The sequence below is a fragment of the Hydrobacter penzbergensis genome (assembly GCF_900106985.1).
GTDB lineage: Bacteria > Bacteroidota > Bacteroidia > Chitinophagales > Chitinophagaceae > Sediminibacterium > Sediminibacterium magnilacihabitans.
Window position 1 is genome coordinate 56,785 of record NZ_FNNO01000001.1, and the last position, 56,719, is coordinate 113,503.

At 43.9% G+C, this 56,719-nt stretch carries 61 protein-coding genes and 1 tRNA gene (2 of these 62 running past the window's edge); 40 read left to right on the forward strand and 22 right to left on the reverse strand.

The window, feature by feature from the left end:
* The 4 genes in view from BLU98_RS00285 to BLU98_RS00300 are tightly spaced (at most 45 nt apart) and all read left to right on the forward strand, a layout consistent with a single transcriptional unit that may run on beyond the window.
* Positions 1-792 carry the 3' portion of a hypothetical protein gene (locus BLU98_RS00285; RefSeq protein ID WP_092721259.1) on the forward strand. 30 nt of this gene lie to the left of the window's left edge, so the window shows 792 of its 822 coding nt (coding positions 31-822); the start codon falls outside the window, past its left edge; its stop codon occupies positions 790-792.
* Positions 793-809: 17 nt separating this feature from the next.
* Positions 810-1,283, forward strand: coding sequence for a 23S rRNA (pseudouridine(1915)-N(3))-methyltransferase RlmH (locus BLU98_RS00290; RefSeq protein ID WP_092721260.1), 474 nt, complete (start codon positions 810-812; stop codon positions 1,281-1,283).
* Positions 1,261-1,950 (forward strand): rhomboid family intramembrane serine protease, encoded by a 690-nt coding sequence (locus tag BLU98_RS00295; RefSeq protein ID WP_257574598.1) that lies wholly within the window; start codon positions 1,261-1,263, stop codon positions 1,948-1,950. Before BLU98_RS00290 ends, BLU98_RS00295 begins: the two co-directional genes overlap by 23 nt.
* Before the next feature lie 45 nt (positions 1,951-1,995).
* Entirely contained in the window at positions 1,996-2,640 is a 645-nt protein-coding gene (locus tag BLU98_RS00300) for a hypothetical protein (protein ID WP_092721262.1), read from the forward strand.
* 175 nt (positions 2,641-2,815) lie between these two features.
* Here the strand turns inward: BLU98_RS00300 and tilS are convergent, their stop codons facing one another.
* From tilS to hutH, 3 genes are read right to left on the reverse strand one after another with little or no spacing between them, the layout of a single operon-like run.
* Entirely contained in the window at positions 2,816-4,147 is a 1,332-nt protein-coding gene (tilS, locus tag BLU98_RS00305; protein ID WP_092721263.1) for a tRNA lysidine(34) synthetase TilS, read from the reverse strand.
* Between the two features lie 2 nt (positions 4,148-4,149).
* A complete protein-coding gene (locus BLU98_RS00310; RefSeq protein WP_092721264.1) occupies positions 4,150-5,814 on the reverse strand; it encodes a glutamine--tRNA ligase/YqeY domain fusion protein in 1,665 nt (554 codons plus the stop codon).
* Between the two features lie 47 nt (positions 5,815-5,861).
* Positions 5,862-7,361: a histidine ammonia-lyase gene (gene hutH / locus BLU98_RS00315; RefSeq protein ID WP_092721265.1), complete on the reverse strand. Its 1,500-nt coding sequence runs from the start codon at positions 7,359-7,361 to the stop codon at positions 5,862-5,864.
* 80 nt (positions 7,362-7,441) lie between these two features.
* Between hutH and BLU98_RS00320 the strand changes: the two genes are divergently transcribed.
* A tRNA-Arg gene (locus tag BLU98_RS00320) sits at positions 7,442-7,515 on the forward strand.
* A 198-nt stretch (positions 7,516-7,713) separates the two neighbouring features.
* Here the strand turns inward: BLU98_RS00320 and BLU98_RS00325 are convergent.
* The 4 genes from BLU98_RS00325 to BLU98_RS00340 all read right to left on the reverse strand — a co-directional run bounded on the left by BLU98_RS00325 (position 7,714) and on the right by BLU98_RS00340 (position 10,150).
* Complete coding sequence (locus BLU98_RS00325; RefSeq protein WP_257574600.1) at positions 7,714-8,415, reverse strand: chitosanase; 702 nt, start codon at positions 8,413-8,415, stop codon at positions 7,714-7,716.
* 455 nt (positions 8,416-8,870) lie between these two features.
* Positions 8,871-9,281: a hypothetical protein gene (locus BLU98_RS00330; RefSeq protein WP_092721266.1), complete on the reverse strand. Its 411-nt coding sequence runs from the start codon at positions 9,279-9,281 to the stop codon at positions 8,871-8,873.
* A gap of 24 nt (positions 9,282-9,305) precedes the next feature.
* The gene (locus BLU98_RS00335) at positions 9,306-9,704 is read right to left on the reverse strand and encodes a hypothetical protein (RefSeq protein ID WP_092721267.1); all 399 of its coding nucleotides are present in this window, start codon (positions 9,702-9,704) and stop codon (positions 9,306-9,308) included.
* Positions 9,705-9,733: 29 nt separating this feature from the next.
* Positions 9,734-10,150, reverse strand: coding sequence for a response regulator (locus BLU98_RS00340; protein ID WP_092721268.1), 417 nt, complete (start codon positions 10,148-10,150; stop codon positions 9,734-9,736).
* 597 nt (positions 10,151-10,747) lie between these two features.
* On the opposite strand from BLU98_RS00340, the gene BLU98_RS00345 reads away from it, so the two are divergent.
* Positions 10,748-11,086, forward strand: a complete 339-nt coding sequence (locus BLU98_RS00345; protein WP_257574601.1) for a helix-turn-helix transcriptional regulator — start codon at positions 10,748-10,750, stop codon at positions 11,084-11,086.
* A 264-nt stretch (positions 11,087-11,350) separates the two neighbouring features.
* A complete protein-coding gene (locus tag BLU98_RS00350; RefSeq protein WP_092721270.1) occupies positions 11,351-11,737 on the forward strand; it encodes a hypothetical protein in 387 nt (128 codons plus the stop codon).
* 358 nt (positions 11,738-12,095) lie between these two features.
* Here the strand turns inward: BLU98_RS00350 and BLU98_RS00355 are convergent, their stop codons facing one another.
* Positions 12,096-12,668, reverse strand: a complete 573-nt coding sequence (locus BLU98_RS00355) for a hypothetical protein (protein ID WP_139173796.1) — start codon at positions 12,666-12,668, stop codon at positions 12,096-12,098.
* A gap of 34 nt (positions 12,669-12,702) precedes the next feature.
* On the reverse strand, positions 12,703-13,119 hold the full coding sequence (locus BLU98_RS00360) for a response regulator (RefSeq protein ID WP_092721272.1): 417 nt from the start codon (positions 13,117-13,119) through the stop codon (positions 12,703-12,705).
* A 302-nt stretch (positions 13,120-13,421) separates the two neighbouring features.
* Between BLU98_RS00360 and BLU98_RS00365 the strand changes: the two genes are divergently transcribed.
* Both BLU98_RS00365 and BLU98_RS00370 read left to right on the forward strand, forming a co-directional pair.
* Entirely contained in the window at positions 13,422-13,862 is a 441-nt protein-coding gene (locus BLU98_RS00365) for a helix-turn-helix domain-containing protein (protein ID WP_092721273.1), read from the forward strand.
* Between the two features lie 246 nt (positions 13,863-14,108).
* On the forward strand, positions 14,109-14,495 hold the full coding sequence (locus BLU98_RS00370) for a hypothetical protein (protein ID WP_092721274.1): 387 nt from the start codon (positions 14,109-14,111) through the stop codon (positions 14,493-14,495).
* A gap of 122 nt (positions 14,496-14,617) precedes the next feature.
* Here BLU98_RS00370 and BLU98_RS00375 read toward each other — a convergent pair whose 3' ends face one another.
* The 7 genes from BLU98_RS00375 to BLU98_RS00405 form a co-directional block, all read right to left on the reverse strand.
* Entirely contained in the window at positions 14,618-15,070 is a 453-nt protein-coding gene (locus BLU98_RS00375; RefSeq protein WP_092721275.1) for a protein-disulfide reductase DsbD domain-containing protein, read from the reverse strand.
* 71 nt (positions 15,071-15,141) lie between these two features.
* The gene (locus BLU98_RS00380; RefSeq protein WP_092721276.1) at positions 15,142-17,643 is read right to left on the reverse strand and encodes a zinc-dependent metalloprotease; all 2,502 of its coding nucleotides are present in this window, start codon (positions 17,641-17,643) and stop codon (positions 15,142-15,144) included.
* Positions 17,644-17,701: 58 nt separating this feature from the next.
* Positions 17,702-19,168: a TlpA family protein disulfide reductase gene (locus tag BLU98_RS00385; protein ID WP_092721277.1), complete on the reverse strand. Its 1,467-nt coding sequence runs from the start codon at positions 19,166-19,168 to the stop codon at positions 17,702-17,704.
* A 64-nt stretch (positions 19,169-19,232) separates the two neighbouring features.
* Positions 19,233-20,612, reverse strand: coding sequence for a RagB/SusD family nutrient uptake outer membrane protein (locus BLU98_RS00390; RefSeq protein ID WP_257574603.1), 1,380 nt, complete (start codon positions 20,610-20,612; stop codon positions 19,233-19,235).
* Positions 20,613-20,642: 30 nt separating this feature from the next.
* The gene (locus tag BLU98_RS00395) at positions 20,643-24,176 is read right to left on the reverse strand and encodes a SusC/RagA family TonB-linked outer membrane protein (RefSeq protein ID WP_092721279.1); all 3,534 of its coding nucleotides are present in this window, start codon (positions 24,174-24,176) and stop codon (positions 20,643-20,645) included.
* A gap of 164 nt (positions 24,177-24,340) precedes the next feature.
* Positions 24,341-25,510 (reverse strand): FecR domain-containing protein, encoded by a 1,170-nt coding sequence (locus tag BLU98_RS00400; RefSeq protein ID WP_092721280.1) that lies wholly within the window; start codon positions 25,508-25,510, stop codon positions 24,341-24,343.
* Between the two features lie 95 nt (positions 25,511-25,605).
* Entirely contained in the window at positions 25,606-26,223 is a 618-nt protein-coding gene (locus BLU98_RS00405; RefSeq protein WP_092721281.1) for an RNA polymerase sigma factor, read from the reverse strand.
* A 338-nt stretch (positions 26,224-26,561) separates the two neighbouring features.
* Here BLU98_RS00405 and BLU98_RS00410 point away from each other — a divergent pair, with 338 nt between their 5' ends.
* The 21 genes from BLU98_RS00410 (at position 26,562) to BLU98_RS00505 (ending at position 39,625) form a co-directional block, all read left to right on the forward strand.
* Positions 26,562-26,771: a hypothetical protein gene (locus BLU98_RS00410; protein ID WP_092721282.1), complete on the forward strand. Its 210-nt coding sequence runs from the start codon at positions 26,562-26,564 to the stop codon at positions 26,769-26,771.
* A 161-nt stretch (positions 26,772-26,932) separates the two neighbouring features.
* Positions 26,933-27,496 carry a hypothetical protein gene (locus tag BLU98_RS00415; RefSeq protein WP_092721283.1) on the forward strand — a complete coding sequence of 188 codons (564 nt, stop codon included), beginning with the start codon at positions 26,933-26,935 and terminating at the stop codon, positions 27,494-27,496.
* Between the two features lie 3 nt (positions 27,497-27,499).
* Positions 27,500-27,763, forward strand: a complete 264-nt coding sequence (locus BLU98_RS00420; RefSeq protein WP_092721284.1) for a hypothetical protein — start codon at positions 27,500-27,502, stop codon at positions 27,761-27,763.
* Positions 27,764-27,794: 31 nt separating this feature from the next.
* Positions 27,795-27,980: a hypothetical protein gene (locus tag BLU98_RS00425; RefSeq protein WP_092721285.1), complete on the forward strand. Its 186-nt coding sequence runs from the start codon at positions 27,795-27,797 to the stop codon at positions 27,978-27,980.
* Entirely contained in the window at positions 27,977-28,462 is a 486-nt protein-coding gene (locus BLU98_RS00430) for a hypothetical protein (protein ID WP_092721286.1), read from the forward strand. The genes BLU98_RS00425 and BLU98_RS00430 overlap by 4 nt, the downstream gene beginning before the upstream one ends.
* A gap of 17 nt (positions 28,463-28,479) precedes the next feature.
* Positions 28,480-30,465, forward strand: a complete 1,986-nt coding sequence (locus BLU98_RS00435; protein ID WP_092721287.1) for a hypothetical protein — start codon at positions 28,480-28,482, stop codon at positions 30,463-30,465.
* A gap of 28 nt (positions 30,466-30,493) precedes the next feature.
* Positions 30,494-31,270 carry a hypothetical protein gene (locus tag BLU98_RS00440; RefSeq protein ID WP_092721288.1) on the forward strand — a complete coding sequence of 259 codons (777 nt, stop codon included), beginning with the start codon at positions 30,494-30,496 and terminating at the stop codon, positions 31,268-31,270.
* A 34-nt stretch (positions 31,271-31,304) separates the two neighbouring features.
* A complete protein-coding gene (locus BLU98_RS00445) occupies positions 31,305-32,024 on the forward strand; it encodes a hypothetical protein (RefSeq protein ID WP_139173797.1) in 720 nt (239 codons plus the stop codon).
* 68 nt (positions 32,025-32,092) lie between these two features.
* Positions 32,093-32,473 (forward strand): hypothetical protein, encoded by a 381-nt coding sequence (locus BLU98_RS00450; protein WP_092721290.1) that lies wholly within the window; start codon positions 32,093-32,095, stop codon positions 32,471-32,473.
* A 26-nt stretch (positions 32,474-32,499) separates the two neighbouring features.
* The gene (locus tag BLU98_RS00455) at positions 32,500-33,177 is read left to right on the forward strand and encodes a hypothetical protein (RefSeq protein ID WP_092721291.1); all 678 of its coding nucleotides are present in this window, start codon (positions 32,500-32,502) and stop codon (positions 33,175-33,177) included.
* Positions 33,161-33,328: a hypothetical protein gene (locus tag BLU98_RS17630; RefSeq protein WP_257574605.1), complete on the forward strand. Its 168-nt coding sequence runs from the start codon at positions 33,161-33,163 to the stop codon at positions 33,326-33,328. Before BLU98_RS00455 ends, BLU98_RS17630 begins: the two co-directional genes overlap by 17 nt.
* Positions 33,329-33,338: 10 nt before the next feature.
* On the forward strand, positions 33,339-34,133 hold the full coding sequence (locus BLU98_RS00460; protein WP_092721292.1) for a hypothetical protein: 795 nt from the start codon (positions 33,339-33,341) through the stop codon (positions 34,131-34,133).
* Positions 34,134-34,137: 4 nt separating this feature from the next.
* A complete protein-coding gene (locus tag BLU98_RS00465; protein ID WP_092721293.1) occupies positions 34,138-34,320 on the forward strand; it encodes a hypothetical protein in 183 nt (60 codons plus the stop codon).
* Positions 34,321-34,334: 14 nt separating this feature from the next.
* Positions 34,335-35,042 (forward strand): hypothetical protein, encoded by a 708-nt coding sequence (locus tag BLU98_RS00470; protein WP_092721294.1) that lies wholly within the window; start codon positions 34,335-34,337, stop codon positions 35,040-35,042.
* Positions 35,043-35,056: 14 nt separating this feature from the next.
* Entirely contained in the window at positions 35,057-36,091 is a 1,035-nt protein-coding gene (locus BLU98_RS00475; RefSeq protein WP_092721295.1) for a hypothetical protein, read from the forward strand.
* 10 nt (positions 36,092-36,101) lie between these two features.
* A complete protein-coding gene (locus BLU98_RS00480) occupies positions 36,102-36,758 on the forward strand; it encodes a hypothetical protein (RefSeq protein ID WP_092721296.1) in 657 nt (218 codons plus the stop codon).
* Positions 36,759-36,782: 24 nt separating this feature from the next.
* Positions 36,783-37,022, forward strand: a complete 240-nt coding sequence (locus BLU98_RS00485; RefSeq protein ID WP_092721297.1) for a hypothetical protein — start codon at positions 36,783-36,785, stop codon at positions 37,020-37,022.
* Positions 37,023-37,045: 23 nt separating this feature from the next.
* Positions 37,046-37,714, forward strand: a complete 669-nt coding sequence (locus tag BLU98_RS00490) for a hypothetical protein (protein ID WP_092721298.1) — start codon at positions 37,046-37,048, stop codon at positions 37,712-37,714.
* Positions 37,715-37,738: 24 nt separating this feature from the next.
* Positions 37,739-37,999: a hypothetical protein gene (locus BLU98_RS00495; RefSeq protein ID WP_092721299.1), complete on the forward strand. Its 261-nt coding sequence runs from the start codon at positions 37,739-37,741 to the stop codon at positions 37,997-37,999.
* Positions 38,000-38,003: 4 nt separating this feature from the next.
* Positions 38,004-39,059, forward strand: a complete 1,056-nt coding sequence (locus BLU98_RS00500) for a hypothetical protein (RefSeq protein WP_092721300.1) — start codon at positions 38,004-38,006, stop codon at positions 39,057-39,059.
* Positions 39,056-39,625 carry a zincin-like metallopeptidase domain-containing protein gene (locus tag BLU98_RS00505; RefSeq protein WP_092721301.1) on the forward strand — a complete coding sequence of 190 codons (570 nt, stop codon included), beginning with the start codon at positions 39,056-39,058 and terminating at the stop codon, positions 39,623-39,625. The genes BLU98_RS00500 and BLU98_RS00505 overlap by 4 nt, the downstream gene beginning before the upstream one ends.
* 41 nt (positions 39,626-39,666) lie before the next feature.
* Here BLU98_RS00505 and BLU98_RS00510 read toward each other — a convergent pair whose 3' ends face one another.
* On the reverse strand, positions 39,667-40,155 hold the full coding sequence (locus BLU98_RS00510; protein WP_092721302.1) for an Lrp/AsnC family transcriptional regulator: 489 nt from the start codon (positions 40,153-40,155) through the stop codon (positions 39,667-39,669).
* A 169-nt stretch (positions 40,156-40,324) separates the two neighbouring features.
* Here BLU98_RS00510 and ppsA point away from each other — a divergent pair, with 169 nt between their 5' ends.
* The 3 genes from ppsA to BLU98_RS00525 all read left to right on the forward strand — a co-directional run bounded on the left by ppsA (position 40,325) and on the right by BLU98_RS00525 (position 43,638).
* Positions 40,325-42,733, forward strand: a complete 2,409-nt coding sequence (ppsA, locus tag BLU98_RS00515; protein ID WP_092721303.1) for a phosphoenolpyruvate synthase — start codon at positions 40,325-40,327, stop codon at positions 42,731-42,733.
* Positions 42,734-42,847: 114 nt separating this feature from the next.
* On the forward strand, positions 42,848-43,168 hold the full coding sequence (locus BLU98_RS00520) for a hypothetical protein (RefSeq protein ID WP_092721304.1): 321 nt from the start codon (positions 42,848-42,850) through the stop codon (positions 43,166-43,168).
* 296 nt (positions 43,169-43,464) lie between these two features.
* The gene (locus BLU98_RS00525; RefSeq protein ID WP_092721887.1) at positions 43,465-43,638 is read left to right on the forward strand and encodes a PIN domain-containing protein; all 174 of its coding nucleotides are present in this window, start codon (positions 43,465-43,467) and stop codon (positions 43,636-43,638) included.
* 22 nt (positions 43,639-43,660) lie between these two features.
* On the opposite strand, the gene BLU98_RS00530 is transcribed toward BLU98_RS00525, so the two are convergent.
* Positions 43,661-45,229: a TSUP family transporter gene (locus BLU98_RS00530; RefSeq protein ID WP_092721305.1), complete on the reverse strand. Its 1,569-nt coding sequence runs from the start codon at positions 45,227-45,229 to the stop codon at positions 43,661-43,663.
* A gap of 107 nt (positions 45,230-45,336) precedes the next feature.
* On the opposite strand from BLU98_RS00530, the gene BLU98_RS00535 reads away from it, so the two are divergent.
* Together BLU98_RS00535 and aat are read left to right on the forward strand one after the other, a co-directional pair.
* Positions 45,337-45,645, forward strand: a complete 309-nt coding sequence (locus BLU98_RS00535) for an ATP-dependent Clp protease adaptor ClpS (protein ID WP_257574608.1) — start codon at positions 45,337-45,339, stop codon at positions 45,643-45,645.
* Positions 45,646-45,647: 2 nt separating this feature from the next.
* Positions 45,648-46,289, forward strand: coding sequence for a leucyl/phenylalanyl-tRNA--protein transferase (gene aat / locus BLU98_RS00540; protein ID WP_092721306.1), 642 nt, complete (start codon positions 45,648-45,650; stop codon positions 46,287-46,289).
* On the opposite strand, the gene BLU98_RS00545 is transcribed toward aat, so the two are convergent.
* From BLU98_RS00545 to BLU98_RS00555, 3 genes are all read right to left on the reverse strand, one after another.
* Positions 46,286-46,906, reverse strand: coding sequence for a DUF4294 domain-containing protein (locus BLU98_RS00545; protein ID WP_092721307.1), 621 nt, complete (start codon positions 46,904-46,906; stop codon positions 46,286-46,288). The two genes, aat and BLU98_RS00545, sit on opposite strands and share 4 nt — an antisense overlap.
* An 85-nt stretch (positions 46,907-46,991) precedes the next feature.
* Entirely contained in the window at positions 46,992-49,442 is a 2,451-nt protein-coding gene (gene ccsA / locus BLU98_RS00550) for a cytochrome c biogenesis protein CcsA (protein WP_092721308.1), read from the reverse strand.
* A 21-nt stretch (positions 49,443-49,463) separates the two neighbouring features.
* Complete coding sequence (locus BLU98_RS00555; protein ID WP_026769870.1) at positions 49,464-49,874, reverse strand: cytochrome c maturation protein CcmE domain-containing protein; 411 nt, start codon at positions 49,872-49,874, stop codon at positions 49,464-49,466.
* 138 nt (positions 49,875-50,012) lie between these two features.
* Between BLU98_RS00555 and BLU98_RS00560 the strand changes: the two genes are divergently transcribed.
* The 4 genes from BLU98_RS00560 (at position 50,013) to BLU98_RS00575 (ending at position 55,563) form a co-directional block, all read left to right on the forward strand.
* Complete coding sequence (locus tag BLU98_RS00560; RefSeq protein WP_257574609.1) at positions 50,013-51,047, forward strand: agmatinase family protein; 1,035 nt, start codon at positions 50,013-50,015, stop codon at positions 51,045-51,047.
* A gap of 1 nt (position 51,048) precedes the next feature.
* Positions 51,049-51,597 (forward strand): hypothetical protein, encoded by a 549-nt coding sequence (locus BLU98_RS00565; protein WP_092721310.1) that lies wholly within the window; start codon positions 51,049-51,051, stop codon positions 51,595-51,597.
* A gap of 55 nt (positions 51,598-51,652) precedes the next feature.
* Positions 51,653-52,963 carry a radical SAM family protein gene (locus tag BLU98_RS00570; RefSeq protein ID WP_092721311.1) on the forward strand — a complete coding sequence of 437 codons (1,311 nt, stop codon included), beginning with the start codon at positions 51,653-51,655 and terminating at the stop codon, positions 52,961-52,963.
* Between the two features lie 398 nt (positions 52,964-53,361).
* Positions 53,362-55,563, forward strand: coding sequence for an outer membrane beta-barrel family protein (locus tag BLU98_RS00575; RefSeq protein WP_092721312.1), 2,202 nt, complete (start codon positions 53,362-53,364; stop codon positions 55,561-55,563).
* Here BLU98_RS00575 and BLU98_RS00580 read toward each other — a convergent pair.
* Positions 55,560-56,414: a hypothetical protein gene (locus BLU98_RS00580; RefSeq protein ID WP_092721313.1), complete on the reverse strand. Its 855-nt coding sequence runs from the start codon at positions 56,412-56,414 to the stop codon at positions 55,560-55,562. The genes BLU98_RS00575 and BLU98_RS00580 overlap by 4 nt on opposite strands.
* Before the next feature lie 114 nt (positions 56,415-56,528).
* Between BLU98_RS00580 and BLU98_RS00585 the strand changes: the two genes are divergently transcribed.
* A protein-coding gene (locus BLU98_RS00585; RefSeq protein WP_092721314.1) for a sulfite exporter TauE/SafE family protein crosses the window boundary here: on the forward strand, positions 56,529-56,719 show its 5' end (the start). The gene runs 583 nt beyond the window's last position; the window shows 191 of its 774 coding nt (coding positions 1-191); it begins with the start codon at positions 56,529-56,531; the stop codon falls past the right edge of the window.

Consider the following 56,719-nt stretch of genomic DNA (forward strand, 5'->3'; position numbering starts at 1 on the left):
TATTCAGTGGTTCCTTGTAAAAACATATTGATACCTATCCATACGCCCGAACACGCGCTCATTGCCGTTGAAAGGGCTTTTGAATTATACCCTTTCGCCGATACAACACTTTACCTGTCGGGAACGGGCTGTGTGCAACGCAAGTGGAGCCTGTTGAAATGGAGAAAAACGGTTACAGCAGTTCCCGATCATGCTATGATCAATAAACTCGCTGCAAAGATCCGGTCGGTATACCCGGGTAGTCGCGTTCTGGTGGAGACGCCTGCCGATGAGCAACCAGATGAAACGTATTATTGGCAGTTGATCACCCGCCATAATATCGACCTGGTATTACTGGTAAAAGGCGAGACCGAAAATATGCTGCCTTCTTATGCTTCGTTTCCTGTTCCTGTTTTGGTTATCACACCAGGTTGCCTCAATCATCCTATCAGATCCATTCTCCTTCCGGTGCATGGTTTTGTGCCCGAGACACAGGTCCATGCTTCGCTCATGTTTGCAAAAAAATTCAATGCGCAGATATACCTTGTAACCATATTGGGCTCAGATGAAACCCATTCTAAACAGCATGTAGATGCATTTTATCTTACGTATAAACTGCTCATGGAATATGGCCATACACCGTATTATAAAATATTACAGGGTAGTCATGATACCGAAATGATCCTCCGCTATGCCGACCAGGTAAAAGCCGATCTCCTGTTGACTTCCCTTGAAAGAAAAAGATCCGTGACTGACCTCTTGCATCCGCTCTCAGCCCTCCAGGTACTGATGCTCAAGCCTCATATAAAATAATTAATTATTTTAGAGGCATGAAACTTCAATTATGGTCGGTTGGTAAGGCTCATGAACCTTATGCACATGCGGGTATTGAAGATTTCACCAGGCGGCTCAATAAATATTTTCCGGTGCAATGGCGGTTGATTGCACCACCCAAAAATGCCGCCAGCCTGAATGAGCCTGAACTCAAAAAAGAGGAGGCCGAATTGGTATTGTTGCAATTGCAGAAAGACGATTACCTCGTATTACTGGATGAACGTGGCCGGCAGTTGAGTTCACCGGAACTGGCTGCTTTCCTGCAGCAAAGAGCCAATGAAAGTACCCGGCAATTGGTTTTCCTGATCGGCGGGGCTTTCGGTGTGGATGAACGCATCAGGCAACGGGCTAATTTTTGCTGGAGTTTTTCGAAATTGGTATTTCCACATATGCTGATCCGTTTGATGCTGGCCGAACAATTGTATCGCGCCTGCACTATTTTACGAAATGAGAAATACCATCACAGCTAAAAGACAAAACCCATACCTTACTCCTATGATCACCGTAACCATCGCCATTCTTGCACTCACCTGCGTAATTTCTTTCAGCGCCTTCTCGAATGAGAGAGTGATCAATGACCTCATTTTCGATCCAACAGCTATCAACAAGCGGAACCAATGGTATCGTTTTGTTACCAGCGGGTTTATTCATGCCGATCTGATGCACCTCGCATTCAATATGTATTCTTTCTACCTGTTTGGCGATATGGTAGAGCGTGCCTTTGTTTCTGTGTTTGATGAAAAAGGAAAATTGTTATACGCTCTCATGTACCTGCTGGCGCTGATCGTTTGCCTGATCCCTACTTATATGCAGAACAGGAACAATTACCTTTACAGGAGTCTCGGCGCTTCAGGCGCTGTGTCTGCCGTGATCTTTGCGGGCATTCTGTTATATCCTACTTTGGGTATGGGTATTTTCCCTTTTCCTTTTCATATTCCGGGCTTTGTATTCGGTCCGCTGTACCTGATCCTTTCGGCTTATCTGGCCAGGAAAGGACATGGGAATATCAACCATTCTGCCCACCTCTGGGGTGCCATTTTCGGTATTGTATTCATGGTTGTTTTCTCCAGGGCCATGTCTGATTTCGACGCGTTTGGGCATTTTTTACAGCAGGTAAGTGGTTATTTCAGCAAGTAACAAATGATGTGAATGTTCCAAGCGTTTTGAGCGCTTATCTTTGTTATGATGAAAGATAAGCAGCAGGGAGATAAGGTAGATGAAAGCGTCATCAAAATTGGATACGAGCAAAAGAAAGAAGCACTGTTTCTGATTGACATTGTTGGCTTTGTTGCGCTTGTAACAAGTTGTTACGATATAGTAGATCGTAAACTAAAAGAAGGGCGCATTAAACAGCTAAAGGCCTGGCCTGATCTTGTTGAAATTTATCATAGTAAACAGTCCGGAAGAAGCGTGTTGTGTGAATCAAGTAATCTGGAACATTTACATGAGCAGCGAACTACAGAACTCCTTGCAGATGTCGGATATGATGTAATTTTTGCACCAAAGGGAATGTTTAGTCGACAGGAGAAAAAGTTTGACGTATTCTTACTTAAAAGCCATATCATTCTTAAAGTAGATTTAAAAGCTGTCAGTAGTAAAAACCCCTTGACAATTGCTAAAAGGATCAAAGAAGGATCTGATCAAGCTCCCTTTATCGTACTTCACATTTGCTCCGACATCGAGAGGATGGCATTGATCGATGGCTTGCGAAGCGGTGTGTATAAAAACAAATTAATCCGGGAGATCATGTTGATCTATAAAAAGAAACTATACCGTTTGCCTAAAAACCTTGTAGAAAGCAGGGGAATCTTTGATATCATAAAATAAGAAAAGGGCTCCTGTGGATGCCCCTTTCAATTCTTTGTCGTTGGGAAGTTCGAAATGAACTCAACCGCCGATGATGTAAAATTATTACTAATTGTTCACAACGAGTAATAAATCTTGGTCATTACCCCAACAAATATCATTAATAAACCCACCTATTAAATTGCTTATCAACTACTTACAATACAACAAACTGCAAGGCATTGGTGGTATTGTCAGTAATTTTAAACCGATCGTCTATCCGGTACCCGATTATCCAAATGATCTTTTTATCCATTTCCAGCACCCATACTTTTTCTTTATCTATAGCGGATAATTTCAGATCAATGAAAAAGCGGCTCAGTTTTTTCTTTTTCTGCATGCCCAGCGGGTAGAAATAATCTCCCTGTTTCCATTTTCGCAATAACAAAGGGAACCTGATCTTAGTGGCATCGAGAAAGGCTTCTGAAGCGGTGGCAGAAATGACGCTATTTTGACTTTTGATTTTTGAGCTTTGAATTTTCAAAGTCTTGTCTGCAAACCTCACTTCACTATCTGTTTCTTCAATGATGATGTGCGCGGCCTGCTCATTGGCATTTTCGGCAATGATCATCCATTTGCGGTTGCGGATAAGCCGGTGGGTAGGTGATTGTAAATAACTGCCGTTTGAGGCATCCAGTAATTTGATGGCTTCTTCTGTTTGGGCCGAAGTAAAACCATAAGGTTTCAGCAGTTCCCAGGTGAGCGTGTGCAACGGCGTTGCCTGTTTCCATTTCAATACTGGCACGTGTACTTCATGCCCTTTGATCAGTTTCAGTTTTTTGAGTTGTACACCAACAGATTGGTTGTACACTTCCAGCGCTTCATTCAGGTGATCAATGGTGTGCAATATGTTTTCCTCCACACGGGGAAAAATTTCTTTGATGGTTGGTATCAACTGGTTGCGGAAAAAATTACGGGTGTATTTGTCGGAGCTGTTGGATGAGTCTTCCACAAAATCCAGCTGCATTGTTTTGGCATACTCCACCAACTCCTGTTTCCTAAAAGGAAGCAATGGCCTGATCAGTGCGCGTTCTGCCTGCATCGGCTGTATGCCGGCCAATCCTTTGATACCTGTTCCGCGAAAAAGATGCATCAACATCGTTTCAATATTATCATCGGCATGATGCGCTGTTACCAGCCAGCTATCTTCCCGGATGGTATTGAACCATGCATAACGCAGTTCTCTCGCCGCTTCCTGTATGGCCATTTTATGAGCAGCAGCAAAAACTTCGGTATCAAATCGTTTGATCAATACTTCCTTGCCATATCGTTTACCCAATGCCAATACAAACTGTTCATCGCGTTCGCTTTCTTCACCCCGTAACTGGAAATTACAATGTGCGATCCGGAAATCAAATCCGCTTTGCACTATGAGGTGTGTCAATACAACACTGTCTACCCCGCCACTGACAGCTAACAATAGTTGTGCGTTGTTAGCGGTGAGTTGTGAGAAGTTTTCTTTCCAATGATATGTAAAGGCTTCTAGCAACGTTAATTATTCTTCTTAACCTCCTTGGCCCAGGTATCTTTCAAGGTAACAGTCCTGTTGAAGACGAGCTTATCTTTTGTGCTGTCTCTATCCAGTATATAATATCCTTTGCGCAGGAACTGGTAACGGGCATCGGGCGGATCGTTTTGCAGCGCCGGTTCTGCCAACGCGTTTTGTACAACATGCAATGAATTGGCATTGATATGGTCTTTGAAATCTCCTTCGGCATTGCCCACATCTTCTACTTTGAACAAACGGTCGTACAAACGCACTTCGGCTTTGATGGCATGCGCAACGCTTACCCAGTGCAGGGTGCCTTTTACATGCATACCCGATGTATCGGCGCCACTTTTGCTTTCGGGGATATAGGTGCAATGCAGTTCGGTGATATTACCTGCCGCATCTTTGATCACTTCATTACACTGGATGATATAAGCATTTTTAAGCCTTACCATTTGTCCGGGCGCCAGCCTGAAATATTTTTTGGGAGGCACTTCCATGAAATCTTCGCGCTCTATATAGATATCTTTTCCGAAATGAATATCCCGGTGCCCAGCTTCCGGATCTTCGGGATTGTTCTCACTGGGTAACAGTTCGTGCTCCTGTGTATAATTGGTGATCACCACTTTCAGCGGATCAAAAACCACCATCCTTCTCAATGCTATCTTGTTCAGGTGTTCACGTACAAAGAATTCCAGCAATCCCACATCGATCAGGTTATCGCGTTTAGCCACTCCTATCCTTTCGCAGAAATCGCGGATGGCATCAGCCGTATACCCTCTTCTGCGCATACCGCTGATGGTAGACATGCGGGGATCATCCCACCCACTCACATATTCTTCATTCACCAATTGCAACAATTTGCGTTTGCTCATAACGGTATAAGTCATGTTCAAACGGGCAAATTCATATTGATGTGAGGGAAATATTCCTAATTGTTCAATGAGCCAATCGTACAAGGGCCTGTGTGGAATGAATTCCAGGGTGCAGATGGAGTGTGTGATATTTTCGATGGAATCACTTTGTCCGTGTGCAAAATCGTACATGGGGTAAATGCACCACTTGTCTCCCGTACGATGATGGTGCGCATGTTTGATGCGATAGAGAATGGGGTCGCGCATGTGCATATTGGGACTGGCCATGTCTATTTTGGCGCGCAATACTTTTTCGCCGTCTTTGTATTTGCCATCGCGCATTTCGTTGAAGAGTTTGAGGTTCTCTTCCGTGCTGCGGTTGCGGTATTGGTTTTCAACACCCGGATGTGTGGGTGTTCCTTTTTGGCTGGCTATTTCATCACTGCTACTATCATCTACATAAGCCAATCCTTTTGTAATGAGCAGGATGGCGAATTCGAACAATTGCTCAAAATAATCAGATGCATAGCGTTCATTGGCCCATTCAAAACCCAGCCAACGAACATCATCCTTGATGCTCTCTACATATTCTGTTTCTTCTGTAACGGGGTTGGTATCGTCGAAGCGCAGGTTGGTTTTGCCGCCATATTTTTTAGCAAGGCCGAAATTCAGGCAAATGCTTTTGGCGTGGCCAATATGCAAATACCCGTTGGGCTCAGGCGGAAAACGGGTCATGATGGATGCGTGTTTTCCACTCTTCAGGTCTGCTTCTACAATTTCTTCAATAAAATTCAGGTTCCTTTCCTCTGACATATACGTGTTGCTATTAGGGCCACAAAGTTAAGCTTTGCGCCCCAACCTCAGGCAGGCAACGGATAGTTATTGAGGAATGTGATGGTTTGGGCCATATCATTGTGCAATACGCGGTCTTCCTTGTTGAAGCTGACTTCCTTGCGCAGCCCCGCTACCAGATCCTCTACGGGCGTCGAACTGGTAGCCGGCCGTCTAAACTCAAGGGCTTGTGCGGCACTCAGCAGTTCAATAGCCAATACTTTTTCAACGTTATGCACTACGCGCAGGCATTTGGTAGCGGCATTGGCGCCCATGCTCACATGATCTTCCTGGTTATTGGACGAGGAAATACTGTCTACCGATGCCGGCGTACACAATTGTTTATTCTCGCTGACGATACCCGCAGCAGTATACTGTGGTATCATGAAACCGGAATGCAGTCCGGGGTCTTTTACCAGGAATAGCGGCAGTCCACGTTGTCCGCTGATGAGCTGATAAGTTCTTCTTTCCGAAATATTGGCCAACTCACTCATGGCAATGGCCAGGTAATCGAGCGCCAGCGCCAGTGGCTGTCCGTGGAAATTACCGCCGCTTACTATGAGGTCGTCGTCGGGGAATATGTTGGGGTTATCGGTAACGGAATTTATCTCCCGCAGGAATATATTCAACACATGATCAAAAGCATCTTTGGAAGCGCCATGTACCTGCGGTATGCAACGGAAAGAATAAGGGTCCTGCACTTGTTGTTTGGAGCGTTGGCTGATGGCGCTGCCCTGTAAATATTTGCGCAGTTGTGCAGCTGTTGTTACCTGTCCTTTGTGTGCACGCACTGCATGAATGTGTTCATCGAATGGTTCTGTGATACAATCGAAGGCATCGAAAGAAAGGGCGCTTATGAGGTCGGCCATTTGCAGCAGGTGTTCTGCTTTCTTCAAGCAATACAATCCGTAAGCACTCATGAATTGGGTGCCATTGATCAGGGCCAGTCCCTCTTTACTTTGCAGGTGGATGGGTTCCCATTTCAATAGCTGCATTACTGCTGCTGTTTGTTTCTTTACGCCTTCATGGTACACTTCGCCGAGGCCGATAAGCGGAAGGCTAAGGTGACTGAGCGGCGCCAGGTCTCCCGAAGCGCCAAGCGATCCCTGTGTATAGATAACGGGCAGCACATCGTTATTGTACATATCCATCAACCGTTTAACGGTGTCGATCTGCACGCCGCTGTGCCCGTAACTGAGCGATTTGATCTTGAGCATCAGCATCAGCTTAACAATATCACGCGGCACTTCTTCGCCCAACCCGCATGCATGTGAGACCAATAAGTTGTATTGCAGTTGTTCTATTTGCCCGGCGTCGATCTTTACATTCTGCAGGAAGCCAAAGCCGGTATTGATGCCATAGAAAAGGGCGTCTTCGGCGGCCATTTTTTTATCAAGGTATTCGCGGCAGGCGATGATCCTTTCGTGGGCATCAAAGGTGATGGAAACCAATTGGTTGAAATCGAGCAGGTTCTTGACTTGTTGAAAATGCAGCCATTTACTGTCGAGCGGCAAATAGTTATAGCTCATGCAATCATTCGGTTTGGAGCAAAGTAAGGTTTTTTTTACTGGCCTTTTTTTCTTTATTTTGCGCCCGATTCACGTTATCCGGACCGGTAGCTCAGCTGGATAGAGCAGCTGCCTTCTAAGCAGCAGGTCATTGGTTCGAATCCAATCCGGTTCACAGAGTAGGCTCGTTGAAATTTAAATAGTAAGCCAGGGCGAGAACACCCCGGCCTTCTGCACATGAGAAAAAACTATCTTACAATAAATATGTTCAGTTTTCAAAAATAAATTACCCCACCCAAGCCAACGGGCACATTAATTAAAGACAACTAAAACAGAAGTAAGGGGGTATTTGATCCCATCATTTTCATGAAATTTAAAGGATTTCCACGCCATTGGCCGAGAACGCTTGTTGTAAATCCCAGTTATCATTGTTTATTTGCTGTAATAAACAATGTGTACGATATACAGTATTCAACAACAATGGTCTGCGCCCCATGTCGCCCGAAGCCAGCCAATCCTGGCGGGCAGTTAAATAACTTTTGATCCATATTTTTTCATTACCGCCGTATGCCGGTGTGTGTTCTGCAAACCGGTTGCGCAAGAAGGGCAGTATGCCGCCGCTTTGGATGTAGCTGTCGTAAATAACCAGCAAGCTCAAGGGATGGATGAAAAAGTTGGTAGCAAAAAAATTACAGGCGGGTAAATAATATACTGTATCAAAAAACTGGTCTTCTGTTTTCTGCATCACGGGATCCCGGCCTGCTTTGCGAAGCAGGTCGATAAAACGGAGGTCATCCGCCAATGGCGCCACTCCGATCTTTGGCAGGTACTCCTGAAAAGCAGTTGCATATATCCCCTGGTGGGCAATGTAGGCTTCTATAAGCCTGCACAGGTTACCCTGTTCAGTGGTTTGTGTTTTGCCGTAAGTGATCTGCCTGGTATTGTTCTTACCATCGTGAAAAATGGTTACGTTGGCATAATCACCACGTGTGCTGCCGGTTTCAAAAGCGTTGAGTACTGCTTTGATCTTATCCTGAATAGAAGCCGGAACCAACCGATTAACATAGGCATTCATGAAACGAAACTTTATAACACAAAAATCATTTCATTCAGATGTCAACTGTCCCGTTTTGATACAAGCAGGCGTGGATGGAAGCAAAGAGGAATGAATCAGGTGCTAAAAAACGGAATTGGGTAATCTGCGCAAGGTTCGAAATACGATTGGCCCGCCAAAGGGGACAGATAATAAAAAAACGGTCTTTTGTATAGCCGGTCACTAACCCAGCGTTAGAACCGGCTTTTTTTGTTCCTTTATGTATCTATTTCCCTCCTGAGGGATTTAGATACATGAAAGAACCTGCTGCATGATCTCTCTGAAAAAACATGTCCGGGGCAGGCTCTACGGACTTGCCTGTAGCAACATTGACAGCCCCGTTTCGGAACCATTGCGGAAGCAGGTAAAATGATTGTGGATTGGTTGTAAATATTGAGGAATATTTACGGAGTGATTAAAACAAGGCATTGGGCAAGTTAATTTTTCCCCATCATCTTTTTCCTGTTGTATAATTCATAGCTGATTATTCTGGGATACATCAAATTGTATGTCCATTCGTAACCTGCCTGTATGTCGTATTTGTCAAAATACCTTACCCGTATAGAATTGAACAACGGCCAGTCTCCTTCCAGTACTTTTCGCGTCAGGCTGTTAGCAATAACCCGGCTGTCTATCATAATTGAATCTTTTTTGTTGTATAGGGTGAACTTGTCAACGATATTATATACAGCAATAGATGGCTTATTATTGATGGTGTCCTCTAAAATAAATTGATTCTGTAAAAGCGGGTAGGAACGTAATCTTGAACGGTAGCCTGTATCTGCCTGCTGCGCCATGAGGGGGTAATAAACGAATAACGGAACACATAGGAAAAGGCGGTTTATCATATACAGAACATTTAAACATTTCAGCTATATACAAATAGCATTCCTGCTAAGTGTTTCAGATGCCCATAATTTTTCGTTGAGCATGATTGCCAGTGAACGTATTGCAATGTCACAACAATCGTTACTCGTATCAATCGTTGTACGCAGCCGGGCGTCTTTTATTATGTCAATGAGTATGGATACCATCAACCCCTCTACTGATTGAGAATGATCACAAATACGCTTATAACGAACAAATACGTCCCGGCAAACCACAACAATCATCCTTTCATTGTTGCCTGAATGGGCAGGCCATAATGAACAAATACTTTCTTGTATTTCCATCGCAAACAGGCAATACAATAAATCTATTGCTTTGCTGTTATTTTCCAGCTTTAGTTTGAAAATGAAAGACTGTACAGATTGACTATCCTGTATAGGCATAAAAGTTTTTTAAAAAAAAGGGGAACGGATTAAAAAATCTTTAGTTTGGGATGCTCATTGATAAAAACCTGCTTCCCGCTGTACACATCCTTTATTACTCCTATGATTTGGTCGGCATCCATTGAGCGAACTATGTACGCTTTTGCATGAGTTTCTTTGAGCTGGTTTTCAATACTTGCCGAATAAAACATGGTCATCCCAATGAATTGTACATGATTATTATTATTCCCGCGTTGTTGCACTATTTCGTCGATCACATCGAAACCATTGAAGTTTTTGTTTGTTTCGATAATAACTACATGGGGTTTCCAGCTTTCGATCAATTCAACAGCCTTCAGTTTATCAGGTGCAAGCCGTGCCGTTATGCCCGCCTTTTCCAGCAAATAAGACAGCGCATCCATATATTCATAGTTGCTGTCAACCAATAATGTTTTGATTCTATTCATATAACAATAGGTTGGTTATCAATAAAGGCATCCCTCCGCTCCCCCCAAGTCCATTCGTGGGAAACTTCGGGAATGCCCATGTCTGAACAGCGCGTTCAGAAAATATATAATAATGATGATTGGATTTTAATCCCTCCTGTACACCACTGTACAGATGGAGGGGGCTTTTTGTTCTAATGACAGCCTTAACTAATGCATCAAACGATTGCAAAAAATATCAACGAAAATATTGGGATTGTAAGAAAAACCCCTTCCTACTATGTTATAATGAATGAAGGGGAACTAATCAAATGCCGAACCATTAAACTTTATCTTCAATTGCAATTTAGTTCATTTTTTGAGTACACGAAATAAGTGAAACACTTATGAGAGTAAGAACACATAAGAATTAGCAAATTTTCATTCATCCGCCTGTTTATTGTAAAAAACAAAAAAGATAATGCAGAAGTCCACATTTTTTTTGTTAACGGGTAAAAAAATATGGATACTGTATACCAAGTAAGTGAAAACACTTACTTGGTACTACCTTCCGGGTATTGTTTCGTGTTTGGCATAAGAATAGTTTTGCAATCGTTGTTAGTCGTTTTTCCTTATCTCATGTACTTGAACCTGCGTCAATATGACCTTACCTGTTTGCACAAAGCGCGGGAGCTGCTTATCAAAGATTTTCAAAAAAAACATTCCATCCCTGAACTGGCTTCACAGGTTGGCATTAATGAATACAAACTGAAACACGGGTTTAAGCAGATATTCGGGATGCCTGTCATGACCTACCTCCGCACAGAAAGATTAAAGCAAGCAAAAACATTATTGGAGGAAACTAATCTCACCGAAGCGGGCATATCGAAAAAAGTAGGATTTAAAAGTGCCAGCAGCTTTATCAACGCTTTCAAAAAAGAATTTGGGGTTTTGCCTCACACGCTTAGAAAAAGTTAGAGTTTACCACTTAGCAAAATGCTCCCGCAACAATAATTTTCCCATCATAATTTTATATCAACAATTACCCCGGTTTCCGGGGGCTCAATTCTACCCTCTCATTTAGTGGTTCTGATTAGTAGCTTTTCGCTTTAGTAGTTACTATTTATAGTGCTGTATTTTCAATAAGTACAGACTGTAATGATATTTTGTTGGCCAACAAATGCAGGTTAACAACCGCCCTGCAAAAAAACGGTTATCCATTAACGTTTAAAACTTTAAATTATGAAAAGTCTTAAAATCGTATCAGGCATCTTTATCATGCTGGCAATCACAGGGGCTTTATTCGCATTTAACTATAGCGCCAAAAAGGGAGCTATAAAAGTTGAAAAATCGGCTTTTTCCTTAGTAACCTATTCATTTACTACCAGTATCAGCCAACCCTCTCTCACCAGAAGTCAAATAGACGATCAGACCAATTGGACACTATTTACCAGTCCTGATCCTTGCAACCACTTGGGAAGTAAATTGTGTTCTATTAAATTCAACGACACCAACACTACTTTAACACAGGCTTTGGCTCTCATACCTCCAACTCCAAGCGGAGGGTATGTAGATGGTACTATTTATTCCAGCGGTTCTCAAAGTGTTACTATCTATACAAGGTCTTAACATACCTGGTATAAAAAAGGGGGAGCAATCCCCCTTTTTGTCTGCATTACGTTATTATTTAAAATTGGAAACAAAGAAATCTCGAAACCTGTCAACCGTACTCCGCTAAAGGGGACTAATGGCCCTGTTTTACATCACTTTCATCACATCTTCTCTTATTTTCACATTTTAATATACACTATCGTAATTACAATAGTGCTCCCGCTTTGTAATGTATTACCTCTGAAGGGATAACACCACAAAAAGGGACAAACTTTTATGCTAATATTGGAAAATATTTAGGCGATTTATAGTGAAGGCAATGTGGGATGCACCGGGAGTCTTTGAAAATATTCGAAAATATCAGGGATTGATTCAGTCATAAGAACTCGTTATATTTCAGTGTATCGGGTTGCTTGAAAATAAAATAATTATATGCGTCCATCATCTGTTTTTTATCTGGTGCTTTTAACCCATAACTTGTAGAAATAATCATATCGCTGTCTGCATACATCAGATTATAGATTTTTTTTGTAACAAGGTTATATACCTCAAATAAGGGTTTCCCTCTCAAAGAGGGGTTTATCTTGTAAGAAATAAACTGGTCACACTGACAACTATCCACCGGGTTCGCTACTACTGTAGTGTCAAGTAACGCCTCTTTAGACAAATAACGCAGGCGATAACAATAGGTATTACTGCAATCAAAACATTCCGAAAATGTGCCTCTCGAAACATAATATTGCGCTGAATCTGTTTTCATGGCAATTTGGGAGAATTGGTAATTAGTTATGTAATTTCCCGACGTATCAGTGGCCGCCCAAGGCCGGCTAGCGGACAAGATGATCCAATTAATCTTGAAGTCATAACGTTGTTCTACAGGCGTTTGCTCTACTCCCTTTTTGCAACCTAAAACCGGTAATAGGAATAGTGCAATCTTTACTTGTTTCATATTTATACTTCTAAGATTTACATATTTGTTAAAATCAATAAGAAAGAGATTGTTCAACCACGTCTTTATCAATCATTATTTTTCCCTCGTGTACACTTCGAACAATATGGTACATGGTTTCTCTTTCGTAATTACGTATTAGGTATCCTTTTGCTCCTATTTCTTTTAAAGTCGATGCGATATGATCATTGTAAAAAGACGTAACGCCAATAATCTTTATACCGGCGTCATCATTAATGAGTGCTTTCATAAGCTCAAAGGTGTAATATTTTATGTCCATCATTATAATATCGGGGCGCGTTTTGAGATTCTGACAGAATTTCTCTATATCTTCTTTCAGTATGCAATTACCTACAACGGTTATATCACCTTTGTACGCAATAAGATCAGCAAAACCCTCCTTGAAGTGATTGTTGTACATCGACAACAATAGTTTGATTGCATTATCCATAATATAGCGGTTTAGACCAGCAGGTCGTTGTGAATATGGTTTAATCTCACCCCTCTTATACACAATTGTACCGGCAGAGAGGTGAGATTGCCCTATAAACCTTAACCATTATATTATCCTGTTAGCGTCTCAATATATTCAACTTTTGATAATGGTCATAGTGTACAAATCGACTCCATAAAATCATTTAGAATATTTCTAACTGATTTATCTTTTATTGTAAAGAGTGATAAAAAAAATGAAAAAACAGTTCTGGCCTTTGTTAATGGGCAAAAAAATATAGATATTGTATAATAAAGTAAGTGAAAACACTTATTGTACCACTTCTGGGTATTGCCAATTTTTGGAACAATAGTAGTTTTGTAATTGTTGTCAATCGTCTCCTTTATCTCATGCACTTGAACCTGCGCCAATACGACCTTACCTGCTTGCGCAAATCGAAAGAATTGCTTAATAAAAATCTCCAAAAAAAATATACCATATCCGATCTTTCCTCGGTCATTGGCATGAGTGAAACCAAGTTAAAAAAGGGGTTTAAACAAGTGTATGGAATTACAATAGGAGCATATGTACGACAAGCAAAACTCAATAAAGCCAAAGAATTATTGGAACAAACAAAACACTCAGAATCTGTCATCGCCCGAACAGTTGGTTATACAAGTTTCCCATCGTTTGTAAAAGCGTTTACAAAACATTTTAACGAACATCCCCATAGTGTTAGAAAGGCTAAAAAAAACACTTAGCAAAATATGCCTTCTTGAATAATTATTATCTGCTAATTTCACAGTGTTATCAAAACACTCCTGCCCTATCTATTACCATCTGTTTATTGTCTTGGTTCTGATTAGCAGCTTTTCATTCTTGGCGCTATTGTAATACTGTGCTTTCAATAAACACAGCCTATAATGATATTTTGTTGGCCAACAAATGCAGGTTAACAACCGCCCTGCAAAAAAACGGTTATCCATTAACGTTTAAAACTTTAAATTATGAAAAGTCTTAAAATCGTATCAGGCATCTTTATCATGCTGGCAATCACAGGAGCTTTATTTGCATTTAACTATAGCGCCAAAAAGGAAGCTATAAAAGTTGAAAAATCGGCTTTTTCCTTAGTAACCTATTCATTTACTACCAGTATCAGCCAACCCTCTCTCACCAGAAGTCAAATAGACGATCAGACCAATTGGACACTATTTACCAGTCCTGATCCTTGCAACCACTTGGGAAGTAAATTGTGTTCTATTAAATTCAACGACACCAACACTACTTTAACACAGGCTTTGGCTCTCATACCTCCAACTCCAAGCGGAGGGTATGTAGATGGCACTAGTTATTCCAGCGGTTCTCAAAGTGTTACTATCTATACAAGGTCTTAACATACCTGGTATAAAAAAGGGGGAGCAATCCCCCTTTTTGTCTGCATTACGACATTATTCAAAATCGAAAGAAAGGAAAGTTCGAAACCCATCAACTCCACTCCGTTAAAGGTTTATATTCATCATGGTTTCAAGATAAGGTTGAACTTTACTGAGGTTGGGGGCAAGCATAGCTCATTTGTACACACCATATAAACAATGGTTCCGCTCAGATTCGTTTTCGCATTACCCTTTACATGAACGAGCTGAACAAAATCAACCCTTCCCGCATAACGCCAGTCTTCTGTTTTCAAAGACTCGTTTTTGTTTTTTTCCATATTGCCCACCTCCTTCACTTTACCAACTAACTGAACCAGCGGGTTTTTATTGAAGCTTATCTTGGTGGGCATCGGAACAGCAGTTGCGGGTTGGGTTTGTGAGTAAGCATGCCAGCCTTCTTCAAGAACAGCTATCAAATGTATTTCATAAGTCTGATCTTCCTTTTTTGCAACACTGTATTTCCAGCTAACAGGATTTTGCGCGCGCAAACCAAGGTGCAACAGGATAATAAACATGAACAGGCTCCATTTTTTCATAGAAAAATTTATTAATAAATCAATGAATTATTTTCATCTAACGCTTTCCCTGAAGACTGGAGCGTTCCCGGCTACTTTATACCGATATCCAATGCTAGTTTCAGCCTGTCACGCAAATCTGTTAAGTGTATTTTGCTCATTTGATCTTTGTACAAGCCGATGGTTGCAGTTACTTCATTCAGTAATTCCTGAATATGCGCTTTTAAAATGGAAAGTACATCGGTATTTCCCCACATATTGGTATATCGTTTTTCCGGGGTTTCACCAATCTCACTTTGGAGAACAGCCAGTTGCGCAATGTAAGCTTTTTGCAGGTTTCTCCTGTACAGGTCTATTGGTTGGCGTTCCTTGAGTTCACGAAAGATGCCTGCTTTGAGATCTTGTAATAAATCCATTGGTGTATAAGCCTCGGCTGGGTGATTGGCTTCAAAATATAAAAGCGTACCCAAATTATTTAAGGACATCACTGCCGACAACACCTCTTTCTGCAATGGCAGTATTTTGGAGTAACCGTTCGCTTCCACCAAAGCAAAGATATCTTTATTAAAAATCCATTCCGGGGTATTGAACAGTTGTTCTTGTAAAAACCGCACTGCCTCTTTTTGCCTTTCGCGGGGAACAAATTCATATACAGGCCCCGGTTGTTCAATTGTTTTAAATGTGTTCATCTCCGCTCCGATATTTCTGACAACGTGGAAAAGGTAACGTTTGAACTGAGCCATCACTTCTTTCTGCATTTGATACAGTTTCTCATAATTGTTATTGGGCTCGCTGGTCCACTCAATCAGGTGAGACAATACTATTTTCAGGTTCCGGATGCCATAATAGCCTGCTTTCATTGCATTGTCGCCGAGATCTTCTGATTGACAGCGTGGATCATATGTTAATCCCTCATCTCCAAACCATAAGCGTTTGTCCTTACCCGTTCTGTCTATGATCCAGTGGTTCATGAAAGCTTTTTCTGCATCCGGATCTTTAAGATCAGGCAGCCACCGATATCCCCATTCAATAGCCCATTCGTCGTACACCCCTATCCTTGGAAAAATACCTATTTCACCGATGCTGTCTTCCGGTTGCGCTACATAATTAAACCGCGCGTAATCCATAATGGAAGGGGTATGCCCATTGGTTTCCACCCATTTCTTGCTTCGCAAGCTATCGACCGGAACCGTTGAAGAGGCACCGAAATTGTGTCTCAGGCCAAGCGTATGCCCTACTTCATGACTCGATACAAAGCGGATCAATTGCCCCATTAGCGAGTCGTCAAACTCCATTTTTCTTGCCTTAGGGTCAATAGCGCCAGCTTGTATCATATACCAGTCGTGCAACAATTTCGTAACACTATGAAACCAGCCGATATGGCTTTCCAGGATCTCACCTGTTCGTGGATCATTTACCTGTGGCCCGTAAGCATTAGCTGCAGGAGAAGGTTTGTACACAAAAACATTGTGCCGGGCATCATTGATGTTCCATTCCGTATCGTTAACAGGGGCTTCCAGTGCATAAATAGCATGTTTAAATCCGGCTTTTTCAAATACTTTTTGCCAATCGTTCACACCTTGTATCAGGTAGGGTACCCACTTTTTGGGTGTTGTAGGATCTATATAATAAATGATGGGTTTCTGCGGCTCTACCAACTCTCCTTTTTTATACCTTTCAACATCTTCAGGCCGGGGTTCCAGGCGCCAACGTGTAATCATATATCCTCCATCAGCACCGGCCGGTTTATCTAAATCCCGGTAAGCTGTTGCAAAATAACCTACTCTTTCATCAGCGTACCGGGGCCTCATAAGGGTATTAGGCAACAATACCAGGGAACTATTGAGTTCATAAGTGAAAGCATAATCCCCGGACGACACAGGATAAGTTTTTACAGTGCGGATTTCCAGATTCTTAGGGAATGATTGTATTCTCTCAATATACGATCTGTCGGCTTGTAAGGCACCCAGTCGAAGCCTCTTTTTAATCCGCGTATCAAAAAAAAACACATCATTGTCTCCTGCCAGGTAATCAGTCATATCAATTACTATCCCCGCTGAATCCGGTGAGAATGCCTTGATATCAAATGCAGCCGCAATGGTTCGAAACGTCGAAGTCTGTAGTGAACGGTACATGCCATTAGCCGAGCTGTCTTTTGATCTTTCCAGGTAAGACACCAGCCTTATGAACAATTTGTTATTGCCACCTCTGGTAAATTGCACTTCATTTTCTCCAATTTCGTCCCCTGCATAACTCAAAAATTGGTCTATCCGATTTTCTGCTGCTCCCGTACTGATTCGGTTGACAATTAGAAAATCTTTATCTAAGAGAGAATCAGGTATCTCAAAAAAATAGCGATCCTCTACCTTATGTACTTTAAAAAGTCCTTTCGTTGTTATTGCTTTTTCTGTAATTACCTCCTTATACGGCTTTATCTTAGCAACAGTTTTTTTAGCGGTATCAAGTATAGAGGGAGTATTCCCTTTTACTTGCACAGGCGTTACTTTTTTTTGCACCGATGCTTTTTGAAGAAAGCTACAAGAGAACAAAAAAATACAGGCTGTCAATGACAGTAGTTTATTTTTTAATAACATAATAATCTGATTAATTTGCAACTGAAAAATTCTGAAACAATCTGACAGGAACGGGAACTTATTTGGGTGATTGATAATCTTTCTCACGGATCACTACCATTTCCAGTTCCCGTTCTGTTTTGATAATATCCAATCCATAGGGGATCAATGATTTCCTGAGTTTCTCAAAAGGAGCCTGCCCCAGCTCCTGCTCATCGGGCAGCACTATATCAACATTATTTTTGTACTCAGTTTCATCCAGTAAAAGAGTAGAAGTATTTTTGGGGTTAGCAATCATTTGAAGTAATGCGCTTGCGATGCATTCTTTCAAAGGCCTATTATGATAACTAACAAACCTCATTCCATGCACTGTAATAGGCTCTATTTTATAATTATTCCCTTTGGTTTGTGTGGCCAGTTTATCTTCTTTTGTGGTTCGAACAAGAGCAAAGCAAGGTATCTTCACCTTTTCCAATCCGCCTCTCGCTCCATAAAGAGCGCCGAAATAACGATTCAGGTCTTCCAGCATGCATTTTTGTCGTTCTTTTTCGGTTAAACTTATAGGTGTTATTTGTTCGTAACAGACGCGGCTTTTTACGAAATCCTTGTCCATTAGTTCCTTGTCCTTATGCAGGGCATTGAATCCAAAAGTGTATCTCAATGTATCCTTAACAAAAAACGAAAAACCAAGCGTAGATTGGGGGCCATTGTACAAGATGACTTTGCTACTAAAATTTAATAACGACTCTTTGAACAAAGCAGCATATAATTCTATTGCTTCGCGATTCACAAAAGTGTTTCGAATTGTACCAAAAGCACTGTCTTTGATCCCTTCCACTCTTCCTCCCGTCAAAGCTGCATATTCATTATTGTGCGCAGTAAAAAATGAACAGAAAGTCTGTTTAGTATTTGTTTTGGCCAGGAATTGATAATATGGCATTCGCTTATCAAATATGGCAGTACTGTTGTTATCCTTCATATTATAGATGATTTTCCCTGCCAGCAGGTCCCTGATCTTGGATTCATAAGTACTATACTGAGAGCCGCGTACCCTGATAATTCCCTTGCCATCTATCCACACATGGCTGGGGTTACCCATCGGATGCGGGAAAAGCAAGTACATTTTTTTAGCGTTAACAATGGAGGGTAAATCTGGCAATCTAAATCCAGAGTTTTTGAATCGTTCATTTATTTGGTCCTGCGTCTCTTCGCTGTTCACTAAGAATATTTGGATACTGTCTCCAAATGTTTTTTGCAGCCTTTCCATTTCAGGCATCAGTTCAAGACAGGTTCCACAATAGGTAGTCCAAAAATCCAGGATCACGAGTTTTCCCCTGAATTGGGAGAAACGGGTCTTTCCAGTATGATTATTAACGACCATCCCCAAAGGGATATCCGGCATCCTGTCTCCTTCCTTAAGTTCCGCAGCAGTATGCGATTTCTTATAGAAAGCCATATCATCATCTATAGATTGCGAGAATAAAGCAGTTTGAACAAAAATCAAGGAGATGATCAACAACAAATAATATCTGATAATCGATTTCATTTTTTCGTCTTATTATTACTATATCACATTCTTAAATTGATCCATTTTTTATAAATCATATTGTTCAGCGGGGATTTTGTGCAATGCCTGAAAGGTTGATCTCATCCTGGGGTATCAGCATCACTGACCGGAGATCGTTTGGTGGCAGCGAATAAGTAACATTGTTAATAACCCTGGTTAAAGTAATATTGGCGCCTTCCAGGTTCAACCGCCTGATATCGGGCCACCGCAAACAGCGATAGAGTAATTCTTTTCTTCTTTCTGTTAATATTTTATTCTTTGCATCATTGGCATCCGTAGCAGTAAAAGGTACCCAGCTCCCGTTATTTTTCCACCTTTTAATCATCAGGGCATTGAGATCGGTCATAGCGGCATTCATATTTCCTGCCCGGGCATAACATTCTGCCCTGATCAGGTACATTTCATCTGTGGTAATACCATCAAAAGGGAAAAAGGGAACTATTCCCAAATAGCTGCCATAAAACTTGTACGTTCCGTCTCCATTCGGATTGAAAAACAATGTTTTTCTCAGGTCATTATTATCATAAGAATTATAAAGCGTACTGTCAACTATCGCCGTTGGATTCACAAGATTCCCGATTGAAGGATAACTATAATAAATTGTTTCAATATTAAACAGTTGGAAGCTACCGTTTTGCGTATTGTAATCTATTAACGAACTGTATTGTTGCAAACACAGGTCAGCATATTTGCCGGCATTCACATAGTCTCTCATTTCCAGGTAAGTCCTTGCCAATGCTCCGTAAGCCGCCGCCTTGGTAGGCCGCATAGGAACAATACTGGTTGCAGGTAATATATTTGCTGCTATTTTCAGATCATTGGTGATCTGATCATAAGTCTGTTGAACCGTTGAGCGGCTTACTGCTTCCGTAACCCCGGCGCTAAGTTTTAATACGATTCCCAGATCCTTTGCAGCAGAAGATGAATACGGCCGGCAATAGATTTGCGCCAAACGTTCAAAAGCAAAAGCCCGGTAGAACAGCGCAGATCCTTTTACAGTATTCCACAATATAGCGCTGGCACTATCGGTTACAGATATTTTTGGCAAAACATCTAAAACAACATTCGAATAATAAATCGGGTTGGTATATGGACTTTGCCAATTCATTATCGGCGTAGTGGTTGTGGGGCTTCCGTCCCATATGTAATCCAAAGCTTCTTGTTGCAGATCCGGCCATCCCGACATCATACTTTGCCATGTCCCGGTAGTAACATAATAGTTATCGGCAAGGGCTTCAATTAAACCAGGAGTTTCACCCCGACTGGTACGAGCATTATTATCCAGTATCGCCTGAAGATCGGTTAAGGAGGAAGGAACCACCTGTGATTTCAGTGGCTTTTTATCCAAGTATTTGGTGCAGGAACAAAGGCTTAATATCAGCAGCCCAATACCATATATTACTTTATTGATCTTGAGTTTCATTGTTTTGTGTTTACAGTGAAAGAACATGAGTTAAAAATTTATATTGATTCCACCGGTCCAGGTAACTGGTACCGGCGCAGCAAGGGGATTGGCGGCCCCACCTGAGAAATCCGGATCCCAACCCGATTTATTGGCCTTCCACAGAATCAGGTTCAGGTTATTTACATAAGCGAACAACTGAAGCGAACTGAATAGCATTTTCATTGTTTTCCCAGGAACCCAGTTGTATTGCAACCGGATATCCTGCAAACGGATATTATCGGCTCGCAACACATTGATCTCCGAACCTGCATAAAAAGCATTTCTGTTACTATTATTAGGATATATCATAGACGGAACATTGGTAGTGCGCTCATCTCCGGGGTTTTGCCAGCGTTGTTCATAATCGGCACTGAGGTTTCGTAGTGTGAACAGTAAACCATAATTAATGGTAGGTTTTCTAAAATAATACGCCAGCCTGTAAGTGATATTTGCAGAAAGTGTAAAGTTTTTCCAGGTAACAGCATTACCGATATAACCGATATACAGTGGAATAGCGGATCCATTGAATACCTGGTTCTGGATGGAATCGTTAAAAATTGCTGTATAATTTTTGCTCACCTGCTTATTCAAATAACCTTGCGGATCTCCTGTGGCGGGGTCGAGGCCGGCCCAGCGATAACTTGAGAGTCCGAAAGCAACCTTGCCTACCGCAGGATTAATATTATAGGAAATAAAATCGCTGGCTTTATAACCTCCATTATACAGTTTAGTAACGATCATTTTGGTATAGCTCAATCCAAAATTGGTTTCCCATTTTACGACTCCTGTAGTGTTCCTTGAATGCAGCTGTAGTTCAAACCCGTTTCCTTTCATACTAGCGGCATTCACTGTATAATCAGTGAGTCCGCTCGTAGGTGCAAAAGGAAGTTGAGAAATCAAATCTGTTGATTTCTTATTGAACAACTCTAAACTTCCCGACAACCTGTTGCTGAACATACTAAAGTCCAGTCCAAAATTGATCGTCCTGATCTGTTCCCATCTCAGGTTGGGATTCGGTGCATTTTCTATTTGTGCCTGCGGCAGGTTTGTAAAAGTTGCAGTGCCAGTGTAAAGAATAGTAGGCAACCCAGAGAGGAAATTATTCACATTGCCCATGTATCCATAAGAAGCACGTAAACGAAGAGAAGGCATCCAGTTGATGGAGTAAAAAGGTTCTTTAGACAGATCCCAGCTTGCCCCTGCCGACCAAAGTGGTTTCCACCGGTTATTGGTATTCACTCCGAATACATTGCTGCCATCCCTCCGCGCACTTGCATAAAAAGTATAACGGTTGTTATATGTATAAGAGGCATTGGCAAGTACAGAAACAACTCGGTTAAAAGGGCCATCTGTATACACATTTCCTTGCGGAACAGTAGCAATGGAACGTGTCCCATATATCTTATAAAAATTCAGGTAATCAATATTTGATTCATAGACCCCTGTAGCATCGTTGTATCCATAGAATTGGCTACTGTTTTGTATGCTCTTAGATTCAGAAATCTCACCAGCCACCAAAGCCGTAAATGAATGTTTGGCATTCCATATTTTATTGATGTTGAACTGCGCCCTAGCATTATGACTATTAAAAGCATTATTCTGCAATTGCAAAATGCCCCCGAGTGGAACAGGATATCTTAAATTTTGACTGCTCTGATTCAAATTGGTATAAGCATTGATCAGATCGCGTGTCTTAAATGTTTGCTGGTTGTAAAAATTACGGTTATTGGCTGCCTGATTTACATATTGGTATCGGACTTCAGCATTCAGCCAGCTGGTTAACTTATAAGACACAGCAAAGTTCAATCGCACCAAACTACTTGTAAGATTATTATCAGCCAACCCGATCTCATCCAAGGGACGATAATGCCAGTCAAGGAGCATACCTGCACCGGCCGTATCCATATAGGTCAACCTTCTCCCTACAGGCACTGCCAGGTGCTTCCCTTGTGCGTCTGTCAATTGCGAATAAGGGTAAGACATCAGCAATGAAAAAGGATAGCTTTTATCAGTACCCTGACTATAATTGATGCCTGCCTGTATTTCCAGATCCTTGAGGGGCTTAAAGCTGGTATTGGAACTCAGCGTATATAAACTGCCCCCCTTACTACCCTGGATATTAGGCATGCTATTGTTGTAACCGGCAGAGAATTGATAACTCAACACCTGGTTGCCACCGCTGAAGTTGGCATAGTGTTGTTGCGAAAGGCCTTTTTTATAAACATACCGGTTCAGTTCATCCCTAAGATCAATTCCACGAAGCGCATTGATTTGTGCAGTGGCGTCTGCCGCTGAAATCGTGCCTGCCCTTTGTTTGGCCAGTATTTCTACAACCGGGGAAAGTAGGGGCCAGTTGCTGGTATTCGAAAGATCGGCGTTATAATACCCTTTGCCAAACAAGAATTGCTCCACATCGATCGCTTCCGAACTGCTCATGCGCGGTGCATAAAACAAATTGGGCTTTTCCTGTATAGTTACATTAGAACTTACAGAGATATGGAAAGGCTGGTTATATTTTCCCTTTTTAGTAGTAATAATAATAACACCATTCCCTGCTCTTACCCCCCAAATGGAAGCCGCAGCAGCATCTTTCAGCACTGTGATGTTGGCTACGTCATTGGGATTAATAGAATTAATGTCACCGGTAAAAGGAAAGTTATCTACAATAACCAAAGGATCTGGCGAAGGTGAATACAGGGGGTTCAGTAAAGTACTGATTCCCCTGATCTGAAGTGGTGCAGATGCGCCAGGAGTCTTATTGAAAAAGACGTCTGTTACTGTTCCGTCCATCCTCTCAATAATACCCATTCCTGCGCGACGATCATAAGCAGTGCTGTCTAACTGAGCATACGAGCCTACAGTTCTTTCCTTTGGTATGTTCTGATATCCCGTATTCACAGTTATAGTAATTTCACCCAGTGCAGTGATCTTCGCTTTGAGTTTGATCAAAACATCATTCGTGTTCCCGTTCTGCACTTTATACTCGAATGATTCCATGCTCACGTGCATAAACAGAAGCGTAGCATTGCCAGCAACACCCAACAAACTGAACTCCCCGTTCGCATTAGTCTGTGTTCGTGTTTTTGTACCCTTGATCAGTACATTCACCCCTTCTACCGGCTCCCCTTTTTCATTTACCACTCGACCGCGTATATCAGTAGATATAAGGGCACTGTCACCCCGGAGCGGAGCAGCCGGTGAGACAGCAACGGCCGAAGCTTGTTTTGCTATGATGACTACATTATTCCCCCGTACTTCATAGGTCAAAGGCTGTTCTTTAAACACTTCTTTCAGAGCCGTTTCTACTGTAACATCTTTGAGCGATACGGTTACCGGCCGGGCTTTGGCTATATCCCTGTCGTTATAAATGAACAGGTAACCGGTCTGTTGTTTGATATGGGTCAACACTTCTTCTAAAGGCGCATTCCTGGCTTTGTAAGACAGCTTCTGGGAATGCACATGGGCGCTGACCTGGAGGCAGCCTGCGAGCATGATCATCGTTGTGAGCTTCATCACGCAGAACAGTTTGGTTCGAAATGTCATAATTTCGTACAGTTTTTGGGTTAAGAATGTTTGTCTTACCGGACAAGTAATATTCGGGTAACCCAAAACATCGGTCGGTAGCGTCGCAAGCGCTACCGGCTTTGTTTTGAATTACTGGAGAACAGGTACTGGATCTTCTGAAAGGATATTTAGGATATTTATTTTCAGGGCATCACTGTTATAAGCCTTTTGCCCTCATCTATGCTGAAATGTACATGCATCTGCTTCATGAAATCCAGTGCGTCAGACAGGTTCAGGTTCCTTCCCATGTCGCCGGAAAAAGTTTCCGCAGGTATGTTTTGTTCGTACCGTATGTCCACATCATACCACCGCGCCAGTTGCCGCATAACGGCAGGAAGATCAGTATGCCTGAAACTGAACCATCCCTTGTGCCAGGCCAGCTCCCGGTCCACATCTGCATCGGGCACCACTGTTAATCGACCATTCGTTTGTACCTGAGCCTGCTGACCTGGTTTCAGGATAATGCGTTCTGCAAGGTGTGCCAATCGTACGGCTCCTTCTACCAGCGTGGTTTTGATAACAGGTTCATCATGATATGCATTCACATTAAAAGCAGTGCCAACATCTTCAATCACCTGGCCGGCAACTTTAACTTTAAAGGGTTGTTTCGCATTGTGCACCACTTCAAAATACGCTTCACCGGTTATTTCCACCTCTCTCTCTCTGCCGGTAAAATACAGCGGATAACGGATAGAAGAAGCTGCATTCAGCCAAACCTTTGAACCGTCTGGTAATACGAGGGCCCATTGCCGCCCCTTGTTTGTGGTAATGGTATTATAGACCTTTTCGTTGCCATTGGTTCCCCGATACCGGATCTCACCGGCAGTTTTCAATACCTCTGCCTGACCGTCGACTGCTACGGTTCCGTCCTGTAAACTATCTAATACCAAACGTTGACCAGTAGATAAGGTAAGTACGGCTCCTGTACGCCCGGGGGTAATATTGCGTGCAGCCGCCAGAACAGGTGGTGCATTTTCTTTTTTATGCGTACGCTGGTACCAGTAATAAGTGCCAGCTATCACCAGTAATATGGAAGCCGCTACTGCCATGCGACGCAGCAGGTAAACCACCCCTGTGCGTTGTTCTTCCGGCGCGCGCTTCAGCACTTTTTGCAACAGTTCCCGCCCTTTTTCAGGCGCGAAAAAAGCTTCTTCTGTTTCAGCTGTTTGTTCCCATGCGCCACGGATCAATGCGGTTAATTCCACATCATGCTGCCCCTGGCCAACGAGCTCCATCAGTTCCTTTTCCTCGGCATCCGTTGCCGTTTGGGTATAATAGCGGTTGAATAAATACTCCAGTCGATGATTGGCCACAGCATGTTAATTTACTGTTACGAAAATATCTTTATAGAGAAGACAACCAGGATTTCAAAAAGGGGCTAGTATACAATGATTTTTTTGTCAACTATTTAATTCAGGCAGGCAGGATCATACAAAACAGGCGCCAGCAACAGCAAGGCAATCAAAGCCGGGTCCATATGTGAGCGAACATAATGGCTGATGGCAACCGTAGCCAGTTGCAGGTATTTTTTAACGGTTTCACGGGAAATTCCCATTTCTGCTGCAATCTCTTCGTATTTCTTCTGCTGTCTTCGGCTGAGTACATACACTCTTTGTTGTTGTGCAGGCAACCTTTCAATAGCCTGGTCGATCAGGGAATAATACAATCCTTCCACTTCATCTGTAGCTGAAACGGTTGCTGCATTGTTCATATCTCCCTGGTAGACTTTTTGCTTTACCTGTTCTCTTGCCTTTTTCTTTAAGGCGTTCAGTGCATGGTTTTTAGAGATGACATACAGGTAGGATCGGAAATGATTGACTCCTTCCAGCGCTTCGCGGCTCATCCATATTTTCAGAAACACGTCCTGCACAATCTCTTCGGCCATTTCCATAGAACGGGTAAGCCTGAAAACATGTCTGCCTAAAAAATGATAATAGCGGGTGAACAACCTGGCAAAAGCCTGTTCATCACCGTTTGCTACCGCTTGTAAAAGCGCTTCTTCATCTTGTGAATCGGGGGTATTCAAGGGGACTATTAATTTCCTCTCATATGAAATTAAGACAAAAAAAGCTCGTTGCCAAACCGTTGCGAGTTTGTATTAAATTAAAAAGAGTAGAGTGTTAAAAAAAACAAAAAACTAAATCAGAAAAAATTTAAATATAAAAATCTATCTTAAATTAGGATAGCGTTATTTACCCTCCTGTCTGTATCTGATCTATATAGTGTTTCATAATAGATCCTCATTAAATTCCAGTTTGCTGGTCATTCAGTGTACTTGTCTGTGGTTAACCCGTGGTTAATCACCTAATAATTTATGTGTCTGTTCTTGTCTATCCATAAATCAAATACTAAATCCGAGTTCCCATGAATGAGATTCCTTATGTAACAGAAATCAGACCTTATACGCCCTCTGAATTGGCGCGTATTTATGGTGTATCTAAAAAAACAATGAACCGCTGGCTCAAGCCACATCGTGCAGCAATCCAGGAAAGAGAGGGTCTGTATTATACAGCCTTGCAGGTAAAGATCATCTTTGAAAAGTTAGGATTACCTTCTCGAATTGAAGAACGGTGAATTGTCTGTAATGCGCTGCAAAAGCCATTAATGTCTGACAAACAATTAAAAGATATTTTGGTCCTTTCTTCGCCTTTTCAGACCTGAGCGTACCTTCTTGCGCCCGCCCGGTTCATGTGCTGATGCGGCTCATACTATGTTTGTGTAACACAAGCGCAGTCATGAAAACAACAGCAGTCAACACCGGCAAAAGCACAACACCCTCCTTCAGCATCATCCGGGGATTGCTGATGGGCAGGAGCCCTATGCAGGACCTGGTAGATGCTGCCTGGCTATTCGCGTACACTGCTTTATGGAATCATTGTATTTTTTCGGGGGCCGAAAAGGAAACAGTTAAACAACTGATCTCTGCCGAACTGTCAACAATGGCCAACACAAGCAAAGCTTTCATACAGTTTTGCGAGCGCATCATCCTGGCCAGGAATGAAACAGTACTGTTTCCCGAAAACAAAGATGTGTTGCCCTCCTACTGGTTCTCGAAATACAGTACCAACGGTTATGTTACCGCAGCACGCAGGCTGGAGTCCATCTCCATGATCCGTCATGCTGTTCCGGGACACAAAATAGAAATCAAAGCCCTCGCAGAAGCTGTACTCGAATTAAGCCAGGAGCCTACCGCCAGCAACTTCCTGTACTGGCGCAGTTATTTCATCGAACGCAAAGAAATACAACTCCTCGATCTGTTGACAGCATTCAGCGCCAACAGGCAGTTTAAAATCCAATAACCTATGAGCAAACACGCCATCAAAGAGTATTTCGATGAACAGGGGAACCTGATCATCAAACCTTACCGGTTAAAAGACCTGGCAGCCATCTTTGACATCAACACGCAAACATTAAAACGATGGATGTCTCGTCATCCTGATGAACTGAGCTGCAAAACGGGTAAGTTTTATTCCATTAACCAGGTGGAATTCATGATTGACCAGTTCGGATTGCCTAAAAAGTTAGCCGTACACGTATCTCACCCTTCTGCCAAACAAGCTGCCTGACAGCGTCCTGGTATTTAAAATTCATGCAAGCATGCGACCAACAGACCAACAACGAGACGGCTCCAATATTTTTTTAACTGCCACCATCCTGCTGGCCAACCTGGATTACAGCGGATTGCTGGATTACGCGCTCAAAGCATTGATTGGTGGAGCCATCTGGTTCGGGTGCAAGATCACAGCAGATCATATCAGCCGGCACAAACAAAAGAAATCATGACAAATGGACAAAAAATTTTAGGTGGATCAGCGCTCGCATTGGGTACCGGCCTGGGTTTGATGGCATGGAAATACAACCAGATGAGAAGTGTGGATATTTTCACTACGCTTCCTAAAATAACACATATCAATGCCTTTGGTTTTGCCATTGTGTTCGACCTGACGATCCAAAATCCTACTCCCTATGATTTCAAGTTCAACATTCCCTATATCGCCATCCACTATAACAATATACCCATTGGCAGCTCAGAAGCATTGAACCAGATGATTGATTTACCTGGCAAAGGAAAGATCACCATCCCCAATATCAAAATTGGAATATCTGTCATCAATATTTTAATGTCCATACCCGATATCATCAGCAGGATCATGAATAAAGAAACTGTTTCGGCAGATGCCGTCATGCACACTTCGGTGCCATTTCTCTGGGGATTGGCAAATATCCCTTACAAAAGAACCAAAACCATTTCTCTCAAACTATAATTCAACCAGCAAGCGCCATGATAGCCAGGAAAAAAAGGACCATCGCCAGCGGCAGGGAATACGACCAGTTCTTCCCGCGCGCTACTGGATTGATCTATACCATACGTGAAAAAGCCAATGTGCAGCATACGGTTGACTTTATTCCCAAAGTGGTGATGGCTACCCTGGGCCACACAAGATCTCTTGCGGAAGCCATGCGGGGCAATACATTGGAAGCTACTTGCCGCAACATCTGGCATTTCATCTATAAACACATCAATTATAAAAAAGATGCAGAAGGCTTTGAACAGATCCGCAGTCCTGCAAGGGCCTGGCGCGACCGATTTGATGGCGTGGATTGCGATTGTTATACCGTATTCATCTCCACCGTACTCACCAACCTGTGCATTCCCCATTGTTACCGCATCACCAAATACTACAAAGATTATTTTCAGCACATCTATCCCATCATTCCCTGTAAAGACGGCGCTTATATAACGATCGACTGTGTAACCGATCACTTTAACTACGAAGTGCCCTTCAGTGAAAAAAAAGATTATCCTATGGATCTGCAATATTTAAACGGTGTTGATACCACCCCGCTTTATGGAGAAGAGCTTCTTCTGAACGGAGCCGACAGCAATCATGATATCGAAGGGCTTGGCCATTTACTGTTCCGTAATATGGCCGACTACCGACTTAGAAAAAACAGTTCAATGAAAAAAGCACAGCCTGTTCCGTTGCTGCTTCCTCCTCCTGCGCCTGTGGATGACGACGATGAGAACCGCGCTCACGATCATGACAATTCTGATCAGCCCATGGGCAGTTTCTTCTCCAAGGCATTGCATGTTATCAACAAATTCAATCCGGTTACAGTCTTGTTACGCAACGGCTTGCTCGCAGCAATGAAACTGAATATAATGGGTGTGGCAGGAAAACTGAGGTGGGCCTACCTTACACCTGAACAAGCCACGCAGAAAGGAATCATTCCCGGTAAATTCAAGAAGCTGCTGAAAGTAAAACAGAAGCTGGAAAGCATTTTCAATGGAGCAGGCGGTAATCCCGCCAACCTGAAGAAAGCCATCCTCACTGGTAACGGCAATAAACCCGTGGAGAAAAAAGGGCCAGATGGTAAAGTAATGAAAGACAGCAACGGCAAACCCATAAAAGAACGGCCGGTTCCTTTACATGGTATTGAAGGCCTTGGAGAAATAGATCTTGCTGCTGTTGAAGTGCTGGAGGGCATGGACGAAAATACCCCGCTTGTTCAATTATTAGGCCCCGATATATATTATGTAGAGAACCCTACTACCTTCAATGGCTTCGAAGGGTTTGATGAAGCGGGTGAACCGTTGGGCGCTGTTACGGTGGCCGCCGCCATGGCCGCTGTTTCAACACTGGCTGCTTTATTGAAATCAATCGGGCCGCTGTTTAAATCTCAAAGCAACGATGGCGGAGCATCTGTGCCTGATACCTCCGATAAAACATCTGACAGCAGCAGCAACGATACCACCCAGGACAAGTCCGATACCAGCAACAATACCAGTAATGCTGCAAGCAGTGATGCCGCCAAAACAGCAACAAATACGACGCCACAAAAAACAACAAAGCAGGTTGATGCTGCCACCGCACCAGTTGCAGCACCTGCCAAATCAAGTCACCCTCCTGTAACTGAAGAAGTATCAAATGAAGAAGCATCTGCTGCTACAGAAAAAAATACGGCATCTGCCGCACCGGAAGCAATCAAAACCAGCAGCCTGCCTGCCAATGCATTCAACATTACCAATTCAACTGTCGACACACCGTCATCTCCCACGCCGCCACCGGCAACGCCAAGTTTCTGGGATAAAAATAAAAAGCCTATTATGATCGGAGCAGGAATATTAGCTGTAGGCGCCATCATTCTTTTAGCAACACGCAAGAAACAAACCCCAACACCTCAACTACCGGTTTCTGGTATCCCTCGTAAAAACAACCGAAGAAAAAAAAACTACGGCTATAAAAAAGAAGTAGAACTACTCTAACCTATTCATCTTATTCAAATACTTTCTTATGATCGCAGCACCCACACTCAATCGATACGAAACGGCCGCAGAAAGGCGAACTCATACCGAGGATATAATAGCTCATAAAAAATATGACCTGGCTATAGAGACAAAAGGCAACATCCCGCACTCTCTTCTCGCCACATCTGTAGACTTACTCATAGGTGGCCTGGCTGGTGGTCTTGGCGCCGCATGGATAGGTAGACCTAGTTTATATGCAGGCTTAGGCATTTCTGCACTTGGCCATTATATAGATAACAAACTGATCAAAATACTGGGCGTGGGAATGATTGCATATGGAGGTTCTACACTTATCAACTCACCCGTTAATGGCCCAGATGAATCACTCGAAGGCGCCAAAGAACGTTTAATGGCTTTTAAACAGTCTTTGATACACAGACTTTTCATCGACAAATTCTTCAAACCCACCGCTACAACCAACAATAACACTGCAACCACTCCTCCGGCAGTGACCGCCGCCACAAGTGGCTTTGGAGAAATTCAATATTTCAATTTTGCTCCCACTAATGAAATCCAGGGCCTTGATGAACCGGATGAAATACAAACGCCCATGGCTGCTGTACCCATGACAGAAGATAACACAGTCAATGGCAACAATGATGATCCGGCGTTGAATGCGAATCCGGATGAACCGCTGGACCTGAAAGGACTCGACGACATCGAAAATCAACTCAGCGATGCTGCCGCAGAGTTCCAGGGATTGAATGGCGATAAATCGGTAGAAACTACAATACCGGAACATCCTGAAGAAAAATTATACTGAAAATAAAATTCTCACACACTTTAAACATGCATTTATGTTAAACTTAATGGAAGGGGTTGATGAATACAACAACCAGGGGGCCCTGGTTGGCATAGACGGAGTCAACAATGAAGAATTGATGGGCGCCCTGCGAAGAATGAACCCGATTCAGCGTCAAAGGACCATTAATAAAATGGCGTACGCCGGTATCCCCAGCCGCGGTTCTCGCGCTGAAATGGAAAAGTTCTTTGCTGAACTGCCCTCTTATATCAAAGAAGGCCTGGCCGGTGGAACCCTGCGTTTGGCAGACACCGTGATTTATTCTATCAAAGTGGTTAATTCCAAAACCATCAAAATGTACGAGCCACAGGATGATCGCCAGATCGGGCTTCGCAACATTTCCAATGCAAAACTCCCCAAGAACCAGGCTTTCCTGGTAAGTGGTATTTTCCTGCTTGCCGGTACCGCTGCCGATGCTACGGTTGACAGTTCCATGGCCACCAATTTCACAGGGCTGGAAACCTTCCCGGCCATTGCCAACGGGGAATTCAGTCTCACCTGTAACAAAAAGCAGCTGATCCCTGAAACCAGTAATATCGTATTCAAAACAGCTTCTTTTCACAACCTTCCCTTGGGTTATTATAAACTGGCCAACCCCAGGCTGATCCAGGACGATGTACTCATTGAACTGACCGTTGAACTGGGCACCATAACAGGTATCCCTGCCAACAGCTATCTCTTTGCCGGTATGCACGGAACCATTACAACCCCGTAAGGTTGTTGGTTCTTTTCAAGGGCGGCGTGACCCCGTAAGGTCTCCCGCCCCTTTTTAAAAATTCAATTATGAGCCAGAGAGTAAAAAAAAGATTCGATATCAGCGTGGCCACAGCCGGACAACTGATCTCTTCCACTTTTCAACTGGACAAAACTGTGACCCTGCTGTATGGGTTATTGCTGACTTCCAACCGCGACGATATGCTGTACTACCGCGGATCGCAAAAGATCACCATCAACCGCGATGAGATCTTTCCCGATAAGTACGAGAGTAAGCTGCTGATGTCGGGCATCAACGTATCGCCGAATGACCGGTATTACCTGCTCGGCGAAAAAGACCCGGGCAACGGGCAGATCAAAATAGATTACCTGGACAGCAACAATGTACTGGATTTCGCTCCCTACACCGTATCACTTTACCTCGATTGCGAAGTGGCCGATGCATCCTGAAGGCAGCAATTCAAATGATCCATATCATGGTAACCGAAGAAATCATTGTTACACAATTAACGATCACGTATCCGAGTCAGACACAGTATTTCCAGATCGTCTTGCCGGACGACGCTATCTGCATCAGCGCCATTGAGACCGGCATGTACTGGGTGATTTCTGCGAGTAGTATGGCAACGCCCGCATATGCCGCTGCACCCAGCTTTGATTTCAGCGCGCCCTTTCGTGTAAGCAATAATTTAAAATTGGGAGACCTTTCCCTGAGCGCGGGCAGTGCGGCCGATGTTTTTTTTGAAAAAGAAATCATGTACGAAGCGCCCGGTCTATTACCCGGCGATCTGATCGGCGCTTATCTCTGGCCTTCCATGCCCTGGGTTCAGTCTTCTAAGAAAACGGCAGTGAACATACACATCCATGAAGGACTCCGGGTAATAGAGGGATGGTTCCGTGACAACCATGATCCGGGCGGTTTGTCTTTTCAATATGCAATCAATGTTTACTTATGGATCAAAGTAGGCAACACACAAAAAACAAAGCATCATGACCACTGCACTTGCCCTCGAATACATACCGAGGCGGATGACGGAGTTAGGATATTGCAAGAATTATCACTTACGGTTTCGGCATCTCAAACTCAAACCGGGGGAACAGCGGATATTACAGGTACCCAACAGCCTGTTCCTGTTGGTGGAACCTCCCGATGATGTACGCGTGGAAAGTAAAATGGGGCTTTTTGATCTGTCAGAAGAAAACATCAATGAACTCCAGTACGAACACCGGGGCTTTCTCAACATTACCAACCTTTCTGCCCTTACCAGTCACCTGCGTATGATCCAGGTCATCCCAAAATATTAAACCATTATCCATGGCGATCACCAACGATAATTTCGATCAGCTTAAGATAGACAAGCTCAAGTACTTCCTGGAAGATATGGCGCAGAAAAATCAACCTCGTCCTTATGAAATTTTTGTTGACACCCTTAAAGTAGTGCCCAAGACCGAAGACCCCATACAATTTGAGAGTTATGAGTATTATGTAAACGAGAATACAGAAAAGATCCGCATCCTGATTTACAATTCCAACCTGTCGCCGCGCAATGACCAGTACTGCTTTTACCTTAAACCGCTCAAAACAAACTCTTCGCTGAATGGACTCGGTGAGATGGACAATGTTATCCGCGAGAAACTGGACGCGCGCGATAAAGAACATGAGCTCAACCGCACAAAAGAAGAATTGACAGAAACCAGGAAGCAATTGGGAGAAGCCGAAACTTATATTGAAACGCTGGAGAAAAAGCTGGATCTGGCCAACGATGCCAAATACAAATTGAAAAACATCGACCTGCTCGACCTGGGCGCAGCGATGCTGGGCAGGCTGGCCGAGAAACATGCGGGCGCTTTGGAACAGTTTGGCCTGGCAGGACTGGCTGCGCCAGCATTGCAGGCGCCCGCAATAGCAGAAGAAAAAGCAAGCTTCAGTAAAAAAAGACCGCCTGCTCCCGACACAGCACAGCACCACTATACGCATATTTTACAACAGCTCGAATCTGTATTCGCCGAACAGGACCTGATAGTTGTCATGGACATCCTGCACCGTTTTGCACAACAGCCTGAACAATTGAAAACCGTAGCCGATTTACTGGACATTACCGTTAAATGATACCATGGACACTTACCAATACGACATCAATATCATAGCGCCCACTGAAACTGAAGCCGATAGTAAGATGCAGGCAATTGTAACCATTGTTTCATGCCTGACTGTACAGGAACTTAACAGGCTTGCCTTTATTGTAGAGCATGATCCTGTAAAAACAGCGCTGGCAAAAAGATATTTAGGCGTGTAATAAAATCCTTGACTATGCAGCAACACCTGCCTGATGATATTGTAATTGAAACGGGGTCTAAAGGAAATGCCACCAAATGGAAAGTGATCGGGTTTTCACTGGGGGCGGTCGGATTGGCGGTGGCCTACTTTTATATTCGAAAAAAGATTTTACAAAAAAGAGCAGATGAAGAGGAAAAAAAAGCATTGGATGAAGGTGAACCGGCATTGTATGCACAACAAATAAAAATGGCTTTTGAAAACGACGGCTATGGCTGGTGGAGATCCGATATAGCTATGTTGAGGCAGATCATTGAAGACATCCCTTCCAAACAGGTATTCAGACAGGTGAATGATTCTTATGTTCGTCTGTTCCCCGGCAGAAGCATGATAAGAGATATGAAAACCAATCTAAAGAGCACGGAATATGATGAGATACAACTGCTCGTGAATGCCAAGCCTGAAACAGCAGCGTTCGATACAAAGGATATAAAATACAAAAGATGGGCCCGTCGTTTACGCGATGCTTTTAAACTCCATTATGGCTTGTATAATTCTAATGACAACGGGGCTGTAGAAACTGTATTCAACGAGATCCCCAGCAAATACGAATACAAAAAAGTGGTAGCTGCCTATAAAGCGCTGTACCATAGCGATCTGGAGAGCGATTATAAAAGTGAAGTGTGGTGGCATTTCTGGCAAAAAAATCATTTGGATATCATCAGCAGTAAACCGGATTATTAAGTCAAAGCAACAAAATGAAAAAGAAAACTAAACAAATACCAGAGAATCCCGATCATCATAAGCAATCTGCACAACATCATAAGCAGCCTGCTCTCAAATGGATTGCGCTAGGAGCGGTCGCCGGCCTGGTGGTGTTAGGGGTTTGGGGATGGAAGAAACTGCACAAGAGCCAGTTAAAACAACCATCCAATACCCAGCCGGATGATGAAGTGAACAATTTTTTATACCAAGGCAATCACCCTTCAAGTACTCCCGCAACCATCACCGATTCCATAACACATAAACCTCACCGGCTTGTTTCATATACCACATCGGCAGATAACATCAGTACTTCTGATCAATCATCGGCTGATTCATTAAAAACATCCAGCGACTTCCCGCTTAAAAAAGGCAGCAGGGGGCCTAAAGTAAAGCAGCTGCAAGTGGCCTTAATAGCTCAATACGGAAAAAGCATCCTGCCCAGGTATGGCGCCGATGGAAGTTTTGGGAACGAAACCCAGGCAGCGCTGAACAAATTAAAGAATCAAGGCACCATAGCCTCTGCCATTATCGATGAAAATATGTTCAATATATTGACTGCTAATGCTGGCAGTAATATGCGGCAAATAGGCAGCGATCTCTATGATGCTGCCCAGGCAAACGATTATCATAAAGCCGTTCCCCTGCTGCAAAAACTAAAAAATTCCGACGATTATAAAGTTGCCAATGCCGCTTTTAAATCGAGAAGTTTTTCCGGCAGGATATCCCTGTTGAGCGGTATGTTCAATGCGTTCAAGGAAAAATCTCAGATAGATAACTTACGAATGTTGTTTGGAACTATGGGATTGCAGTATGATAAAAACAATGACAAATGGTCACTAGCAGGTTATGGAGGCTCCGGTATCATCACCATTGAACCTACCGTAGTATGGATCAATACGCATCACAAGGTCAATGTGCCGGCCAGAATGATACTGGGCAATGAGGTTTGCAGGCACCTGAACTATTGCCTGTTTGAAAATGCAGGTGATTATTTCCTTGTACCTGAAAAAAGCATCCGTTGTATTTAAACGTCGTCTTATGTATTCCATTGATAATGTTCATGCAGTCTTACAGGAGAATGGCTTCAATGTATTCAGCAGGCCGTATGAACTCAACATTGTAGGTATCCGTGCAAACAGCACCATTCCCAACAATTTCGATGACACTATTTTTGTATCGTACACCAAAGAGAATGGAGCCTGGCAATCGCACCAGTTTCATGCCACCACCGATCCGGGCACTTATTGGTTACTCAACCCATTAGATCCGAACGGCACAGCCATTTTGAAACACGGCCAGTATTTGCGTTCTCACAAGATTGGGTTACACAGAGGATTATACCCTGCGTTGGTGCAAGAAAATCCGGTAACCGTGATCAGGGACTATCAGCGAAAAGCCGTTCTCGACTTCATGAACGGATGGCAGGAAACCGGCATGTTTGGTATCAACATCCACCACGCCGCCGATTATGGCACTACCAAATACATTGACAAGTACTCTGCCGGCTGCCAGGTATTTGCCAATGCCGGTGATTTTGCTTTCTTCATGCAGCTCTGCGAAAGGCATCGCAGCTTATATGGCAACCAGTTTACGTACACCCTTATCGACGAGCGGGCGCTGATCCGGAGCACAAAAAAAAACTGGTGTTCGGAATGGGCTTCCTCGGCGCCGGCATCGTTACCCTCCTCTTGTTAGATCCATCATCTTAAAAATCATCTTATGAAAACATTCATTCAGCAACTCTTCAAAGACAAGAACAACAATTATTCCTTACGGGAACTCTGTATCGCAGTCTTCATTGCCATGATCATCATCAGTTGGATTGCACAACAGTTTTTCCGGTTTGCCATTCCTGAATTCATGTTCTATGCTTTTGTAAGCCTGGTAGGCGCCGGTTGTTTTGGTTATTCTATTGAAAGAAGAACCAGTGGAAATGAACAGGCTCCCGGCAATGGCTAATACTTCATCCTTAAATCTTTTTTATGATTACCGCTAAATACATCCGCCTACTGTTGTTGGGGTTTGGCTTTGCACTGGGTTGTTACATAGCTTTTCGCTTCATCGGCTGCAATCAACACCCTGCCCCTGCTGCATCTATTACCGTTAAACCACCGGAGGCCATACGCCGTGAGCTGACCAATGTCACCACTCCTTTGCAAGCCAGGGTTGATTCCCTTAACACTCACAACCTAATGCTGACCGGCCAATTAAAACGTACAGAACAGGCGCTTGCAGTTGCCAAAGGACAAACCAACAACCTGCAACAGGAAATTTATACCCTGCTCAACAGGCAGCCTATGGACAGTCCTGTAACAGATACCATTGGCACTTTGAGGGATTGTGATTCTCTGCAACGGAATGTAAGAACGCTCCTGGCAGCAGACGCACAAAAAGACAGCCTGCATGAAGCCGTAGCAGCCCAACTTCGCTTGCAGGTAACCAACAGGGATTCTGTGATCCAGGCCGAACAATCCATTTCGCGTTTATTCAGAACAACACTGGATACTGCCCTGTTACAGCAGCAGGTGTTGCAAGGTCAGGTAGATTTCTATCAAAAACAGTACCGGCGTCAAAAGAACAAAAACAAAATAGCCGGAGCCGGTTTGTGCATCGCTGCCGGTATCCTCATCCATTCTTTGATGCAGCGGTAAATTTTTCGCACTTAAAAAAATACCATGAGTTACCGGCTTATCAACGACATCGACTTTGTGCGTATCCAGTCCGAAGCAGGAGACAAATTTGTGAGAAAAGCAGCCGTTCAGGAAGTGCTGGCGATCGGTACGCTCTTCGTAAAACTGGACCTGGGCTACCCCCTGCGGGATATTTATGTCAATTATACAGAAGTAACTTCTCCCAGTTTCGCTTCCAATATAGACATGAGAGATACTTTACTCAACTGGCTTAACTATTATACTCCCCCTCCTCCAGCAAGATAATCATATGAATACAAATACCAACAGAATACGCCGGCCTGCCAGCAGGCCAAGAAAAACGAATCTGCAACAGACAGAGCCCGTCCCGGAAGAATTACGCTTTATCAAACGCTTTGTGAATCTCGCTGGTAAACACAAGAAAAAGGAAGAGTTACTCGGTTTTATCAATGCTTTGCAAAAGGCCATCATTGAAAAGAAGATACGCCAATCATCCCTTTACGCTGATAGTATAAGACTGATACAGAACAGGCTGGTTAATTTTTTCAATCACTCATCTGCACGAACGTCTTTCGATGTAGATCCAGCTGACTTGAAAGATTTACGGCCATTGGTCAAGGATCAGAAGTTATTGCGTGTCGTTCGGTTGATTAAGCAATTCATTAGCCTGCGCGGAAGACCTGGCGTTAAGCAAGAGGCGCGACTCCTGCTCTCGAAGATTCTCAAAATTTATCCTGAATTACGCATCCCCCACAAAGATCCTTATGCCAGCGAGTTAAAATCTGTCATTCGTAGCCTTAAGCAATTCACCGGCAAAGATGGCGGAACAATATTGGAGATCAGCAAAGCCGAGCTGAATGGATTGGAAGCCATCGCCTATGATCATGAAGACGAGTATGAATATGAAGATGAATTAGATGGCGAAAATGAAGATGAGTATCGTGTAGCAGGCCTTGATGAACGGGTAACCAGCAGCATGGAATTGGGAGAAGCAGACCTTGAGACATTGAATTTACAGGATACATGGCTGGAGCTGGCCGCTTATCTGGCCCGTAACCATGGAACGGTTTTATACATTCATACAGCGAAAGCTGAAGCCGATCCCGCTTTTCAACAAAAAATACAGCATGTGGAGATCAGACATCCCAAACTATATATAGCTGCCGGATTACCTCACGACCTTTCAACCTATGACTTTGTTTTCATAGACAACATCAATGACCTGCAGCTTTCAGCAGCAGACCTGGAAGCATTGGAAGAAACCCATCCAGAACAGTCGTTCATTTATGTTTCCGGGAAGCGATACAGCACCATTAACCTACCTAACAATATTCACTCATTATGAATCTCCTTATTGCTGATTTTGATCCGGTCATTCAACAGATAGAAGGCCAGTTGCACAAAGGAAAATTACCCTGGCAGTCTGGCTGGTCTGATAAACCAGGCCTTACCCTCAATACAACTTTCTCAAGCATTGATAGCTGTGAAACCATTGTCAGGAATATGCCGCACCCGCCTTTGCTCAAAATCGGCGGCAATTTGGCTATGTATCAAAGAGAAATCGATACAGTTTGTATGCCCGATCGATCGATGTTTCAAAGCAACTATTTTTTTTATGGGACCCTTTTTCATGAAATGGCCCACAGCACGGCCCACAACAGCCGGCTCAACCGTCCGGTGATTCCGGGAGACAACAGCATTTTCAGTAAAAAAGACAAGGCAAAGGAAGAGATCATTGCAGAATGTGCTGCGGCTTGCTTAAGTATGGTTGCAGGTACCCTTTCTCATACCATTGATAATCATGCAGCTTTTATCCAAAGCTGGTTGAACATTTTACTGAATGATGAGTACTTGTTCAAACAATTAACCGAGAAAGCCAAATCGGCCGCTGCCTATATTTTGCATATTTAGGCAATTATACAGATCAAAATTCTGATCAATTACCAAACTGTTTATTTTTTCTTCCCTGCTTGCCAATGCAAGGGATACGCTGTTTCCACTTTTCCTTCCGACAACACGAAGAAAGATTGTACGGTGCGGATATTAGGTAGCGTAGCCAGTTTGGTGAGGATGAAATCGTTGTATTCGTTCATGTCTTTGAGCGTGATCTTTAAAATGAAATCATACTCCCCCGTCATGTGGTAACATTCCATTACTTCAGGGAACCTGCTCGATTCGTTCTTGAAAGCATTCAGCATATCGCTGGAATGTTCTTTCAACTGCACATGCGTAAAAGCAACCAGGGATCGCTCGATCTTGGTTTTGTCGAGAATAGCTACATATCCCCTGATGAACCCTTCTCTTTCTAAACGGCGTACCCGGTCGTACACAGGTGTAGCAGATTTGCCCAGCTTATCGGCCATTTCTTTGACGGTAAATCGGGCATCGTGTTGTAATAACTGCAAAATGCGGACATCGTCCTCCTGTAAAACGTAAGACATAAAAGACATTTTAACGGTTAGGGGACTTTTTCTTGTGCAGTGACCGTAAAATTATCGGTTTTACTAACAATAATTAGTTTTTTTTTCTAGCCTGGCAAAAAAAGTGACGGCTTTGGCAGATTCGCTAAAATTTTGACCCGGAAATACTTCTATCAAAGAACAATTGCTTATGGCCGAACGTATTATTATACTGCCTTTGGAAAAAGTAGGTCTGGAAGATATTGCCCTGGTGGGTGGCAAAGCGGCTTCCCTTGGTGAAATGTTGCAACACCTCACTCCTCTGGGCATTCAAATACCTGGTGGTTTCGTGATCACTACCGTTGCTTACCGGCAGTTTCTGGATGAAAGCAAACTGGAAAGCATGATCAGGTCTGAGATCGCCAATATTGATTTTGACAATGTGGAATCGTTGCGCCGCTGCGGCTCGCGTATCCGCAACGCCATCAGTAATGCCAAATTCCCGCATGAGCTGAGTCATCGCATCATTGCTGCGTACGAAGAACTATCCAAACAATACAACCAGACCGGCACCGATGTGGCCGTGCGCTCTTCGGCTACTGCCGAAGATTTGCCTGATGCGAGTTTTGCCGGACAGCAGGAAACTTTTCTCAATGTGCGCGGCCCGGCTGCACTGATCGATGCCGTGCGCAACTGTTTCGCTTCGCTATTTACCGACCGCGCCCTCAGTTACCGCCACCTGTTTCATTTCGACATTTTTGATGTGGGCCTCTCTGTCTGTGTACAGAAAATGGTGCGATCAGATTTAGCCGCTTCGGGTGTGGCTTTTTCACTCGATACCGAGAGCGGTTTCAAAGACGTGGTAGTGATCAACGGCGCTTATGGACTGGGTGAACCCATTGTACAGGGCAGCATTTCACCCGATGAATTCATGGTGTTCAAACCTGCGATGGCAAAAGGTTTTGCAGCCATCATTGAAAAAAAATTAGGCGTCAAAGACCAACTCATGGTTTATGGCGACGATAGCGATGCCCGCACACGCATGATACCTACCGACAAATACCAGCAATCGCATTTCTGCCTGAACAACGACCAGGTACTGCAACTGGCCGATTGGGTTACACGTATTGAAACCTATTATACCCAAAGAAAAAACAGTTGGTGCCCTATGGATGTGGAATGGGCTGTGGATGGCATTACAGGCGGGCTTTTCATTGTGCAGGCAAGACCTGAAACCGTACATGCCAATAAAAAAACAGATACCCTGGTGCAATACAAAGTAGTTGCCGATGGCTTACTACCCATTGCCAAAGGCATTGCCGTAGGCGATAAAATTGCAAGTGGTAAAGTGAACATCATGTACTCACTCGACAAACGCATTGATGCTCATGAGTTCCAGGCGGGTGATGTGCTGGTGACCAATATGACCGACCCCGACTGGGAGCCCATCATGAAAAAAGCCGCGGCCATCATTACCAATAAAGGTGGCCGTACCTGTCATGCCGCTATTGTGGCACGTGAGATGGGCGTACCGGCCATTGTAGGCTGTGGCAATGCTACGGAATTACTCAGCGAACAACAATTAGTAACAGCCAGTTGTTGCCAGGGCGAGGAAGGTTATATTTATGAAGGAGCATTGTCTTTTGAAAAAGAAGAAACCAAACTAACAGAGCTGCCTGCCATCCGTACCCAGCTGATGCTGAACGTGGGTTCCCCCCAGGCAGCTTTCAGTCATGCACACCTGCCTCACAAAGGCGTGGGTCTTGCAAGAGAAGAGTTCATCATCAATAACTACATACAGGTGCACCCTTTGGCCTTGTTGAAGCACCAGACACTGGGAGACGCGACGTTGAGCACTGCTATTCGAAAACGCATAAGCGGGTTTGCCGATGAAGCCGATTATTTCATCCAGCAACTTTCTTTTGGTATTGCCAAGATTGCAGCTGCCTATTATCCCGAAAAGGTAATCGTTCGTTTTTCTGATTTCAAAAGCAATGAATATTTCAACCTGCTGGGCGGCAGTTATTTTGAGCCCAAAGAAGAGAATCCCATGATCGGCTGGCGCGGCGCTTCCCGTTATTATTCAGAAACATACCAGCCGGCCTTTGGGTTGGAATGCCGCGCGATTAAGCGTGTACGCGAAACGATGGGACTGGACAATGTAGTGGTGATGGTACCCTTCTGCAGAAGTGTGGATGAATTATTAAAAGTACAGGCAGTGATGGCCGAATATGGTTTGGTGAGGGGTGAACATGGCCTGGAGCTGTACCTGATGGCAGAGTTACCTGCCAATGTGTTGCTGGCAAAACAGTTTGCACAGCATATCGATGGTTTTTCCATTGGCTCCAACGATCTTACCCAATTAACCCTGGGTCTCGACCGCGATTCTTCCCTGGTTGCACACCTCTATGATGAACGTGACGAGGCAGTAAAAGAACTGCTGCGCATGCTCATCAGGACTGCCAAAGCCTGTGGGGTGAAAGTAGGTATCTGCGGCCAGGGCCCCTCTGATTTTCCTGACTTTGCCCAATTCCTGGTAGAAGAAGGCATTGACAGTATTTCCGTAACACCCGATTCTATCATCAAAACCATCAAAGCCATCCATGCAATTGAACAATAACCTGCCTGAACCGGACACAAAATTTTTTCACGTGGTATTTTTTTTTCATTGGCATTAGAATAACCGGTGTGTTCTCACACTGGTTATATTTTCATGATCATAATACATCGACAAATGAGGCATTTGTATCTTTTTTTACTGCTGGTGGTTGTAGGGGCTTCTTGTAAAACAAGAAATACACCAACTGCTATTTTGCCTAAAGCCGGTATTGTATATATTACTTTAGATTATGCAGATACTACCCTATCGCAGTTACTGTACATCTGCCAACAGAGCAGCGGACTGTTACGGGAGGTAACCATCAGCGAGTGGGATCATTTCATACCCCGTGCCCATATTGCCATTCATTTCAACAACCTTACCTACCCGGTACTGCAAGATTTACACAACCAACTTAGTCAACTACCCGGTGTGGTAAGTATTAAGATACATTGATTGGTTTTTCTCATGTTGTTAGTTTTGGATCATCACAAAACGTGAACAACCAGCCCCCATGTCTATGGGGGCTTTTGGTTGTCACGGTCCGGTATAAATAACTGGTTTTGTTGATGTTGTTCTATGGAACTGAAATGTTTGTATGTTTGAGCTGATCATGGACAGTATCCAATAAACATTTCGTTATTTTTGAGTATTTAGCAAACAAGAATCGTAAAAATGGGAAAGATTGTAAAAATATCTGCAAAAACAGCCTTACCACTGTAAGGAAAGCGTTGAAAGATTTGCATCTTACAATGGCTGCTGAAAATGCACATAATAAAAAGCCAAAAACGCTGGCAGATTTTTACGGAAGTCTCCCCGATGCTTTGATAGCTGCCACTGCCATTCATAATAACCTGCCATTATTAACAGCAGATACTGGTTTTACACGCATTAAAGAATTAAATATTGTTCTAATAGAGTTATAGCTGCTTAATTTGCTGGGCAACATTACATCCATATTTTGTGGATTACATTCCACAGTGTGTAAATACTGGTGAGTACTACAAAGCCGCCGATGGTAATGTACATGGTTTTCAAAGGCAACTTGCCTACCAGTCTTGCTGCAATAGGTGCGGCGATCATGCCGCCTACAATCAACCCTATGATCTCGCCAATAGGCAGGTTTTCCAGTAAAATAAAGAAGGTGATAGCGCTCGCGAGTACTACAAAGAATTCTGCCAGACAAACAGAACCGATCACATAACGTGCATCTTTTCTTTTCGCAATCAGTGTGCTGGTTACCAATGCGCCCCATCCGCCACCGGCAAAAGCATCCATGAAACCACCCACGGAAGCGAGCCAGCCTGCCCTCTTCACTTTGTTCAATGGTTTCTTTTTAACGAACGCTTTGCGAATGATATAATATCCAAGGTAAGCAGTATAAAATGTCAGGAAAAACCGTACCCACAATGCTACCTGCGGATGGGATTTGCTGAAAAAACAAGCCAGCGACGCACCGGTTACTGCACCCAGTATGCCCGGTATCACCAGTGTTTTGAATAATTTTTTATTGATGTTGCCAAAACGGTGGTGACTGTAGCCAGATACACCACTTGAAAACACACGCGCCGAATGCACACGGCTACTCACAATAGCAGGCGGCACTCCTACGGCCAGCAGGAACACTGTTGAAATGGTTCCGTATCCCATGCCCAGAGAACCATCGGCCATCTGTGCAAGAAACCCCGTTAACATCATCATCAGGATCATCCTGGTATCAATATGCTGCGGTATGGTTTTAATGGCATCGGCCATGCCCGATAAAGGGAAATAAGAAACGATCGCAGAGCCAATGATCATGAACACAAACGCAAACAGGCTCCACTTCACTATTTTCTGCCCTGTTTTTTCCCTGGGTGTTTTGATCTCCTGTAAATCTATTTTCTTGGCTACCAGTACACGGGTCAGGTCATTCAGTGTACTCACTTTGTCGGCAAAATCGCCTTTCAACTGATCCCGTATGATGTGTATGTTCTGCAACACATCATCAATTTCATCTGGCAGCACTTCTATCAATAATTCTTTTACACGTTTAGCAATGGTGGGCGATTTTCCGTTCGTAGAAATGGCCACTTTCAGGTTGCCCTTCGACATCACACTGCTTAAATAAAAATCACAGAGCTCAGGCTTATCGGCCACATTCACCAGCAACTTTCTTTGTTTGGCATCCTCGCGTATGCGTGTAGCTGTTTCAATATTGTTCACTGCCACAATCACTACTTCAGCATTATCCAGGTCGCTTGCAGCATACTCTTTTTGTACAATGTGAATATTGGCATGTTGCTGCTGCAATACATAAATATCATCGATCACGGAATCTGCTACCAGGGTAATGTCAGTAAGCGGCGAATTATTCAATACGGCCGTCAGCTTTTCCAAAGCAACAGGCCCTCCGCCCACTACCACAAGGCGCAGGTTGTTGAGTTGAAGGAATACAGGAAATAAAGGATTGGCACTATTCTGCTGCGCTTCTATTTTTGTATGCGATATGTTTTCCGGCTCCATTACTGGGGTCATGATTACTTAAAAGTGGGTACTGTCTGCAAAGATAATCATATCCTACTGAATTAGTAGGATAAAACTAAAAACTGCTGAATATTTTCCAAACATGGTAACTTTGCAGCATGATGGTTTACCCCTCGAATGCATCTACCCGGCCCTGGGAAACGGAAGAACAGGATATACTCACAGCCACTGCACTACCGTATAGCCTCATTGTGTGGAATGACGAAGTAAATACGTTTGAATGGGTGATTGAAACCCTCATGACTGTTTGCGGTCATACACTGGAACAGGCCGAACAATCGGCCCTGCTTATCCACTTCAAAGGCAAATATGCAGTGAAGAAAGGCGACTACGATACCCTCAAACCCATGCGCGATGCCATTACCGACAGGGGCATCGGCGCAACTATTGAATCAACCGATCTGTAACCATGTCGCTCTACGCATTGAACGACCAGCTCTGGTTTCCTCCGGTGCAGGATGCACTGGAAGATGGTCTGTTGGCCATGGGTGGCGATATGGGTATTGACCGCTTATTGCTGGCCTATAAAAGCGGTATTTTCCCCTGGTACGATGGAGATATTCCCCTGTGGTGGAGCCCCGATCCGCGCTTTGTACTTTTCCCCGATGAACTGAAGGAAAGCAAGAGCATGAAAGCCATTGAAAAAAAACAGGTCTTTCAATTCAGAACCAATACCGCTTTCGCCGATGTGATCCGCAACTGCAAACTACTCGCAAGAAAAGGACAGGATGGCACCTGGATCACCGATGAATTGGAAGTTTCATTCAACGAACTGCACCGCATGGGTGTGGCGCATTGCGCAGAAGCCTGGCATGAAGGAAAATTAGTAGGCGGATTATACGGCATTCGCATGGGACATTGTTTTTTTGGCGAAAGCATGTTCAGCAAGCACAGCAATGCCAGCAAGTTTGCATTCATTCAATATGTGAAACTATTGAAACAGGAAGGTGTGCAATTGATCGACTGCCAGGTGTACACCGAACACCTCGAAAGCCTGGGCGCCAGGATGATCCCCAGAACAGATTTTATTCAACGCATCAGCAAAGGTTAACCCCTCGAATAACCATACATTTTTTCTACATCTTTCACGATACGCTCCATCTCTGCATCATTCCCCTTAGCATCATAACTTTGCTTCAGGTTGCTGCCAAATACCACCGCTACGGTTTGCCAGAAAGCCGCGGTGATGAATCCTTTGTATTCTTCAATGATCTCGTAACAATTATTGCCCGTTTCCCGGTTGATGAGTTTCATGAGTACTTTGCCCTGGTATACGGAGAGTTGCGTGAGTTTATCGGTAAACTGCTTTTTCAATTCTTTTTCTTTGGAACGGATGATGATCCGTCGCTGTTTTTTATCGCTTACATTGGCCAGCCGCAGATTGATCTCATTCATAATGCGGCCAGCCGCTTTGGCATAAGGATAAGTAACATAAACGGCGTTGCGCAAGCGGGTCCAGTTAGCCCAGTAATTTTTCCATTGGCGAGTGAGCTTGCCAATCACTTCTACGGTAGGCAGGTAATCATAGGGAATGGTATCGCCTGTGGGAGTAACCAGGGCATAAACTTTTATGGTATCTAGAGGCCCGCGCCCGTTCGTTTGCGAACGGACGGGTTGCACCGATGCCAGAAAGAAGCAAAGCACCAGCCAAAAAACAATATGGCGCATGGGTTTATTCACCGACTTTAAAAATAGAACTATATTCTATCATTAATGCTGCCTGGCTAAAAAAGTAACCCGCTTTAACAATCGATTATTTGACCCTGAAAAGGCTTTTCTGCTGTCTTTGTACGATGGACATGACGAACCCTGCTACCATCACCATTACCCCCAGCCAGAGGATATTGATCATAGGAAATTCATATACTTTGAGGGTAAGCAGGTCGGTAATGGCGCCGCTTTCTTTAACGCCTATCTCCAGTTTACCTGCGGCAGGGTCTACTACGCGGTTGAATTTCAGCACCATACTCTGCGAGCGCACAGTATCGGTAATGGCCCGCATCTCCTGGCCTTCAATCGCAATACCAGGCCGGGCCGGGTAGCGGCGCCCGTCTTTTGAAATCACCGTCATATCCAGGAAAATGGATGCCGGCTCTTCTTTCACCACTTTGTTCAGGATCATCAACCCATTGCTATAGAAAAGCGTATCGCCTACTTTTAATTGCTGGTTGTGGAAGCTCGTGGTATCGGCTAGGTTATTTTCCTGGTAAGAAGTAATGTAAACGAAAATATCTTTATACCAGTAATGTTTAGAGGCAGGGTTGGCAGAAGGACCTTCCATTCCCTTGTTGTTCTTGATCACATCAGGATAGAGCTTAAAATGTTCATCTCCCTTTTTTGCTTTGAAATCTATTTCGAAATAACGTTTGCGGTCTCGTTGGTTCATGGTATCCATCGTATAAGTTACCATATACTTACCCATATCGGTAGCCACTCCTTTGAACAAAGTAAGGTTCTCGGCCGGATTGCCCACCGGGTCGTTCTTCGATTTGGATTCTTGGGCACGCAATGGGGTAACACCCGTAGTATTCCAGCTCAACACTGTTTTTTTACTGGATGATATAAGGATACCCACCAGCACCATTCCAAAACCAATATGTGCCACAGAAGCGCCGGCCGCTTTTAACCGGCCTTTCATCCCCAACCATATATACGATGTATTCGCTACCACAGCATACACCGCAGCAAAAATGGCCAGGTGAATGGCCACCAGGAAGCCGGGTCCTTTTTTATCATACCCGATCACACCAAACGTACTGATGGCAATACTGATGACCAGGGCGATCGCAGTAGGCAGCCATATTTTCTTTCCGAAAAAAGCTTTGGGTGTGTCTTTGTATTTGAAGTATTGCGCAACTGCAGTGAGCAAGCCGATTACAATGGCCACGAATACCTGTATCTGGTTGTAAGCAAATTCAGGGTCTTCCGGCGGCGCAATATTGGTGCTGAATATTTTATTAAATACGGGAACAGAAGTTTTGGCAATGATCACGATGCCCGACAAGAACAATACCAGTGACCCAATGAACATCCAGAACTCCCGGCTGTAGGTATTTTCTTCTTTGGCAATAGCAGGAATACTTTTATACCGCGCTATGAAAAGGCCTATGGCCGGCAACAGGAACACCAGTACAAACAGCAACAACTGCGTATTCATACCCAGGTCGGTAAACGCATGTACCGAAGTATCGCCGAGGATACCGCTGCGGGTTAAGAAAGTGGAATACAATACCAGCAAAAAAGAAAACAGGTAAAAGAAATAAGTGGGCCGCAACGAATAACCGCTGTGGTTGTACACCAGGTTGGTATGCAAGCCTGCGATCAATACCAGCCAGGGCACCAGCGAAGCATTCTCAACTGGATCCCATGCCCAATAACCGCCGAACGACAAACTCTCATAAGCCCATGCAGCGCCCATCATAATACCGGTACCCAGCACGGCGCCGGAAAAACAAGCCCAGGCAATCGTAGGTTTTACCCAGTCGTGCCGGCGGTTCATCAACCCAGCCATGGCATACGCAAAAGGCACAATGGTAGAAGCGAATCCGAGGAACAATACCGGCGGATGAATTACCATCCAGTAATTCTGCAACAGCGTGTTCAACCCTGTTCCGTCTTTTATAAATTGCAGGTAATCGGCACGGATACCACCGTTCACCACATCCTGGAAAATGGGTGCATTATCCAGGAACCCTTCGTTGCGCAATAAGCTGAACGGATTGCTGCCTACTTTGGTTCCAAAAAAATAAATGCCTATCAGCATACTGGCAATGGCGAACTGCGCAAAACTGATCACCGTCATCACACCGGCTTCCCAATCTTTCGAACGCCAGATCAATATCCATCCCAACACACAATGCCAGAAGCTCCAGAGCATGAAGCTTCCTTCCTGCCCTTCCCAGAAACAACTCAGCAGGTATTCTGTTTGCAGGCTTTTGTCGCTGTGTGTATACGCGTATTTGTATTCAAAAAGATGATGCGAAATGATGTAATACAATGTTACAAAAAGCGCCAGCACACTCACCGTTTCTATGAGGAAGGAAAGGCGGGCCAGCCGTATCCAGCTTTGCTTTTCTGTAATACCCGCCGTGCGGTTGGCTTTGAAATAAGCAATGGTAGCTACCAGTGAAGCCACCAGGGAAAGCACTGCAAAAAAATGTCCAGTCTGCCCGGGAAATAAATGTTCACCTATATAATTATTCATCGATGCGGAAGATTCTGTGGTTTATTTGCTTTCTGCCTGCAATCTGTTCTGCGTGGCTTTGGGATCGTCTTTATACTTGGAAGGACATTTCAGCAAAATGTCTTTACATTCAAAATGATCGCCCTGTACCCTTCCTTTCAACACTAGCCTGTCGCTTTTTTCCATATCGGTAGGCTTATTATTGTGGTACACTACTTTAATGGAATTACCCAGGGTATCTACGGCAGTAAAACTGAGGTAATTGGGATTTTTTACCGCATCGTATTCGAGGGGTTGCTGTTTATCGAGCTTGGCTATGAGGTTCACAAATTTGCCTTCTTTCTGTTTGGCCGAAGCGATGGTCTCATAAGTAGTGAGGTCGCCCGTATAACTGATGAGCACCACGATGGCCGCTGCTATCAATACCAATAAAATAATATGTGTCTTCTTCATTTCGCCATATTTGGCGCGAAATTAATCCAAAAAAAGGAGCCACAGTGGGGTATTGGTACGGGCGGTAAGAAATGACAGAAATCAAACAGTACTGCTAACTTTGCATTACCTTCGCGCCGTTTGCAAATAAAGAGCATCATGACCGACTTATCGCAATTCGATCCCAATTCGGTGAGTAATCCCAACAACAACATCTTTGGCCTTCCTTTTTCAGAAGAGGACTCACGCCTGGTGATCATTCCTGTGCCCTGGGAAGTAACCGTTAGTTATGGCGCCGGCACCTCACGCGCTGCGGAGCATGTTTTCAAAGCGAGCATGCAGGTAGACCTCTTCGATGCCGATGTACCCGATGGATGGAAGCAGGGCTTTTTCATGCGGGAGACCGATAAACGCATTTTGCTAAAAAGCGATTACCTGCGCAAAGAAGCGGAACTCTATATCGATTATATTTCCAAAGGCGAACCGCTGGAGAAGAACAAGTTCATGTGCAAAAGCCTCAAAGATATCAATGCAGGCGGCGTTGCGCTGAATCAATGGGTGTACGAACAAGCGCGCGACCTGCTCAACCGCGAAAAACTTGTGGCTTTGCTGGGAGGCGATCACAGCATTTCATTGGGGATATTAAAAGCGCTGGCCGAAAAGCACAGCAATTTTGGTATCCTGCAAATCGATGCGCATTGCGACCTGAGAAAGAATTATGAGAACTTCACCTACTCGCATGCTTCTGTGATGTACAATGCCCTGGAAGAATTGCCACAGATCAGCAAACTGGTGCAGGTGGGGATCCGCGATTACTGCGAAGAAGAATGGCAATACATCTGCAATAGCCAGTACAGGGTGGTTACTTATTTAGACAGGGCCATCAAAGAAAGACAATACGAAGGCGAAACCTGGAAACAGATCGTAGACGATATCGTAGATAAATTACCCCAACATGTTTACATCAGTTTCGATGTAGACGGACTTGACCGCAAGCTTTGTCCGAATACCGGCACCCCGGTGCATGGCGGCTTTGAGGGAGAAGAAGTGTTGTATCTTTTCCGGAAAGTACAAGAAAGCGGCCGTACCCTCATTGGTTTCGACCTGGTTGAAATTGGCGTGGGACAAAGCGATTGGGATAGTGTAGTTGGCGCGCAAATGTTGTGGCGTCTTTGTAACCTGATGGTGAAATAGCATGAAGACGTACGAATATATCATTACCTTCAAATCGCGCAATCAGAAAATCGTGGATCGCATCAGCCTCATCATGCTCATCATGGCTGTTGTCGTATTCATCTTTTCCATTTTTACAGCATCAGCTATCAAAACCATTCTCTTTCTTTCAATCATTGTATTGCTGATGGTTGGTTATACTGCTTATCTTAAAATGCGGGAAAACAAAGGCCAGGCCGTTCATTACCGGATAGCTTTATTACTGGCAGCCTGTGGTTGGTACCTGTTGCCGCATGGACTCATTCCTTTCATTGCTTACCTGCTGGCGGCCCTGTTGGAAAAGCAGGCAAAATTTCCGCAGGAAGTCGCATTCGACAAAGATGAGATCGTGATCAACAGTTTCCCCAGAAAACATTATCAATGGAGCGACATGAACAATGTGGTATTGAAAGACAACCTGCTTACCATTGATTTCAAGAACAATAAACTGGTACAAAAAGAAACAGAAAGCCCGGTGACTGATACAATGGAAGCAGAATTCAACGAATTTTGCAAACAGCATCTCAACTAACAACTAACAACTAACAACTAACAACTAACAACTCATAGCTCATTTCATTTCAGCAATGTTACCCCAATTACCATACCTCCTCTATTCCGACGGCAACGGCAATATCTATGAAGACACCACCCTCTACGCAGTGGGCCGTGCCGGATGGGATGCATTCCCCATTCCCGCGAAAGACTGGATAGAATTGCCCGATGGTGGCAACCTCTATGAGTTACCGGGGCGAAGGGGTATTGGCATAGATGTGAACACAGGAGAAATGCGTTTGTGTGAGAAGGGATGGGCTGTGGCAGCATTCATTCCACCGGCACATACCGGTTTGTTTATTGCCGCTTATGAAACATTACCTGATGCGCCTACCCTTCCACTGTTTTGTTATACAGCGGCCGGATGGTTCGATCATAAAACCTATGTACCTGCTGTGCGCATTGAGCAGGACATCCGGCAGGAATGTGCCGGTTATGACAATGCAAAGATTCAATCGGGTACCGAGCATTTGTTACAGGCCTATCCACACAACAGGCTGGTGAAACATTTGATGGAGAATTGTTGCATGACCTATCATTGTCCCGCTGCCAGGAATTTTTCCATGGCGCGCTGGGAATGCCCCGTGCCTACTTCTCCGGCCTGCAATGCCAACTGTATCGGTTGTATTTCTTTCCAGCCCGAAGAAGAAACCATTGTTTCCACGCAAGACCGCCTCACCTTCAAACCAACCGCAGCGGAAATTGTAGAATTCACCGTACCGCATTTGATAGAAGCCCCCTTTCCTATCGTAAGCTTCGGACAGGGTTGCGAAGGCGAGCCCTTACTCATGTGGGAAACCATCCGCGAATCTATTTTGGAGATACGCAAACATACCGACCGCGGCAGCATCAACATCAACACCAACGGTTCAAAACCAGATGCTGTGAAAGCCTTATGTGAAGCGGGTTTGAACAGTATCCGCGTGAGCACCAATTCGGCGCGCAAACATATTTATGAGCCTTATTACCGGCCAAATAATTACCGTTTTGAAGACATCATTGAAAGCCTGAAAGTAATGCGCAGTTATGGCGGATGGACCAGCATCAATTATTTCGTATTCCCTGGTATGACCGATAGTGTGGAAGAATATGAAGCCCTAAGGCAGCTCATTATTGATACCGACTTGTCGATGATCCAGTGGCGCAATTTCAATATCGACCCAGACTGGTACATGGGAAAGATCGGCGCGCATGAAACCGGTGAAATGCTGGGCGTAAAACAACTGATGAGCCTGATAAGAGAAGAGTTCCCGCAATTGAAATTCGGTTATTTTAATCCGCCCATGGAACGCATCAAAGGCGATTATAACAGGGAATTCGCCGGCGCCGAACGTTATGTATAGCTTTTGAAGGATTATTGTTCGATGGATATTTGTTCTTTCTGTGTACCAGCAAAGTACCTCAGCCGGAGCTGGCAGCCACCAGCCTCGCTGTTTGTTCGATACGGCTTCGCTGTTTATAAAACAATTCGTATTTAACTCTTGTTTTCTTCGTCCTTTCTTCGCTATTTCTTTACCCCTGCTTCGACGCTTCTTTACCCCTTGTTCGTCTCCGCCCGAAGAAAGGGTAAAGAAATGGTATATAAAAGACGAAATGGGAGTGGTGCAGATACGAATCAAATAAGGCCAGGTACAGCGATGATAGCACATTCATACTGACTCCTGGAATATATCTATGGCTATTCAGTGCAATTAAACTATTTTATTAGTTAAATAACTAAATATTTAGTTATTATTGCAGTATGAATCTTCTTTCCAATCGATATTTAGTCCTTTCGTTCGGGTTGACGGCATTTACGATCATTCCTTCCCCTGCCCAGCACAATACTGATACCAGCAGGCGTTGGACCAGGGATACTGTTATACTGAAGGATGTAATCATCAAAGCCACGCGTCGCATGTATTCAGAGCAGCAGATTGACCGGACAATCGTACATATCAACGCGCTTCCTTCCAATGCCGGCTTGCATATCGTGGATATACTCAACAATACACCTGGCATCATGGTGGAAGACAATGGCAATATCAGCATCTATGGAAAAGACCAGGCCTCGGTATTCATCGATGATAAACCCGTTTATTTAACCGGGAAAGAGCTGTTGAATTATCTTCAGTCACTGCCTTCCGGGATACTGGATAAAATAGAGATCATGCCCAACCCTCCTGCCCGGTATGCAGCGAATGGTATGGGGGGTATTATTCTCATACGGACCAAAAAAACAGGCAACAGAGGTTTCAATGGTAACCTCATCCTGAATTACGGGCAAGGTGTTTATCCAAAATCGAACAGCAGTTTTATCTGTAATTACAGGGACAGACACATGAATGTATACGGCATGGCAACTTATAGCCAGCCGCATACATATTATACAGCTGAACGCGACAGGGCCTATCATTTTCCAAACGGCACAGGGGATTATAATATTCTGCAGCATAATGCAGAAATCAACTTTCGCTGGGCATATAGTTATAAATCAGGTATAGATATCGATCTTGATAAAAGCACCAGCCTGTCTCTATCCGGTAAAAGTTATATGAGTCCTTACAGAGAGACCGGGCACTATACGACCGGTTTTTATACAGGCCGGCAGCCGGATTCAATTGTATATTCCAATAGTTACCTGCGAACATATACCACCCATTATTTACTCAACCTCGGGATATTACACCATTTCAGCAATCCATTAAAAGAATGGTCTTTGAATATGGATTATCTCACAATGAACGACCAGGGTAACCAGGTATTGAACAGCAATACATTTACCAGCGGAGGAAACTGGCAAAACAACAATACCCTTTTCTCCTTCAACCCTTTTAAAGTGTATGTTTATAGTGTTATGCTCGATGCCAAAACACCTGTTGCGGGATTGCTCACGCTGGAGACCGGCCTGCAAAGCAGTTTCTCATCCCGTGAAAGCAATGGCAACTACCTGGTACAGGATACAACAGGCCTGCACCCGGCCAATAGCCTGAACAACAGTTTTCATTTCAACGAAAACATCAATGCGATCTATGGTAGCTTGAACGGCCAATATAAAAAACTTACATGGAAAGTTGGATTCCGTATGGAGCATACACATGTCAATGCTTCCATTCTCGACATACAGTATACCGATCTCTTCCCTACTGTGTACCTGCAATACAAGTTAGACAGCGGATCTCAACAGGCCCTTCGTTTTTCTTTTGGCAAACGCATTACGCGACCGGATTACCAGAGTTATAATCCATCCATTTTCTTTTTCAACAGTTATACCTATATCACAGGTAACAGCCTGTTGCAACCGCAGTACAATTATGAAGCAGCATTATCATACAGTCATACCAGGATCATCAGTATAGGCTTACAATACAATAGATCCAGCAATTATCTCCTGACGGCATACAAACAGGTAGACAAAGCACTTGTTGTTACCAATGCAAACATTGACCGTTCGAACAGCATCGGGATCAATGTCACTAATGCATTACCACTGGCAAAATGGTGGACAGTAAACCTTTACCAGGAGTTGACCCTTAACACATACATGGGTAGCCTGTTTTCCGGGAACGACCTGTTGAATAATCAGTTAACCAGCTATCGTGTCAACGCCAACCAGCAGTTTACATTCGGGAAAGGATGGAGTGCAGACCTGGCTGCTGTTTACCGGAGTAATAATTTATATGGACAGGCCATCATTAAAGCAGTATGGCAGGTACATGCAGGCCTTCAAAAACAATTTGACAAACACAGTACTTTCAATATCTCCGTAAGAGACCTGTTCCATAGTTGGTCGTTTAAAAGACATATTGAAATACCCGGCGCCATTGTTGATGTATCCAATCAATCCGATTCCCGTTTCATCAGCTTTACCTGGAATTATCGTTTTGGCAGCAATGCCTTGAATCGGGAACGGAAATCGGCGCTGCAAACGGAGGCCGGACGCGCCGGTATCAGTAATAATTAGCCTGCTTTCGCCAATATAATCTCGCGCCATACCCTGGTAGATTCGGGCATTCTTTGTCTTCCCCCCCTTCCCAAACCGCCACCGGTACCAATGGATATACCCAAACCGCCGCCACTACCGAAGCTGCCAAATCCAAAACCACCACCAATTCCAATACCTGGTCCCCTCCTTCCGCCCCTGGCAGATGGATCAACGGGTACGGGATCAATCACAAAACCAACCGACAGGCTTCTTCCTCCCTGGTTCACGGCACTGCCCCGATTGAACAGCGCGGAAAAGGGTATCACTGCTTCATATATCAACTCGCCCGTGGCATTCATCCCTACACTTACCTGGATGCCCTCCTTGTTCTCTTTACCATAATCGTAATTCTCCAAAGATTTCACAGTGTTGAACCCGAACAAAGAATAATCCTGTGCATTGTTAAGTGCAATATGTCTATTGTTATTGTATTCCTGCCTTCCATTCATGGGGCCTTTGGGTATATTGCCTGTTGGATAAACAATACCTGCAGCACCATGCTCTTCGTTAACGGCATGCGTATTAAAAAGAACGGTGAGTCCGCCCCTTAATATCTCCTGTTGCGTGTTTTCATCGCTGCTGCGCAGCATCACATACAAATTGGTTTGATCATTGGTAACGGCGTAATGGAACTTTTCCTTTTTGTTGTATTCAAAAAGCAGTGGCGCCGTCCAGTCGCTATCACTACCATCGATCGTTAGCTTATTTGCCTGCCAGCTTCCTTTCGACGCCGGCTCCTGTTGTTGAACATTCCTGGAACTGCTGCAGGCAATCAGCAAAAAGCAGCACAGCAAAGATGCCCCGCTAATCAATACATGGATTCTTTTCATGACCGGTACTTGATGAGTTCATTACAAAAATACAGCTTAGATGCGGTGAATCGTTTCTGTTATCTTTATACACTTGTTAAAAGGCAGTGGAATTGCTGGAAATTTTGAACTTATATGGATATTGTTACGATCGGATTACTCTGTACCATCGCTTTTGCCGCCGGTTTTGTAGATGCTATTGTGGGCGGTGGCGGCCTGATTCAAACACCTGCTTCGCTTGTTTTATTACCATCCTATCCGGTAGCTACCGTGATCGGCTCATTAAAAATCCCTTCTTTCAGCGGCACCGCCATAGCGGCAAGGCA

What these genes read in the sequence shown, in the direction of transcription:
- BLU98_RS00390 (WP_257574603.1), bottom strand. Translation starts at nt 20,612, where the DNA reads ATGAAACTCAAGATCAATAAAGTAATATATGGTATTGGGCTGCTGATA.
- BLU98_RS00530 (WP_092721305.1), bottom strand. Translation starts at nt 45,229, where the DNA reads ATGACCCCAGTAATGGAGCCGGAAAACATATCGCATACAAAAATAGAA.
- BLU98_RS00525 (WP_092721887.1), top strand. Translation starts at nt 43,465, where the DNA reads ATGGCTGCTGAAAATGCACATAATAAAAAGCCAAAAACGCTGGCAGAT.
- BLU98_RS00340 (WP_092721268.1), bottom strand. Translation starts at nt 10,150, where the DNA reads ATGAATAGAATCAAAACATTATTGGTTGACAGCAACTATGAATATATG.
- BLU98_RS00375 (WP_092721275.1), bottom strand. Translation starts at nt 15,070, where the DNA reads ATGAAAAAATGGAGCCTGTTCATGTTTATTATCCTGTTGCACCTTGGT.
- BLU98_RS00545 (WP_092721307.1), bottom strand. Translation starts at nt 46,906, where the DNA reads ATGCGCCATATTGTTTTTTGGCTGGTGCTTTGCTTCTTTCTGGCATCG.
- BLU98_RS00455 (WP_092721291.1), top strand. Translation starts at nt 32,500, where the DNA reads ATGGTAACCGAAGAAATCATTGTTACACAATTAACGATCACGTATCCG.
- BLU98_RS00290 (WP_092721260.1), top strand. Translation starts at nt 810, where the DNA reads ATGAAACTTCAATTATGGTCGGTTGGTAAGGCTCATGAACCTTATGCA.
- BLU98_RS00425 (WP_092721285.1), top strand. Translation starts at nt 27,795, where the DNA reads ATGCGACCAACAGACCAACAACGAGACGGCTCCAATATTTTTTTAACT.
- BLU98_RS00520 (WP_092721304.1), top strand. Translation starts at nt 42,848, where the DNA reads ATGAGGCATTTGTATCTTTTTTTACTGCTGGTGGTTGTAGGGGCTTCT.
- BLU98_RS00480 (WP_092721296.1), top strand. Translation starts at nt 36,102, where the DNA reads ATGTATTCCATTGATAATGTTCATGCAGTCTTACAGGAGAATGGCTTC.
- hutH (WP_092721265.1), bottom strand. Translation starts at nt 7,361, where the DNA reads ATGAGCTATAACTATTTGCCGCTCGACAGTAAATGGCTGCATTTTCAA.
- BLU98_RS00350 (WP_092721270.1), top strand. Translation starts at nt 11,351, where the DNA reads ATGAAAAGTCTTAAAATCGTATCAGGCATCTTTATCATGCTGGCAATC.
- BLU98_RS00560 (WP_257574609.1), top strand. Translation starts at nt 50,013, where the DNA reads ATGACCGACTTATCGCAATTCGATCCCAATTCGGTGAGTAATCCCAAC.
- BLU98_RS00410 (WP_092721282.1), top strand. Translation starts at nt 26,562, where the DNA reads ATGAATGAGATTCCTTATGTAACAGAAATCAGACCTTATACGCCCTCT.
- BLU98_RS00535 (WP_257574608.1), top strand. Translation starts at nt 45,337, where the DNA reads ATGATGGTTTACCCCTCGAATGCATCTACCCGGCCCTGGGAAACGGAA.
- BLU98_RS00555 (WP_026769870.1), bottom strand. Translation starts at nt 49,874, where the DNA reads ATGAAGAAGACACATATTATTTTATTGGTATTGATAGCAGCGGCCATC.
- BLU98_RS00565 (WP_092721310.1), top strand. Translation starts at nt 51,049, where the DNA reads ATGAAGACGTACGAATATATCATTACCTTCAAATCGCGCAATCAGAAA.
- BLU98_RS00385 (WP_092721277.1), bottom strand. Translation starts at nt 19,168, where the DNA reads ATGAAATCGATTATCAGATATTATTTGTTGTTGATCATCTCCTTGATT.
- BLU98_RS00330 (WP_092721266.1), bottom strand. Translation starts at nt 9,281, where the DNA reads ATGATAAACCGCCTTTTCCTATGTGTTCCGTTATTCGTTTATTACCCC.
- BLU98_RS00435 (WP_092721287.1), top strand. Translation starts at nt 28,480, where the DNA reads ATGATAGCCAGGAAAAAAAGGACCATCGCCAGCGGCAGGGAATACGAC.
- ccsA (WP_092721308.1), bottom strand. Translation starts at nt 49,442, where the DNA reads ATGAATAATTATATAGGTGAACATTTATTTCCCGGGCAGACTGGACAT.
- BLU98_RS00295 (WP_257574598.1), top strand. Translation starts at nt 1,261, where the DNA reads ATGAGAAATACCATCACAGCTAAAAGACAAAACCCATACCTTACTCCT.
- BLU98_RS00495 (WP_092721299.1), top strand. Translation starts at nt 37,739, where the DNA reads ATGAGTTACCGGCTTATCAACGACATCGACTTTGTGCGTATCCAGTCC.
- BLU98_RS00345 (WP_257574601.1), top strand. Translation starts at nt 10,748, where the DNA reads ATGTACTTGAACCTGCGTCAATATGACCTTACCTGTTTGCACAAAGCG.
- BLU98_RS00300 (WP_092721262.1), top strand. Translation starts at nt 1,996, where the DNA reads ATGATGAAAGATAAGCAGCAGGGAGATAAGGTAGATGAAAGCGTCATC.
- BLU98_RS00445 (WP_139173797.1), top strand. Translation starts at nt 31,305, where the DNA reads ATGTTAAACTTAATGGAAGGGGTTGATGAATACAACAACCAGGGGGCC.
- BLU98_RS00575 (WP_092721312.1), top strand. Translation starts at nt 53,362, where the DNA reads ATGAATCTTCTTTCCAATCGATATTTAGTCCTTTCGTTCGGGTTGACG.
- BLU98_RS00510 (WP_092721302.1), bottom strand. Translation starts at nt 40,155, where the DNA reads ATGTCTTACGTTTTACAGGAGGACGATGTCCGCATTTTGCAGTTATTA.
- BLU98_RS00380 (WP_092721276.1), bottom strand. Translation starts at nt 17,643, where the DNA reads ATGTTATTAAAAAATAAACTACTGTCATTGACAGCCTGTATTTTTTTG.
- BLU98_RS00440 (WP_092721288.1), top strand. Translation starts at nt 30,494, where the DNA reads ATGATCGCAGCACCCACACTCAATCGATACGAAACGGCCGCAGAAAGG.
- BLU98_RS00485 (WP_092721297.1), top strand. Translation starts at nt 36,783, where the DNA reads ATGAAAACATTCATTCAGCAACTCTTCAAAGACAAGAACAACAATTAT.
- BLU98_RS00460 (WP_092721292.1), top strand. Translation starts at nt 33,339, where the DNA reads ATGGCGATCACCAACGATAATTTCGATCAGCTTAAGATAGACAAGCTC.
- BLU98_RS00580 (WP_092721313.1), bottom strand. Translation starts at nt 56,414, where the DNA reads ATGAAAAGAATCCATGTATTGATTAGCGGGGCATCTTTGCTGTGCTGC.
- BLU98_RS00370 (WP_092721274.1), top strand. Translation starts at nt 14,109, where the DNA reads ATGAAAAGTCTTAAAATCGTATCAGGCATCTTTATCATGCTGGCAATC.
- BLU98_RS00325 (WP_257574600.1), bottom strand. Translation starts at nt 8,415, where the DNA reads ATGAATGCCTATGTTAATCGGTTGGTTCCGGCTTCTATTCAGGATAAG.
- aat (WP_092721306.1), top strand. Translation starts at nt 45,648, where the DNA reads ATGTCGCTCTACGCATTGAACGACCAGCTCTGGTTTCCTCCGGTGCAG.
- BLU98_RS00475 (WP_092721295.1), top strand. Translation starts at nt 35,057, where the DNA reads ATGAAAAAGAAAACTAAACAAATACCAGAGAATCCCGATCATCATAAG.
- BLU98_RS00360 (WP_092721272.1), bottom strand. Translation starts at nt 13,119, where the DNA reads ATGGATAATGCAATCAAACTATTGTTGTCGATGTACAACAATCACTTC.
- BLU98_RS00355 (WP_139173796.1), bottom strand. Translation starts at nt 12,668, where the DNA reads ATGAAACAAGTAAAGATTGCACTATTCCTATTACCGGTTTTAGGTTGC.
- BLU98_RS00465 (WP_092721293.1), top strand. Translation starts at nt 34,138, where the DNA reads ATGGACACTTACCAATACGACATCAATATCATAGCGCCCACTGAAACT.
- BLU98_RS00310 (WP_092721264.1), bottom strand. Translation starts at nt 5,814, where the DNA reads ATGTCAGAGGAAAGGAACCTGAATTTTATTGAAGAAATTGTAGAAGCA.
- BLU98_RS00335 (WP_092721267.1), bottom strand. Translation starts at nt 9,704, where the DNA reads ATGCCTATACAGGATAGTCAATCTGTACAGTCTTTCATTTTCAAACTA.
- BLU98_RS00505 (WP_092721301.1), top strand. Translation starts at nt 39,056, where the DNA reads ATGAATCTCCTTATTGCTGATTTTGATCCGGTCATTCAACAGATAGAA.
- BLU98_RS00450 (WP_092721290.1), top strand. Translation starts at nt 32,093, where the DNA reads ATGAGCCAGAGAGTAAAAAAAAGATTCGATATCAGCGTGGCCACAGCC.
- BLU98_RS00415 (WP_092721283.1), top strand. Translation starts at nt 26,933, where the DNA reads ATGAAAACAACAGCAGTCAACACCGGCAAAAGCACAACACCCTCCTTC.
- BLU98_RS00470 (WP_092721294.1), top strand. Translation starts at nt 34,335, where the DNA reads ATGCAGCAACACCTGCCTGATGATATTGTAATTGAAACGGGGTCTAAA.
- BLU98_RS00420 (WP_092721284.1), top strand. Translation starts at nt 27,500, where the DNA reads ATGAGCAAACACGCCATCAAAGAGTATTTCGATGAACAGGGGAACCTG.
- BLU98_RS00395 (WP_092721279.1), bottom strand. Translation starts at nt 24,176, where the DNA reads ATGACATTTCGAACCAAACTGTTCTGCGTGATGAAGCTCACAACGATG.
- BLU98_RS00430 (WP_092721286.1), top strand. Translation starts at nt 27,977, where the DNA reads ATGACAAATGGACAAAAAATTTTAGGTGGATCAGCGCTCGCATTGGGT.
- BLU98_RS00490 (WP_092721298.1), top strand. Translation starts at nt 37,046, where the DNA reads ATGATTACCGCTAAATACATCCGCCTACTGTTGTTGGGGTTTGGCTTT.
- BLU98_RS00570 (WP_092721311.1), top strand. Translation starts at nt 51,653, where the DNA reads ATGTTACCCCAATTACCATACCTCCTCTATTCCGACGGCAACGGCAAT.
- BLU98_RS00500 (WP_092721300.1), top strand. Translation starts at nt 38,004, where the DNA reads ATGAATACAAATACCAACAGAATACGCCGGCCTGCCAGCAGGCCAAGA.
- ppsA (WP_092721303.1), top strand. Translation starts at nt 40,325, where the DNA reads ATGGCCGAACGTATTATTATACTGCCTTTGGAAAAAGTAGGTCTGGAA.